This is a genomic window from Corynebacterium auriscanis, assembly GCF_030408435.1.
In the GTDB taxonomy this organism is placed as follows: Bacteria; Actinomycetota; Actinomycetes; order Mycobacteriales; family Mycobacteriaceae; genus Corynebacterium; species Corynebacterium auriscanis.
Window position 1 is genome coordinate 229,483 of the sequence record NZ_CP047046.1, and the last position, 57,671, is coordinate 287,153.

Annotated in this window: 39 protein-coding genes and 1 pseudogene (2 of these 40 only partly in view); 18 read left to right on the forward strand and 22 right to left on the reverse strand. The window is 59.5% G+C overall.

Annotated features, from left to right (window positions below; translation table 11 throughout):
• The 5 genes from CAURIC_RS00970 to CAURIC_RS00990 all read left to right on the forward strand — a co-directional run.
• Window positions 1–991: the 3' portion of a FadD32-like long-chain-fatty-acid--AMP ligase gene (locus CAURIC_RS00970; RefSeq protein WP_035115930.1), read on the forward strand. The gene continues 866 nt to the left of window position 1, outside the view; 991 of the gene's 1,857 nt are visible here — the last part of the coding sequence; its start codon lies off the left edge, out of view; the stop codon is at window positions 989–991.
• 231 nt (window positions 992–1,222) lie between these two features.
• Window positions 1,223–6,331, forward strand: coding sequence for a polyketide synthase Pks13 (gene pks13 / locus CAURIC_RS00975; protein WP_290182998.1), 5,109 nt, complete (start codon window positions 1,223–1,225; stop codon window positions 6,329–6,331).
• Between the two features lie 285 nt (window positions 6,332–6,616).
• Window positions 6,617–8,113 carry an acyl-CoA carboxylase subunit beta gene (locus tag CAURIC_RS00980; protein ID WP_084588260.1) on the forward strand — a complete coding sequence of 499 codons (1,497 nt, stop codon included), beginning with the start codon at window positions 6,617–6,619 and terminating at the stop codon, window positions 8,111–8,113.
• Between the two features lie 298 nt (window positions 8,114–8,411).
• The gene (locus CAURIC_RS00985; RefSeq protein ID WP_035115926.1) at window positions 8,412–10,112 is read left to right on the forward strand and encodes an AMP-binding protein; all 1,701 of its coding nucleotides are present in this window, start codon (window positions 8,412–8,414) and stop codon (window positions 10,110–10,112) included.
• A gap of 57 nt (window positions 10,113–10,169) precedes the next feature.
• Window positions 10,170–10,970 carry an SGNH/GDSL hydrolase family protein gene (locus tag CAURIC_RS00990; protein WP_035115924.1) on the forward strand — a complete coding sequence of 267 codons (801 nt, stop codon included), beginning with the start codon at window positions 10,170–10,172 and terminating at the stop codon, window positions 10,968–10,970.
• 169 nt (window positions 10,971–11,139) lie between these two features.
• On the opposite strand, the gene CAURIC_RS00995 is transcribed toward CAURIC_RS00990, so the two are convergent.
• The 4 genes from CAURIC_RS00995 to CAURIC_RS01010 are packed head-to-tail and all read right to left on the reverse strand — an operon-like array spanning window position 11,140 to window position 14,330.
• Window positions 11,140–12,012: a hypothetical protein gene (locus CAURIC_RS00995; protein ID WP_290183003.1), complete on the reverse strand. Its 873-nt coding sequence runs from the start codon at window positions 12,010–12,012 to the stop codon at window positions 11,140–11,142.
• Complete coding sequence (locus CAURIC_RS01000) at window positions 12,005–12,520, reverse strand: DUF6114 domain-containing protein (protein ID WP_290183005.1); 516 nt, start codon at window positions 12,518–12,520, stop codon at window positions 12,005–12,007. Before CAURIC_RS01000 ends, CAURIC_RS00995 begins: the two co-directional genes overlap by 8 nt.
• Window positions 12,504–13,073: a DUF6230 family protein gene (locus CAURIC_RS01005; protein ID WP_035115922.1), complete on the reverse strand. Its 570-nt coding sequence runs from the start codon at window positions 13,071–13,073 to the stop codon at window positions 12,504–12,506. Before CAURIC_RS01005 ends, CAURIC_RS01000 begins: the two co-directional genes overlap by 17 nt.
• 57 nt (window positions 13,074–13,130) lie before the next feature.
• On the reverse strand, window positions 13,131–14,330 hold the full coding sequence (locus CAURIC_RS01010; RefSeq protein WP_290183007.1) for an MFS transporter: 1,200 nt from the start codon (window positions 14,328–14,330) through the stop codon (window positions 13,131–13,133).
• 98 nt (window positions 14,331–14,428) lie between these two features.
• Between CAURIC_RS01010 and CAURIC_RS01015 the strand changes: the two genes are divergently transcribed.
• A complete protein-coding gene (locus tag CAURIC_RS01015; protein WP_282939395.1) occupies window positions 14,429–15,331 on the forward strand; it encodes a LysR family transcriptional regulator in 903 nt (300 codons plus the stop codon).
• A gap of 90 nt (window positions 15,332–15,421) precedes the next feature.
• Here the strand turns inward: CAURIC_RS01015 and CAURIC_RS01020 are convergent, their stop codons facing one another.
• The 6 genes from CAURIC_RS01020 to trmB all read right to left on the reverse strand — a co-directional run bounded on the left by CAURIC_RS01020 (window position 15,422) and on the right by trmB (window position 23,871).
• Complete coding sequence (locus tag CAURIC_RS01020) at window positions 15,422–17,530, reverse strand: PhoX family protein (protein ID WP_035115919.1); 2,109 nt, start codon at window positions 17,528–17,530, stop codon at window positions 15,422–15,424.
• A 125-nt stretch (window positions 17,531–17,655) separates the two neighbouring features.
• Window positions 17,656–18,207 carry a DUF3054 domain-containing protein gene (locus CAURIC_RS01025; protein ID WP_235700830.1) on the reverse strand — a complete coding sequence of 184 codons (552 nt, stop codon included), beginning with the start codon at window positions 18,205–18,207 and terminating at the stop codon, window positions 17,656–17,658.
• 11 nt (window positions 18,208–18,218) lie between these two features.
• A complete protein-coding gene (locus CAURIC_RS01030) occupies window positions 18,219–19,451 on the reverse strand; it encodes a lysylphosphatidylglycerol synthase transmembrane domain-containing protein (RefSeq protein ID WP_235700829.1) in 1,233 nt (410 codons plus the stop codon).
• Window positions 19,452–19,582: 131 nt separating this feature from the next.
• Window positions 19,583–22,276 carry an MMPL family transporter gene (locus CAURIC_RS01035; protein ID WP_084588252.1) on the reverse strand — a complete coding sequence of 898 codons (2,694 nt, stop codon included), beginning with the start codon at window positions 22,274–22,276 and terminating at the stop codon, window positions 19,583–19,585.
• 90 nt (window positions 22,277–22,366) lie between these two features.
• Window positions 22,367–23,083 (reverse strand): NYN domain-containing protein, encoded by a 717-nt coding sequence (locus CAURIC_RS01040; RefSeq protein WP_035115917.1) that lies wholly within the window; start codon window positions 23,081–23,083, stop codon window positions 22,367–22,369.
• 32 nt (window positions 23,084–23,115) lie between these two features.
• Window positions 23,116–23,871, reverse strand: a complete 756-nt coding sequence (gene trmB / locus CAURIC_RS01045) for a tRNA (guanosine(46)-N7)-methyltransferase TrmB (RefSeq protein WP_035115914.1) — start codon at window positions 23,869–23,871, stop codon at window positions 23,116–23,118.
• Between the two features lie 35 nt (window positions 23,872–23,906).
• Here trmB and CAURIC_RS01050 point away from each other — a divergent pair, with 35 nt between their 5' ends.
• The 5 genes from CAURIC_RS01050 to CAURIC_RS01070 all read left to right on the forward strand — a co-directional run bounded on the left by CAURIC_RS01050 (window position 23,907) and on the right by CAURIC_RS01070 (window position 29,072).
• Window positions 23,907–24,791: a hypothetical protein gene (locus tag CAURIC_RS01050; protein ID WP_035115911.1), complete on the forward strand. Its 885-nt coding sequence runs from the start codon at window positions 23,907–23,909 to the stop codon at window positions 24,789–24,791.
• Window positions 24,792–24,813: 22 nt separating this feature from the next.
• The gene (locus tag CAURIC_RS01055) at window positions 24,814–25,602 is read left to right on the forward strand and encodes a DUF6802 family protein (RefSeq protein ID WP_035115908.1); all 789 of its coding nucleotides are present in this window, start codon (window positions 24,814–24,816) and stop codon (window positions 25,600–25,602) included.
• Window positions 25,603–25,802: 200 nt separating this feature from the next.
• Entirely contained in the window at window positions 25,803–27,626 is a 1,824-nt protein-coding gene (locus tag CAURIC_RS01060; RefSeq protein ID WP_070433540.1) for a phosphoenolpyruvate carboxykinase (GTP), read from the forward strand.
• A 233-nt stretch (window positions 27,627–27,859) separates the two neighbouring features.
• Complete coding sequence (locus tag CAURIC_RS01065; protein WP_052095191.1) at window positions 27,860–28,276, forward strand: LGFP repeat-containing protein; 417 nt, start codon at window positions 27,860–27,862, stop codon at window positions 28,274–28,276.
• A gap of 463 nt (window positions 28,277–28,739) precedes the next feature.
• Window positions 28,740–29,072 carry a hypothetical protein gene (locus CAURIC_RS01070; protein WP_156963592.1) on the forward strand — a complete coding sequence of 111 codons (333 nt, stop codon included), beginning with the start codon at window positions 28,740–28,742 and terminating at the stop codon, window positions 29,070–29,072.
• Window positions 29,073–29,314: 242 nt separating this feature from the next.
• Here the strand turns inward: CAURIC_RS01070 and ahpF are convergent, their stop codons facing one another.
• Both ahpF and ahpC read right to left on the reverse strand, forming a co-directional pair.
• Complete coding sequence (gene ahpF / locus CAURIC_RS01075; protein ID WP_035115903.1) at window positions 29,315–30,895, reverse strand: alkyl hydroperoxide reductase subunit F; 1,581 nt, start codon at window positions 30,893–30,895, stop codon at window positions 29,315–29,317.
• A 295-nt stretch (window positions 30,896–31,190) separates the two neighbouring features.
• Complete coding sequence (gene ahpC / locus CAURIC_RS01080) at window positions 31,191–31,754, reverse strand: alkyl hydroperoxide reductase subunit C (RefSeq protein WP_035115900.1); 564 nt, start codon at window positions 31,752–31,754, stop codon at window positions 31,191–31,193.
• 826 nt (window positions 31,755–32,580) lie between these two features.
• Here ahpC and CAURIC_RS01085 point away from each other — a divergent pair.
• Both CAURIC_RS01085 and CAURIC_RS01090 read left to right on the forward strand, forming a co-directional pair.
• The gene (locus CAURIC_RS01085; RefSeq protein ID WP_290183023.1) at window positions 32,581–34,071 is read left to right on the forward strand and encodes an APC family permease; all 1,491 of its coding nucleotides are present in this window, start codon (window positions 32,581–32,583) and stop codon (window positions 34,069–34,071) included.
• Window positions 34,072–34,550: 479 nt separating this feature from the next.
• Window positions 34,551–36,062 (forward strand): YeeE/YedE thiosulfate transporter family protein, encoded by a 1,512-nt coding sequence (locus CAURIC_RS01090; protein ID WP_035115897.1) that lies wholly within the window; start codon window positions 34,551–34,553, stop codon window positions 36,060–36,062.
• 326 nt (window positions 36,063–36,388) lie between these two features.
• Here the strand turns inward: CAURIC_RS01090 and CAURIC_RS01095 are convergent, their stop codons facing one another.
• Window positions 36,389–37,741 carry an IS256 family transposase gene (locus CAURIC_RS01095; protein ID WP_035114042.1) on the reverse strand — a complete coding sequence of 451 codons (1,353 nt, stop codon included), beginning with the start codon at window positions 37,739–37,741 and terminating at the stop codon, window positions 36,389–36,391.
• A gap of 70 nt (window positions 37,742–37,811) precedes the next feature.
• Complete coding sequence (locus tag CAURIC_RS01100; RefSeq protein WP_172644058.1) at window positions 37,812–38,648, reverse strand: endonuclease domain-containing protein; 837 nt, start codon at window positions 38,646–38,648, stop codon at window positions 37,812–37,814.
• Window positions 38,649–39,433: 785 nt separating this feature from the next.
• On the opposite strand from CAURIC_RS01100, the gene CAURIC_RS01105 reads away from it, so the two are divergent.
• Window positions 39,434–40,135 carry a helix-turn-helix domain-containing protein gene (locus CAURIC_RS01105; RefSeq protein WP_201448030.1) on the forward strand — a complete coding sequence of 234 codons (702 nt, stop codon included), beginning with the start codon at window positions 39,434–39,436 and terminating at the stop codon, window positions 40,133–40,135.
• Between the two features lie 294 nt (window positions 40,136–40,429).
• Window positions 40,430–40,888 (forward strand): annotated as a pseudogene (locus CAURIC_RS01110) (IS30 family transposase); the annotation flags it as partial.
• Window positions 40,889–41,078: 190 nt separating this feature from the next.
• Here CAURIC_RS01110 and CAURIC_RS01115 read toward each other — a convergent pair.
• The 3 genes from CAURIC_RS01115 to CAURIC_RS01125 form a co-directional block, all read right to left on the reverse strand.
• Complete coding sequence (locus CAURIC_RS01115) at window positions 41,079–43,424, reverse strand: 3-hydroxyacyl-CoA dehydrogenase NAD-binding domain-containing protein (protein ID WP_035114251.1); 2,346 nt, start codon at window positions 43,422–43,424, stop codon at window positions 41,079–41,081.
• Between the two features lie 112 nt (window positions 43,425–43,536).
• Window positions 43,537–44,766 carry an acetyl-CoA C-acetyltransferase gene (locus tag CAURIC_RS01120; protein WP_035114253.1) on the reverse strand — a complete coding sequence of 410 codons (1,230 nt, stop codon included), beginning with the start codon at window positions 44,764–44,766 and terminating at the stop codon, window positions 43,537–43,539.
• A gap of 171 nt (window positions 44,767–44,937) precedes the next feature.
• Window positions 44,938–45,990, reverse strand: a complete 1,053-nt coding sequence (locus CAURIC_RS01125; protein ID WP_425474816.1) for a class I SAM-dependent methyltransferase — start codon at window positions 45,988–45,990, stop codon at window positions 44,938–44,940.
• 401 nt (window positions 45,991–46,391) lie between these two features.
• Here CAURIC_RS01125 and CAURIC_RS01130 point away from each other — a divergent pair, with 401 nt between their 5' ends.
• Window positions 46,392–47,567, forward strand: coding sequence for a glycosyltransferase family 4 protein (locus tag CAURIC_RS01130; protein WP_290183028.1), 1,176 nt, complete (start codon window positions 46,392–46,394; stop codon window positions 47,565–47,567).
• On the opposite strand, the gene CAURIC_RS01135 is transcribed toward CAURIC_RS01130, so the two are convergent.
• Both CAURIC_RS01135 and porA read right to left on the reverse strand, forming a co-directional pair.
• Entirely contained in the window at window positions 47,545–49,410 is a 1,866-nt protein-coding gene (locus CAURIC_RS01135) for an MmpA family trehalose lipid delivery protein (RefSeq protein ID WP_052095006.1), read from the reverse strand. The two genes, CAURIC_RS01130 and CAURIC_RS01135, sit on opposite strands and share 23 nt — an antisense overlap.
• Before the next feature lie 33 nt (window positions 49,411–49,443).
• A complete protein-coding gene (gene porA, locus CAURIC_RS01140; RefSeq protein WP_052095007.1) occupies window positions 49,444–50,712 on the reverse strand; it encodes a porin PorA in 1,269 nt (422 codons plus the stop codon).
• Window positions 50,713–50,900: 188 nt separating this feature from the next.
• Here porA and CAURIC_RS01145 point away from each other — a divergent pair, with 188 nt between their 5' ends.
• The gene (locus tag CAURIC_RS01145) at window positions 50,901–52,061 is read left to right on the forward strand and encodes an acyltransferase family protein (protein ID WP_035114255.1); all 1,161 of its coding nucleotides are present in this window, start codon (window positions 50,901–50,903) and stop codon (window positions 52,059–52,061) included.
• Here CAURIC_RS01145 and CAURIC_RS01150 read toward each other — a convergent pair.
• The 3 genes from CAURIC_RS01150 to CAURIC_RS01160 all read right to left on the reverse strand — a co-directional run bounded on the left by CAURIC_RS01150 (window position 51,953) and on the right by CAURIC_RS01160 (window position 56,575).
• Complete coding sequence (locus CAURIC_RS01150; protein ID WP_035114257.1) at window positions 51,953–55,738, reverse strand: DUF3367 domain-containing protein; 3,786 nt, start codon at window positions 55,736–55,738, stop codon at window positions 51,953–51,955. The two genes, CAURIC_RS01145 and CAURIC_RS01150, sit on opposite strands and share 109 nt — an antisense overlap.
• Before the next feature lie 62 nt (window positions 55,739–55,800).
• A complete protein-coding gene (locus CAURIC_RS01155; protein ID WP_035114259.1) occupies window positions 55,801–56,013 on the reverse strand; it encodes a DUF2613 domain-containing protein in 213 nt (70 codons plus the stop codon).
• A 94-nt stretch (window positions 56,014–56,107) separates the two neighbouring features.
• Window positions 56,108–56,575: a universal stress protein gene (locus tag CAURIC_RS01160; protein WP_035114260.1), complete on the reverse strand. Its 468-nt coding sequence runs from the start codon at window positions 56,573–56,575 to the stop codon at window positions 56,108–56,110.
• Window positions 56,576–56,864: 289 nt separating this feature from the next.
• Here CAURIC_RS01160 and CAURIC_RS01165 point away from each other — a divergent pair, with 289 nt between their 5' ends.
• Window positions 56,865–57,671: the 5' portion of a glycoside hydrolase family 3 N-terminal domain-containing protein gene (locus CAURIC_RS01165; protein WP_290183033.1), read on the forward strand. The gene runs 627 nt beyond the window's last position; only the first 807 of its 1,434 coding nucleotides appear in the window; it begins with the start codon at window positions 56,865–56,867; its stop codon lies off the right edge, out of view.

Genomic DNA, 57,671 nt, shown 5'->3' on the forward strand with positions numbered 1-57,671 from the left:
TGATGAGGAAAATACGTATACCGTGGTACCCAACTTCGCGCTGGAAATGGCAGTTCGCTACGCAGATCCCGCGAAAACCCCCGGTTTGGAGAACCTGGACCTCTCCCGCTTGGACGGCATCATCAACGGCTCGGAGCCAGTGCACAACAGCACGGTGGAAAAGTTCGTGGAGCTGTTTTCTAACTATGGTTTGAATCGCCAGACTCTGCGTCCGTCTTACGGTCTGGCCGAAGCTACCCTGATTGTCACCACCCCACAGACCGAGGATCGCCCACTGACCAAGTGGTTCGATCGTGAACACCTGGCGAATGGCAAGGCTGAAGAGTTGGCGCAAGCTGACAGCAAGGCAATGCCTTTGATGTCCCTGGGGCAGGTATGTAGTCCGCAGGTCATGGCCATCGTGGATCCCGAAACTGGGAAAGAGCTACCCGAAGGCACCGTCGGTGAAATCTGGGTGCACGGTGAAAACATGGCAGCTGGTTACCTGAACCGCGAGGACGAGACGCGGGAGACCTTCCGCAACCACCTTCCGCAGGCCAACCGTCTGACCGAGGGGTCAGCTACCGGCGATGCGCCCGAGGACAACTGGATGCGCACCGGTGACCTGGCCGTGGTTCTGGACGGCCAGTTGTATATCACTGGTCGCCTCAAGGACCTCATCATCGTGGCCGGCCGCAACCACTACCCGCAGGACATCGAAGCCACGGCTGACGAGGCGCAGGATCAGACCGCTGCAGCCGTCATCGCCGCTTTCGCTGTGGAAGCAGAAAACATCGAAGGCCTAGTTGTTATCGCAGAACGCGATCCGGAGGCATCCGAAGATGGCGATGCTGCCGCGGTTGATGCGATCCGCGCAGCCGTCACCAAGGTTCACGGAGTGCAGCCACAGGATATTCGGATCGTGGCTCCTGGCGGAATCCCACGTTCCAGCGCTCACAAGATCGCTCGTCGCGTAGCGGCTAAGGCTTACCTGGACGGAAAGTTCGACTAATTACGCGCCACGTGGCGGCCAGCTGTCCACTGCAAAGGGGGCTGTTGGGCGTCACGTTGTTTCATTGTTGGCTCCGCCCGCGGTTGCATAACGGAGGCACCATTGCGTGCCCCTACACTGTTACTGACGAAAAATAGCTTCTATAGTTTTTGTTGAACGATTACTGGCGAAGCGGAAAATACACGCAAGTTAAAAACACGCAAGTTACACGAAAGGACATCGCGGTTCCCTATGGAGGACAATCTCACAGTCGGCTCTGCATCCTCGAATAACCGCCCCACCAGCATCTCCGAGATGCGGCAGTGGTTGCGGGACTGGGTGGCGAAGACTACCGGCTTGTCCCCGCAGCAGATCACGGACGACCGTTCGATGGAGGAATTCGGCCTTTCCTCCCGCGATGTCGTTATCCTCTCGGGCGATCTGGAGCGCCTAACCGGTCAAAGCCTTGATGCCACCGTTGCCTACGAGTTCAACTCCATTGCCGCACTGGCCGATTACCTTATCAACGGTCGCGGTTCTATTTCTTCCGACGCCGCTTTCTTCCCCGCCCAAGGTGGTGCTTCCGGGCAGGCATTGAGCCCCGACGATCGTGATGTGGCCATTGTCGGCGTGGCTGGCCGTTACCCAGGCGCTAATAGCGCCGACGAAATGTGGGAGATGTTCTTGGGCTACCGCAGCGGGGTAGGAGAATTGCCCGCGGGCCGTTGGTCGGAGTACGCCGGTGATAAGGAAATGACCCGCCGGATGGAAGAGGCGGTGCTTACGGGCGGATACTTGGAAGACATCGCGGCTTTCGATGCCGAGTTCTTCGGCCTATCTCCGGTGGAAGCTGCCAACATGGACCCCCAGCAGCGCATTGTTTTGCAATTGACGTGGGAGGCCCTAGAGAACGCGGGCATTCCAGCCAACCAGTTGCGCGGGCTGCCGGTGGGGGTGTTTATGGCATCCAACAACAACGATTACGGGATGTTGATTTCCGCGGATCCCACGGAAGCGCACCCTTACGCGTTGACCGGTAACTCTTCGGCCATTATTGCCAACCGTATCTCTTATGCTTTTGACTTCCGCGGGCCATCGATTTCGGTGGATACGGCCTGCTCGGCGTCCCTGGTATCTATTCACCAAGCCGTTCGTTCTCTACGTGATGGGGATTCCACCGTGGCCATCGCTGGTGGTGTGAACATCCTTTCCAATCCGTTCGGTACGGTGGCGTTTTCCGAGCTCGGGGTGCTGAGCCCCACTGGTAAGATCCACGCATTCTCCGATGATGCGGACGGAATCGTTCGCTCCGATGGCGCGGGCGTGGTCGTGCTGAAGCGCCTGTCCGATGCCCGCCGTGATGGGGATAAGGTCTTGGCGGTCATTAAGGGTTCGGCCGTGAATTCCGATGGCCGTTCCAACGGTCTCACCGCCCCGAACCCGGACGCGCAGGTAGACGTCCTGCGCGCGGCGTACACGGACGCCGGCATTTCGCCCACGCACGTGGATTATGTGGAGGCACACGGCACCGGCACGATCTTGGGTGATCCCATTGAAGCCACGGCCCTGGGTGCGGTGCTGTCCGGCCCACGCGATGCTGCGAACCCGCTGCTGCTGGGTAGTGCCAAGACGAACTTCGGTCACACCGAAGCGGCAGCGGGCGTGGCGGGCGTGATCAAGGTGGTCAAGGCCATGGAGCACGGCATGATCCCGCCATCACTGAACTACGCGGGCCCTAACCCGTACATCGATTTTGACGGCGCGCACCTGGAAGTTGTGGAGGACGCGCGGGAATGGCCTGCATACTCCGGCCGTCCCGTGGCGGGCGTGTCCGGATTCGGCTTTGGTGGAACCAACGCGCACGTGGTCATCACCGCGCCGGAGGCGCAGCAGCCCGAACTCGCTGACGATGTGACCCCGGCAGGTGGCGCACTGGTGGCGGATGAGGGCGTCGAGCAAAAGTACATCCTGCCCGTATCCGGCCTGTTGCCTTCTCGTCGACGCCAGGCCGCTGAAGACCTCGCCACCTGGTTGGAAGAAAACCGGGATTCTGAGGGCGTGACGCTGGAATCCGTTGCGCGTGCACTGGCTGGCCGGAACCATGGCCGTTCGCGTGGTGCGATCCTGGCCGGCGACTTCGACCAGGCAATTGACGGACTGCGACGATTGGCTGACAAGCGCAGCGGGGCGCATGTGAAGTCGGCGGATTCACCGTCGACGACCGGCCCTGTGTGGGTGTATTCCGGGTTCGGCTCCCAACACCGCAAAATGGGCAAGGAATTGTACGAGATGTCCCCATTCTTCGCGGCACGGCTGCGGGAATTGGATGAGGTGGTTCAGCGCGAATCCGGTTGGTCCTTGGTGGAGAAGATCCTCGATGATGACCAAGACTTCGATACTGAATCCGCTCAGGTGGGAATCACGTGTATCCAGATTGCGCTGACTGAACTGTTACAGCATCTGGGTGTGAAGCCCAGCGCGGTTGTGGGGCAGTCGATGGGTGAGATCGCCGCGGCTTTTGCAGTGGGTGGTCTGTCCAAGGAAGATGCCGTACTGGTTGCCTGCCACCGTTCCCGCCTCATGGGCGAAGGCGAGCAGAACCTGCCGGAGGACAAGCAGGGTGCAATGGCCGTGGTGGAATTCGGTGTGGAGGAACTGGCTACCTTCACCAGCGAGCATCCCGAATTTGCAAAGGTTGAGCCCGCGGTCTACGCCGCGCCCGGCATGACTACCGTGGGTGGTCCGCGCGAGCCCGTGGCGAAACTGGTGGAGCACCTAGAAAGCGAGGGCATGTTTGCCCGCCTGCTGCCCGTGAAGGGTGCGGGGCACACGTCCATGCTGGATCCGATCTTGGGTGAATTGCACTTCGAGATCGGTGATATTCAGCCACGTCCGATCCACACTCCGCTGTATTCCACCGTGGATCGTGGCCGGGTTTACCGCCCGGGTGAAACGTTGCACGATGCCGATTACTTTGTTCGTTGCACCCGGCAGCCGGTGTGGTTCCGCGATGCGACGGGCCAACAGTTCGACGATGGATTCCGCACGTTCGTGGAAATCAGCCCGAACCCGGTGGCGTTGATGCCGCTGATGAACAATTCCTTCGCACATGATGCATCCGATTCCAAGCTGTTGTTCTTGCTTAAGCGCAAGGAACCGGCGGGTGAGACCGTGGCAAATTGCCTTGCGGAATTGTACGTGCAGGGCAGCGATGTGGACCTGAAGGCCTTGGTCGGCCCTTTTGGTGCGACTGCGACGGTGCCGGGAGTGCGCTGGAATCTGCAGCGCCATTGGACCAATGCCCGCCCGGCTTCGGGTGGGGTAGCTGGTCTGCCCGGTGTACGCGTGGATCTGCCGGACGGCCGCGTGGCGTTTTCCGTGGGGGCTGATCTGGTGCCGAGCGTGCTGGCTATGGCTGAAGCCGTGGCGGAACAGGTCGCGCCTGGTGCGCAGGTTGTGGCCAGCGAAGAGCACGCGGTCTTGCCAAGTGCGGGTTCCTTGACGGCGATGGCTACCAAAAGCCTGGGGGGATGGTCGGTGGAGGTCTACGACGCCGAGACAAGCTCCGCCATGCCACTGGTGGGCGAGGCGTTCGTTAGCACGTTGGCTGTGGCCGCGCCGGGTAGTTCCTTATCCGACGCCAAGGCCTCCCCGGCTGGTGCGTCCTTTGATGGCGCTAATCCCCCGGCGGGGGAGAAGCCCGGCGGGGGTTCCGGGGCAAATGCTGGCGCAGCGACTGGTGGAAGGGCTACTGGTGTGGGAACCAAGAATCATGCTCTGCCTGAGGTAGATACCGATGCCATGCGGTGGAGCCCAGAATCGGGTGAATCTGTAGCGGATCGTCTGCGTTCGATCGTGGGTGAATCCATGGGTTACGACGTGGAAGATTTGCCGGGCGAGTTGCCTTTGATTGATTTGGGGCTGGACTCCCTCATGGGCATGCGCATCAAGAACCGCGTGGAATACGATTTTGATTTGCCGCCGCTGCAGGTGCAGACCCTGCGCGATGGCTCGGTCGATGACGTGATCACGATGGTGGAGCGCATGGTGGCGGAAAAGGGCGCGAACCCCACCACCGACAGCACTGGTGCAGATGACGCTGCCGCTGGTGACCAGAAGGACACTGTAGCTGGCGACCAGAAGAGCACTGCAGCCGGCGACCAGAAGGGCACTGCCGGTTCAGAGAAGACCTCGGATTACACTGCCGCTGCAGGTGGCGTGGCCCCTCGTGATGCCAGCGAACGCTTGGTGTTTGCAACTTGGGCGAAGGTCACGGGAAAGGCTGCGCCGGGTGTTACCAGCCCATTGCCGGAGATCTCCGATGAGAAGGCTGCAGAGTTGGCGGAGCGATTGAGCGACCGTTCGGGTGGAGAAATCACCGCCCAAGATGTGCAGAACGCGGACTCTATGGAACCGTTGGCTGATCTGGTGCGCGCGAAATTGGAGACCGCCGTGGAAGGCAACATTCGTGTGCTGCGGGCCCGCGAGGATGGTGCCTCTGGCAGTGGCGCTGAGGGCGCTAACTCGGGGGAGGACTCGGATGCACCTCGCAAGCCCAGCGTATTCCTCTTCCATCCCGCGGGCGGATCCTCCGTGGTATTCCAGCCGTTGATGCGCCGACTACCTGCAGACATTCCTGTATACGGTGTGGAGCGCTTAGAGGGTGAACTCAGCGACCGAGCAGCGCAGTATCTGGACGAGATTATTGAGTACTCTGCTGGCAGGCCGGTGGTTCTTGGCGGTTGGAGCTTTGGTGGTGCGCTGGCGTACGAGGTTGCCAACCAGTTTGCGCAACGTGCCGAGCGCGGTGAACCTACCGTAGAGATCTCCCGCATTGTCTTGTTGGATACCGTACAGCCGAAGAATCCAGCTCCGGATACCAAGGAAGAGATGCATAAGCGGTGGGACCGCTACGCGGAATTCGCTCGCCGCACCTACGGCTTGCCGCTCGAAGTGCCGCACGACCTGCTGGATGAGCACGGCGAGGGTGTGATGCTCACCATGTTCCAGCAGTTCCTTACCTCTCCGGAAGTCGGCGGATTGGGCCTGCCAGCGGGAGTGCTGGAGCACCAGCGGGCCAGCTTTGTGGATAACCGCATCTTGGAATCCCTTGATTTCAGCCAGTGGGCAGCGGTGTCTGCGCCGGTAACGTTGTTCCGTGCCGAGCGAATGCACGACGGCGCCATTGAATTGGAACCTGCATATGCGGAGGTTGCCGAAGATGGTGGATGGGCACAGATCGTGGATGATCTAAAGATCGTGCACCTCAATGGCGACCACTTGGCGATTGTGGATGAACCAGAAATCGGCAAGGTCGGTAAGGTACTGGCTCAGCAGATTGAGGAAGACTTGAAGCGCTAACACCCAGGCAACGCCGCGGGCTTGAGGCGTGGACAGAAAATAAGAGAAGCACAATGGCCCGAAATTTACGGAACCGACTGCAGGCAGCGCCACGGGCTTGAGGCGTGGACAGAGAATAAAAGAAGCACAATGGCCCGAAATCTACGGAACCGACTGCAGGCAGCGCCGCGGGCTTGAGGCGTGGACAGAGAATAAAAGAAGCACAATAACGTGAAACCACCGGAAGGAAACCCAGTGACGGAAACTACCGCCGATAAGTTGAGGGGGCTGCAAGAGCGCCTGGACATGGCGCAGGATCCGGGTTCGGAGAAAGCCAAGGCTAAGCGCGATGAGGCCGGTTTCACCACTCCGCGCCAGCGTATTGATGCGTTATTGGACGAGGGGTCCTTTACGGAAATCGGAGCGCTCGGACGCACACCGGGAGATAAGGAGGCTCCCTACGGCGATGGCGTGGTGACTGGTTATGGTCGTGTCAATGGGCGCGCTGTGGCCGTGTATGCCCACGACAAGTCCGTTTATGGTGGCTCGGTGGGTGAGACCTTCGGCAAAAAGGTCATGGAAGTTATGGACATGGCCACGCGCATTGGCTGCCCAGTAATCGGAATTAATGATTCCGGTGGTGCGCGTATTCAGGACGCGGTGACGTCCCTGGCGATGTACTCCGAGATCGCGCGTCGCCAGTTGCCGTTGAGTGGCCAAAGCCCGCAGATTTCCATCCTGCTGGGGCCCTCGGCTGGTGGCGCGGTGTATGCGCCGGTAACCACGGACTTTGTGATTGCTGTGGAAGGGCGTACGCAGATGTTTGTGACTGGCCCGGCTGTTATCGAGTCTGTGACTGGCGAAAAGGTCAGCATGGAGGAGCTGGGCGGGGCTCGCCAGCAAGCTCGCAACGGTAACGTCTCTTATGTTGCTGGGAGCGAGGAGGAGGCCTTTAACTACGTGAAGGACCTCATGGAGTTTCTGCCGTCGAGCGTTTTCGATGATCCCCAGGAATACTGGGCACCGTCGGATGAACTGACTGAGCGCGATTATGAGCTCAGCGACATTATTCCCGATGATCCGAATGCAGGCTACGACATCATGGATGTGCTGCTGCGCATTTTCGATGACGATAATGTGTTGGAGGTTCAGGACGATTACGGCTCCAACGTGGTGACGGCATTCGCGCGCGTGGATGGCCGCAGCGTGGGTGTTGTGGCGAACCAGCCGATGGTGTTGGCGGGGTGCTTGGATGCCGATGCGGCAGATAAGGCCGCGCGCTTCATTCGTATTTGTGATGCCTACAACATTCCGATTGTGTGGGTTGTAGATACTCCTGGGTACATGCCGGGCGTGGAGCAGGAGAAGCTGGGTCTGATCCACCGTGGTGCAAAGCTGGGTTTTGCCACTTTGGAAGCAGATGTTCCCAAGGTGACCGTGGTGGTTCGTAAGGCTTTCGGTGGCGGTTATGCTGTCATGGGTTCCAAGAACATGGGTACGGATATCAACTTGGCGTGGCCCACCGCGCAGATTGCCGTGATGGGTGCGGAGGCTGCGGTGGTCATGATGCAGGGCAAGCAGCTTGCGGCAATGCCACCGGAGCAGCGCCCGCTTGCCAAGAAGATGTTCGTGGATTTCTATAACGCAAACATGACCAGTCCTTATGTGGCCGCTGAACGTGGCTACCTAGACGCGGTGATTGAGCCGCAGGATACGCGCGTTCGTCTTCGCCAAGCGATGCGGCAGCTGCGCAATAAAACGGTTCTGGAACCAGTGAAGAAGCACAACATTCCACCTATGTAGCTGCGGGGGTGGGGCGCCAGAGGGTGCTCTTTTTATCTCGACGCCACCTAGTTTTCGCCCGTGGGCCATGGGGGATGGGGGCAGGCGATGCGTGGCGTCGAGTAACGCAAAGTAACTAATGTGACAGATGTGACGTAAGGGAAACTTAGGCGGTGTAACGTAATCGTGTAGTCCGCCGATGGGGGAAGCGTAGTGTCGCATGGCTTGCGTTACCCCGGAGGTGCGTGGTTAGCGCGCTGTTTTCGGATAGCCGCGCACAGCGACGATTGTGTACAACTCCCCGACTAGAAGGGCATTTATGCCGGGCAAGATGCAAACTGCAGGCAAGCTGCAAAACCTTAAGTATTTTGGTGAAGCCGCATGGGCGGAGGTTCATGCTATCGCCACGGGTGTAGGTACCGCATTGAATTCGGGTGCGGTGGTCAAGGGCGGTGGCCTGCGGATGAAGAAAAAGCTTGTGGAAAGCATTACGCGTTACGGCTTCACCGCGGCCCGGCAGGCGTGGTACGCAGCTGAGGTTGCGCCGAATCGCACGGCCATTATCGATGACATGGGTGAGCTCACTTATGCCCAGGTGCGGCAAAAGACCGAGGCATTCGCCCGGGCTCTGCAGCGCATGGGGCTGGGGCCGGAGAAGAACATTGCGGTGATGGCGCGTAACTCCCGCGTCATTCTTTACCCATTGATTGCCAAGGGGTTCATCGGCGCGAATATTTGTTTGCTGAATCCGGCATCTAGCCCTATTCAGCTGCAGAAGACCATTGAAGAGCTCGATGTGCATACGCTCATCATCGATGAGGAATTCGCCGGGCATCTGCCCGCGGATTACACGCGCGCCCAGGTGATTGTCGGACACGCGCAGGACTTACATCAGCCCAAGGCGCCGAATCCGGAGTGGAAGACCTTCCAGCAGATCATCGAGGAAGCTCCTACGGAGGAGCAGGAGAAGCTACCCGTCATCCCGAAGCGCGGCATGATTGTCATCATGAGCTCCGGAACCTCTGGTACACCGAAGGCCGTGGTGAACCGGGAGCCCCTCATCCCTACGCCCATTGCTGATCTGGTGACCTGGATTCCTTGGCGTGCGGAGATAATGGTTCAGCAAACAGCTTCGATGTTCCACTCCTGGGGTTGGGCAAACATCAATTTGATATTTGCTCACCGCGCGACCGTAGTGCTGCGTCGTGTGTTCGATCCCGTCCAGGCCATGGAGGATGCCGAGCGCTACAAGGTCAACGGCATCATTACTTCGCCGATTTTCATTAAAGAACAGCTGAAGGTCGCCCAAAAGGGGAACTACGATACCTCGAGCTTGGAGTTTATCGTGTCCTCTGGCAATGCAATGCACGAGGACCTGATCCGTGGGCTACATCAGCAGTTCGGGCCTATTGTGTGCAACTTCTACGGTTCAACCGAAAACAGTGTGGTAGCCATTGCGAAGAAGGAAGAGCTGGTCGATCGTCCGGCTATGGCTGGCCGTCCCGTGCGTGGTGTCCGGGTCAAGATCCTTGATGACGAAGGCAATGTGTTGCCACGGAACACTCCGGGCCGGATCTTCGCGCGTGGCACTTTGTCCATGCGGCGTTACGCCAACGAGCGGGACACCATGAACATTCAACGCGGCCTGCTAGAGATCGGTGATCGTGGTTACCTCGACGACGAGGGACGGTTGTTCGTGCTCGGCCGCGCGGATGACATGATCATCGTCGGTGGTGAAAACGTCTACCCGCGCAGTGTTGAGGAAGTGTTGGCGCCGATGCCGGGTATCCGCGACCTGTTTGCCATGGGTGTGGATGACGAGGAAACGTTCAAGCGCATGGCCGTATGGGTGGTCCGCGAGGATAGCCCGGAGGGTGAGGCGCTGACCAAGGAATCTATCCAGGAATGGGTCCACACGCATCTTGCGGAACACTCTGTGCCCCGCGAAGTGACGTTTATGGACGAGCTTCCGCGCAACCCAACGGGCAAGGTTATGCCCCGAATGCTTCCGAACGTCTAACTATTTTGTGCCTCAACAGCTAGAATTAATGAGGCCTAAATTCAATTGGAGAAAATCATGAAAAAATTTGCTCGTATTCTTACTGCTTCGGTGGCTGCAGCCGGTGCCGTCATGGGTGTAGCTCCTGCCGCTCAAGCAGCTCCTGGAAACACCGTGTTGCTTGGTGATTCCTACTTTGCAAACACTTCTTTCCAGCAGCTTTTCGAAGCGCGAACCAAGGGCGGCCCAAAGTGTATTCAGGGCTCCTTCCGTGTTGCTACGGAGCTGTCCCGCCTGACTGGTGCGCGCGTTGATGACTACTCGTGCAACGGCAAGGAACTGTACCTGGGGCGCGAGCCACTGGAGGCTCGCTTGGATCAGGCTATCCGCGACGGCAAGCTCAACCGCAACACCCGCAATGTGCCCATCATGGTTGGTGCTAACGACACGTACCGCACTACCGCTCCGATCGACAACCGTGCGGCTGCGCGTTCTTACGACCGCATCGCTGCGAAGATCAAGCGCGTAGCTCCAGGCGCCCGCATTCAGTTCGTCAGCTACCCGCACCTGACTAACGAGCGCGCTGGCCTGTGCCTGATTCGCCCTAACGGTTTGCCACCTATTGAGGCTCCATTCCCCATCGTGAAGGAAGCCGAGCGCCAGCTGTGGCGCCAGTCCCACGATGCTGCTCAGCGCAACGGTGGCGTGTTCGTGGACCTGCACCGCACCACCCGTGGGCACGATACCTGCCAGCCAGGTGGCAAGGCATGGGTTGCCGGTGTTCTAGATAACCAAACCCCGCGCTACAACCTGACCATGCACATGTCCCACACCGGTGTGACCAACGCAGCGAAGCAGATTGGTGCTGCGCTGCAGTAGTCACAGTGCTAGCTAGCCGACTTCGGGGGGCAAGTAGTGCCATGGGCGCAGGGGACCTGCTTTCCAAGGCTGCAGTAGTCACAGTGCTAGCTAGCCGATTTTGGGGGGCAAGTAGTGCCTTGGGCGCAGGGGGACCTGCTTTCCAAGGCTGCAGTTGTCACAGTGCTAGCTAGCCGATCCGGTTGCCCGCCCCCGCTACCAACCGATCGGCTTTCACGAAGTACGTGTCCATGGTGCCGTTGAGCATCACCAGCTGCTCCGAAAGGGCGTCTGGATTACCAAGGCCGATTTTTTTGGCCTCTTTTTGAATCTGCTTTGGCGCCATGGTGGCGTCGATGGTGAGAGGAAAAAGTGGCACCCCGGCTAGGCGAGGGGTAACGGTTAGCTTGGAGACAACAATGTGGAAGTTGCCCTCCAATACGGTCGTTTGTCCCACACCGGTGCGTTGCCAGATATCGCCACCGGCCGCCGCGGATTTCCGCGAATCCGGAAAGTCCACGCGCAGGTTCTTCAGTACGGCCTTATTTGCATCAATGCGGATGGCTGGCTGCAACCCCTGCGGAGTCTGCTGCTGCACCAGTGACAGCTTCACCTTGCCTAGCAGGGCAGTTTCATCGGATTTAATCGTGAATGTGCCGTTTTGCAGTGCCTTCATACCCGGAATGGGGCCCGGTGGTGTGAGATCCATGTGGTAGCGCTCAGGAATCTCCGGCGGTTTGAACGCCGGAGGTTTAGGTAATCGCGGTGGTGGTGGCAACGCCGGCAAACCGGGGAGCGGGTTCGTCTGTTGCTTACGTGGATGACGATCCTGCGGGCTCTGCTGGCCGTTCTGGTTGCCCTGCTTCGGCCCTCCCGGAGCGTTCTGTTGCCGAGGCTTGGTGCCGGGGTTGGTACCAGGAGCGCCCGGCACATTAATTGGAGGTAAACCGGGTAGCTGAAGCTGCGCCAAAGCTTCGGGGGCTGCAGCAGCACCGATGCCGAACACACCTGCGGCGACCATCACCCCACCGGCGATAGTTTTGCGCCTAGATAACTTAGCCATTGTGAGCCTCGAATTCCTCTGTCGCGGTGTTCTTCGTCACGGGGGCATCGGCTGCTTGCTCTGCCGTTTCCTCCTGATCCGCTGCTTTTTCTGTGGATTCTTTATCGACGCCGCCACGGTCCCTCTGGCCCGGGGCCCATGATAGGGCCAGGGCGCCACCAATCAGGGCACACAGTGTGCCGATCACAAAGCCACCAATGTTGGATAGTGGTAGCGCGACAATGCCCAAAATCATGGCGGCCACACCTGCGAGGAGCCGTGTTTCGGCCTTGAACCAGCACATTAGGCCACAGGTGATTAACAACGCGCCGATCAGTAGCGTGGACACGCCCGAGATTGTGGCGACCTGGATCACGATATTGGATACCTCAAAACTGAGGTACGCCGGGGTGATCATGATGATTCCGGAAAGAATCATGAATAGGCCAGCGGCAAAAGGGCGGGCTTTGCGCCAACGGGTGAAGCGGTTGGTGGTTTTCTCTAGGTCAGTTTTAGCAGGCTGCGTCATCTGGATTGACTAGGGAGATTTTGCTGCCACCAGCAGTCAGCTGGTCAGCAGAAAGGGACGAGGTGGAAATGGTCTGGCCTTTGGCGATAATGCGCTGGGCAGTTAGGCCCCATGAACCGGGCTCCGCCTTGTCATCCAGCTGGCTGGCATCCACACCAATCTGTGGTTTCTCCAACGTCAAGGCGCCGCCAATGTCCGTGGCGGCGATGACCATGTTTTTTGCGGTGAAGTTATCACCGGGAACCAGCATCTGGAAGCGCTTATCACCCATGCCTGGGATTTTGACTGGGGCAGTCATACAGACATCGGACACCCGCGCGTTCTTGATTTTCAGGCGCGAAACTGCCTCTTGGCCAGTATGAAGCTTGTCGGAATCCGTGAATAGGTTGAACCCTTCACCATCGAGGGTGCCGACTTTCATGTTAAAAATCGTGTTGGACAAGGCCAAGTTGGCTGAAACGCCGCCTTGCGCAACAGCGACTCCCATGCCGGCAGTGGCGAGGAGCCCAGCGCCCAAGACGCCGGCGAAACGAAGTTTACGTGTGTATCCCATATGTGCATAGTATCGTTTTGCAAATTGCACGTCTGGAGAATAAAAGAATAATCTCTTTTAGCTTCCAGATTTCCTAGTATTGCCCTGCTTGGACAGCGACAACGCAATGAGGAACGACACGCTGACGACCACCACAATCCAGGTCACGAAAACCGCCCATCCAGCGTGGAAGAAGTATCCGGAGAACCATCCCATCAGCGACGAACCCAAGTAGTAGCTGAACACATACAGGCTGGAAGCTTCCGCCCGATCGTGAGTGGCGATTTCACCTACCCATGCGGAGGCTGCGGAGTGCGCAGCAAAGAATGCTGCCGTAAATAACAGGGAACCTAGGAGCGTGGAAGGTAGCGTCGGAATAAAAAGCACCGCGAGCCCCACCGCAGCCAGAAGAGACGAGCTGGCGACCACCCGCGCCCTGCCCCACTTGGAGACCAACGCACCCGCGCGGGCCGAAGACCAGGTACCCGATAGGTACATCACGAAGGTGAGGGCTGCTAAAGAAGCGGGCAGGCCGAAACTTTCGATAAGGCGGAAACTCAGGTAGTTGTACAGACTGACGAACACGCCCATCAGCAAGAACGGCAATGCGAAAAGACGTAAAAGTACGGGGTTATGCAGATGGCCGCTGATCGCTGAGAGCTCGTGACGCCACGTGATGGCCTTCGGTTGAAACGTCCGTTGGGGCGGGATGACGGTCGCGGTGATTATTGCCATAGCGACGGCAAAAACGGCGCTGAGCAGCACCGCCTGCCGCCAGCCCATGAAGTCCAGCGCGATGCCCGGTATGAGGCGACCCAACAGCCCACCCAAGGTCGTGCCGGAGATGTAGAAACCCATCACGCGCGGTAGATAACGCCCATCGATTTCCTCGGCCAGGTAGGTCATGACCACCGCAGGCACGCCCGCGACGGCGATACCTTGCAAAAAGCGCAGCCCGATAATCGCCTGAATGCTGGGCATGCAACACAACAGGAGGGATAAAGCGGTCGCTGCCAACGCGGATACCTGAATCACTCGGCGGCGACCAAACCTTTCGCTCACCACACCCGCCGGCAACACCGTCAAGGCCAACGCGCCCGTGGTTGCTGAGACCGTCAGCGCGGTGATTGTGGGGGAGACCTGGAACGAGTCGGATAGTGCGGGCAGAATAGCTTGGGTGGCATACAGAGCGTTGAAGGAAGCCAAACCCGCGCACAGTGCTGCGATGAGGGCGCGACGGTATCGGGGGTCGGCCGGGGTAACTCTGTCGGAATGCATGTAGTCGATTGTGCGCCATCTGCGGTGTTTCGCATAATGCAATGAAATAATCGTTTAGTCCAGTAATGCGCATAACTTTTGTGTCAGAATGAACCATCATGAAGCACTTGGAATGGTTCCTTGACCTCGCGGTAAGCCAGAACATGGTGGACTCGGCGCTCAGCCTGGGAGTGAGTCAATCCGCTTTGTCCCGAAGGTTGTCCGCGCTGGAGGAGGAAGTGAACGCGGAGCTGTTTGACCGCAGGGGACGGCACCTCATCCTCAACGAATGTGGGCGGGCATTGGCCGCACATACCCGTGACGCACTCGAGAGCTGGGAGCGCGGTGTAGCCGAGGTACACCGGCTGATGGACCCCGAAAAAGGCACAGTGCGTTTGGACTTCATGCATTCGCTGGGCACGTGGATGGTGCCGGATCTGTTGCGCTCCTACCGCGAATTGCATCCGCAGGTGGAATTCAAATTGGTGCAAGGCGCGGCGCAGACGTTGATTGATCACGTCTTGGATCGTTCCGCCGATTTAGCATTGGTCGGGCCGAAACCCGCAGGGTTCGTGGACGCGGGAGAGCTCAACTGGGTGCAGCTGACTACACAGCGTTTGGCTTTGGCCGTTCCCGATAACCACCGGTGGGCGGGGCGGAAATCCATCAGCATCGCAGAAGCGGAGGCGGAACCGTTCATTGCCATGCTGGAAGGCTATGGCACGCGGATGTTGCTCGATGATCTCACAGCCGCGGCGGGATTCCGGCCACGGTTGGTGTTCGAGTCGATGGAGTTGACCACACTCGCGGGACTGGTTTCCGCTGGCTTGGGGGTGGCAATTCTGCCCCTTGGAGATCCGAACTTGGTGATTTCGGGCATAACAATGCTCCCTCTCACGGAGACCCGTGAGAGGGAGTTGGGCATCGTATGGTTGCCGGGCACCTCACCGGCCCCCGCAGCCGATGCATTCCGAAACTTTGTGACGGATCGGCTGGCGGGTGGCGCGTCGGCGTCGAGTTAAAAGGTGCTGGCGAACTACAGACGCCGGCGGGTTAAAGGCGCCGGCGAGTTCAGGACGCTAGCGAGTTAAGGCGCCAACGAGCCAGAATGCCTAAGCACCGATGGTGCCGAAGTCGTCCTTCCAGACCACAACGGTGGAGGGCCGAGGAGCGTTCTTGCCTCCATCTGGCCAGTGGGACTTGGCATCTTCCAGCTTGGCATTCTCATCATCGTCCTCACCAGGGTGTTGGACGTTGACTAAAGCGCGCTTTTCGAAGACCAGCGGTCCGCAGGTTTCCGCGCCGACGGGCACGGTGAGGAACTGCTTGGTCAAGCCACGAGCATCGCCTTCCAGCGCCACTGCGAACAGGCCATCGTTGGACTTCAGCGCATTACCATCGGTGGAGATCCACAGGTTGCCGAAGGAATCGAAGGTGACGTTGTCTGGGCAGGAGATTGGGGAAACCTTGGACTTATCGAAACCACCGAAGTAGGTTTCTGCCTCGGATGGATCACCACACACCAGCAGCAGGTTCCACTTCATGTCTTCGCCAGTGTGGTTGTCCTCGATCTCCAGGACCAGGCCGTTCTTGTTTTCCTTGATGGGAGCGACCTCGGCGATGGGAGCGTCGTCCTTGTCTGGGCGATCGGCGCCACGGTACTTGTTGTTGGTCAGGGCACAGTAGACCTTACCGGTAGTTGGGTGTGGCTCGATGTCCTCTGGACGGTCCATCTTGGTGGCACCAACCTTATCGCCGGCTTCTCGGGTGTAGACCAGAACCTCTTCGCCGGTCATGCCATTAACGTGGCTTTCCACGCTACCGTCGGCCTTGGCGGTGGCCAGTTTGATCCACTTACCGGTGCCGTCGTACTTGCCGTCCTCTGGCAACTTGCCGGATTCCTTGAAGTCCTTGGAGTTGCCCTCGAAAGTGCCAACGTACAAGGTGCCTTCGTCGAGGATCTTCATGTTCTCGGCGCGGTCTGCATCGGTCTTGCCACTGCGAACCTTGCGTGAAGAAACGAACTTGTAGATGTATTCGAAGCGGGAGTCGTCGCCGGAGTAAGCCACTACTGTGCCGTCGTTGGTGACGTGAATGTTCGCACCCTCGTGCTTGAAACGGCCCAAAGCGGTGTGCTTGACAGGGGTGGATGTGGGATCCCAAGGGTTGATTTCCACTACCCAGTTGAATCGGTTTGGCTCGTTTGGCTCTTTGCGCACGTCGAAGCGGTCATCGAAGCGCTCCCACTTCCGCGCGGTTTCCTTGTCTTCGATGCCGTAGCGCTTGAGATGCTTGCGGACCTTCTCGTCCTTGACTTCTTCGCCACCGGCGAAGTACTGGTCGATGTTCTCCTCACCGGAGAGCACAGTGCCCCATGGGGTGACGCCACCGGAGCAGTTGTTGAAGGTGCCCAAAACGGTCTTGCCAGAGGGGTCTTTCTCGGTTTTCACCAGCTCGTGGCCAGCCACTGGGCCGCGTAGTTCGAACTCGGTGTTGCCGTGAATACGACGATTGTACTTGCCCATGACGGGCTTCAGGCGACCGTCCTTGTCGTTGCCTTCGACTTCGACAACGCTCATGCCGTGGTTGGCCAGCTCGATCGCGACTTGTTCTTTGGTTGGCTTCTTTGCGTCGTACTCCCGGAACATCTGCTGCGGGGTGGTGTACTCGTGGTTGCACACCAGCAGGAAGCGGTTCTTTTCGCCCTCAATGGGCAGCAGCGCGGCGAAATCGTTGTTGAAGCCGTACTGCTTCTCGGCAGCTTCTGCGGTCTGGTTGTCGATGTCGAACTTCGGTGCGCCCTCTACGACAGGGTCGCCCCAGCGCAGCACAATATCGCTGGAGTAGCCCTTGGGTACGACAACTTCGTCCTTGGTGTTTGGTTCCACCATGTCGAAGTTCAGGCCCTGCGGAGTTGCCACGTCCTTCGCGGATTCGGAGGCGCTGGCTGTGGAGCTGCTGGAGCCAGCGGAAGAGCCCTTGTCGTCCGAGCACGCGGCCAAGAAGGACGCGCCACCGACGGTCACCATTGCAGCGCCACCAGCGCGCAGCGCAGAGCGGCGACTGAAGGTGGCCTTGACAATGTCACCGAAGTAAGTGTTGTCGGATTCGTTCGGAACTGGCTTAGAGCAGGCATCTCCACACTTGTACACACAGGTGCGGTGGGAACGGCCGGACGTAAAGTCCATGTTCTTCAGTAGGTTAAGCCCCTTCAGGCCCATGGCATTCTCCTCAGCAGAAAACGTGCAGTGATTGACTTGCTTACTGTAGGAAAAGGAATCGAACTGCCGGTTTCGCCAAGGTGTATTTCTTGTTAACCTACCGCTGTCGGGGGTGGTTTGGTTGCTTATTTATCGACGCCCAGCGCCGCGCGACGAGCGCGCATGCCGGTGATAACGCGCCACCCCAACAATAAAAGTGCGCCCATAATGCTGGCGACGAGCATGAATGACCAGTGAGGTACGCCCCCGTGACGCAGACCCCAGATCGCTAGGCCCGCGACGACGGTGCACAGCCACACAATTACGCCGCTGCCCATGGATGTTGCGCGCGCGGTCTTCCCCGTAATGGCCAGCAACAGCCAGCCCAAAGCGGTGCCGATGAGGAAGGGCCATAGGGTTTGCAGCCACCCTGCAACGCTGAGTGGCATGTCCTCCGATTGGTGGGCCACCCGTGCGAACAGGGCGAACAGCGCCACGCCCAGAATGTCCATCAGTAGAGCAGGCGCAGGCGAGGTCCGGGGGTGTGCCCCGCGCTCCACGCGGGCGCGGTTGTGTGGTGTGGCGGCGCGGTCGGCAGTGGTGGACGCGTTGCTAGAAGTTCCAGCGTGTCCGGCAGCAGCTGCGGAGTTGCCCGCAGTGGTGGTTGAAGGGTCAGGAACAGAATTGGCGTTGTCCATGTTTGGTGAGTTTACCGACCGTCGCGGATAGTGCCATCCACCGTCGGGATGGCCCCGTTGGTCTTCGTGGTGGAATCGGCTGCGCTTGTCTCCGCACTTGCGGTTGCAATCGCATCAGTGCCGCCTGCGCTGGTATCGCTTACCGACGCTGCACGTGCCGTAGTGCCCGCGTCCGCATCAGTGGTGCCTTGCATGGGCGCAGCTGATTCGCCCGTCATCCCGTCTTTGGCGACCTTGGAAAACTGAGCGGTGAAAAAGACGATCCAGCCCACGATGGTCAGTCCCACAAAACTGATCATGCGGAAGCAGATCACGCTGGCGAAAGCCTGCACGGAGGTCATGGAAGCCACACCTACGAGGCTTGTTGTCAACGCCACATCGACTGGTCCTAAACCACCAGGGGTGACTTGGGCTTGACCCACCAGTTTCGCCGCGAGGAAACTCAACACCACACCTGCGATCGGTGGTTCCGCCCCCACGGCATAGATGCACCCCAGCAGACACAGAATCTCGAAAACCCACTTGGCCATAGAAGCAGTGATGCTGATCGCCAGCCTGGGGAGGGGCAATTGCACTGTGGAAAGCTGCTCTGCCAGGCCAACTAATTTTTCTTCGAAGCGATCTACAGGCTTGTGGCGCCACCGGTTGTAGGCGCGCAGACGTGCACGTAACCACCGTTCCATCTCATGTGGATGAGATGCGACCCAGTTGGTTGCCAATGCCAATATCACTAACGCCGCCAGGCTGAATAGGGCTGTGCTGAGATCAAATTTCCTCCCGATAAAGAAAACAGCACCAATCGCTAACAGCGCCATACCGCCACCAGCCAAAACCCCAGACAGCACTAGGTACCAGCTGGAGATGACGGCCGTTGCGCCCCATTTCATCTGCTCGCGGAAGATCATCGCCGCAGAGATTGCGGGACCACCGGGGAAAGTGGAGGAAACCGAGTTCGCTGCCAACCCCAGTGCGTTCACGCGCAACCGGCTTACTTTTACCCCGGCCGAGCGCATCAACACCACCATCACCTCGGCCTGAGCCAGCATGGCCAGCCCCATCATGGCTGCTGCTTCCCACAGCCAGCGATCGTCCGCGCGAATCATCTCGCGCCAACCATCGCCGATGAAGTGCAGCTGGTCGCGGGCCGCCACCAAGATCGCTACCAACAGCAGTAAAGAAAGCACCGCCCGCACCCATGGCCGGCGGAGGAAGGCGAGAATCGCTTTGCCCTTACTCTGGCTCAACGGCGCATCCTCCTTCCTTCGTTCGCACATTCTTGAAGTGCGTTGCTTCCTTACGGTCCCATCGATTGTGTAGCACGATAGCTAGCCCGTAGGGTCGGCACGCCGATGGAACCGTCAGCAATGTGCCTACGCTACCGCTTGTCTTTGGGCGCGGGGCGTTGATCCTGTTGGTTATCAGGTTGGGGGAGGGGCCGGCGCTCCAGCTTCGGGTGCTGCGCATTTTCCCGCCCAGCACCGTTCAACGGTGTTTCCTGCCCAGCATCGTCCTGAGTCGTGTCCCCCGCTGCCTCCTGCGCAGCCTTACGCTCTGCCTGTTGCCGCTGCATACGCTCCATCAGCTCGTGGAACGGCAACGTACGCTCATGTCGCTGCACAGGCCGCTCAGGGATACGCGCCGGGGCGGTGGAACGCGCCGCGCGCCGTGCCCCCTCGGTCGTTCCAGCGCTCTCGCGTGGCTGGTCAGCATCTGCCGTTACGTGTTGCTGTGCCTCCTCGGTCGTCCCAGCGCTCTCGCGTGGCTGGTCAGCATCTGCCGTTACGTGTTGCTGTGCCCCCTCGGTCGACCCAGCGCCACTATGTGCGTTGACGGTTCCTGCAGTCACGTATTGCTGTGTTGCCTTCTTTGGTTCGACGCCCCCACGCGCCTCCTCAACCCCAGCACCCGCAGGCTCCGGTTGCAGCGGGTGCGTGCCGGATGTACCGGATAGTTGCTCGTTATGCCCGACCTTTTCGGAGAGCTTCTTGACCCAGGCCGGTGCCCACCAGCTGTCCTCGCGCAAGAGGTGCATCACAGCGGGCACCAGCAGCATGCGGATCACCGTGGCGTCCAAAATAAGGGCGATGACCATGCCGAAGGCGATGTACTTCATCATGACGATGGAGGAGAACCCGAAGGCCCCACACACCACAATCATGATCAGTGCGGCCGCGGTAATGATGGCACCCGTGGTGGCCGTACCGAACCGGATGGCCTCGTTGGTAGAGGCACCGCGTGCGCGGGCTTCCACCATGCGGGAAACCAGGAACACCTCGTAGTCCGTTGACAGGCCGAAGATGATCGCTACGATCAGCACCAAGATCGGGGACATCAATGGCCCGGCTGTGTAGTTAAACAGGTCCGCACCCACTCCGTCCACGAATAGCAAGGTCAGCACACCCAAGGTGGCGCCGGTACCCAGGATGTTCATGATCACGGCCTTGGCGGGGATGATCAGCGAACCAAAGATCAGCGCCATAAGGACAAAGCTGACAACCACGATGTACAACAGCATCCACGGCAGCTTCTCGAACAACGCGGAAATCGATTCGACCTCCAGTGCTGGCGTGCCCGCCACGTACACCTCGGCGCCATCGACCTTGAGGTCCTCTAGCTGGTGAACGATATCGCTGTAATCGTCACGGTCTTTAATGCCCGTGCCCAGCACCGTCACCCCGTCTTTGGTGGGTTGGGTGACTTGGAATGGCGCAGTCAGGCCCTGCAGCTGGTTGGCTTCTTGGAACACCTGGCCCACTGCGGCACCGTCGCCCTTGATGACTAGCTTGATAGGGTCGGTACGGAACTGCGGGAATTCCTGGTCGAAGTGTGATTGCGCTACACGCGTTTCATTATCCGGCGGTAGGTATGTCTCATTGATTCCGCCCAGCTTGATCCCCGCGATCGGCACAGTCAGCGCCAACAGAGCCACGACTACCAGGAACGTCACCTTCTTGGAGTGGCGCATCGCAAACGCGGGCACCTTACCCCAGAATCCATCGACAACCTCATGGCGGCTTTGGGTCTTTCGTCGGATCGACCACTTGTCGATGTTCTTCCCCAGCAGCGCGAAGATGCTGGGCAACACAGCCACACTCAGCAGCGCGGCCAATCCCACCGCGCTCATGGCACCAAAGGCTACGGACTTAAGAAATGCCTGCGGGAAGATCAACAACCCGGATAACGCTACGGCTACCATCGCCGCGGAAAACACTACGGTTTTACCCGCGGTTGCCGTGGTGTTGCGCACGGCTGTGGGAACGTCGTTGCCTTCCGCCAGCTCCTCGCGGAAACGCGACACCATGAACAAGCCGTAATCAATAGCTAGACCCAGGCCCAGCAAGGTCACTACGGACTGAGCGAAGACGTTGATCTGCGTGGCGTCGGCCAAAATAGCGAGCACGCCCATGGAACCCAAAATGGAAAGAACGCCCACCAGCAACGGCATGAAGGCCGCAATCACACCCCCGAAAACCAGCAGCAACAGCACACCCACGGCCGGGAGCGCGTACAGCTCGGCGCGGGAGATATCCTCGGCCATCCCTTTATCCAGCGCCCCGGAAACCGCGGTGGCACCAGCGATTTCTACCTGCACACCCGGTGCTTGAATGTGGTGTAGCTCGTCCTCAATAACGCGGTAGTTCTTCAGCACATCCTCGGCCACTCCCTGCAAACTCACCGAAGTAAACGTGGCTGACCCATCTTCCTTGGCCAATGCGCGCGGGCCGCCGGTGTACACGGAACTGACGGCTGCCACTTGGTCTGGGTGGTCGTCCTTCAGCTTTTTCAGCTGGGCTGCCATTTCTTTTTTGACGCCTTCATCCACCGCAGCCCCCGGCTTGTCACCGGTGACCAAAATGATGACGTCGCTGCGCGCGTCGCGACCGAACACGTCTTGCTCGATCTGTGCGGCACGCGTGGATTGGGAGTGCGGGTCATCCCAGCCCTCTTGGCTCATTCTCTCGCCGAGTTTCAACCCGAAGACGGCGTAGAGCGCAACAATCGCCAAAATGATCACAAAGGGGATAATTCGGCGGAAGCGGTAGGCAACATCGCCCCAAGTGCTAAACACTGTGGGTTCCTTTCCAGTGTTGTGCAGGATAAATCCGGAAGCTACGTCAAGCGTAAACCTCGGAGTGGTACGGGAATAGTTCTCGGAGGGCTAATCCAGCAGTGCTGATAGCGGGCGGAATGGCTGCAGCCATGCACCACCATCCGGCAGATTGTCCAGGTTCACACGAGGCAAGGGTTCGCGGAAAACTCCGGAGATGTCTTCTAGATCGATGAACTCCAGCGAATCGCTACCAAGCGCCCACGTGGTGTGCTCTTGGAATCCCAGGACGGTGACGGGGATTTCCTCGGCTAGTTCTTCGAGGAACTCTTGGAAGTTTTGTCCATCGGCGCTGGCTACCACTACTCCGTCGAGGTTGCCTTGTGCGTGACGCAGGCGGATGTGTTCCAGCATGTCGGGATCCACATCGGAATCCTCCGTCAGCTTGGGCTTGGCGAAAACGGCAAAGCCTACGTTGCGTAGGGCCTCTACCCAGGGGCGAACCAGGTCGGCGCTGCCTTCAGCAATGTTGGTGAAGACGGTGGCTTCGGGTTCAACCGGACCGTCGAACTCCACGGCCAACTCATCGGCGCGTTCCAGTAGCCAGCGACCGACCGCATCGAAACGCGGGCGGTGGGAGGCCGTAGGACGGCTGCCCAGAATGGACCCGAGGCCCATGTCGATATTCGGCGCGTCCCACACCAGCAGCAATCGACCGGTGGAGTGGTCCGAGTTCTCGGCATTGTAGGAACCCCCGGTTCCACCGGAGTAGGTGGGCGCGGTGGTTTCCGCATCGCGCCTTAAGGTGCCTTCTGAAGTGTCAACCATGGTGATCAATCCTTGAGTTTCGCAGCTCACCTTTAGCGCTTGCGCCAGAGGTATTCGCGAATGGTGTGTTCTTTGTCGAGACCCTTGCCCTCGAACTTGGTGATGACCTGGCGGTCGGTGAGCACGGGAACTTCCGCGGGCCAGCCCAGGTACTCCAACTGGGGCTCCGCCTCCACGAGCTCGTCGATCCATTCTGCGTAGTCAGCGTGGTCGGTAGCGATATGCAGTATGCCGCCGGGGCGCAAACGCGAGGCGATGAGGTGTAGCGTGCCCGATTGCACGATGCGCCGTTTGTGGTGCCGGGCCTTGGGCCATGGGTCGGGGAAGTAGATACGTACACCGGCCAAGGATTCCGGCGCGAACATGCGCTGTAGAACCTCCACACCGTCGCCGCGGATCATCCGGATGTTGTCGATTTCTCCGCGCACCACGGAACCCAGTAGTTTCGCCAGTCCTGGCCGGTATAGCTCCACGGCAACGATGTTCGTGTCTTTTTCCAGCGGGGCCATGGCAGCGGTAGAAGTGCCGGTACCGGAGCCGATTTCTACGATCGTATCGGCCTCCCGACCGAACCATTTGGGCAGGTCAATGCGCTCATCGGATAGGACCTTGCCCAGCCGTGGCCAGTTTTCCTCCCACAGTGCTTCTTGGTTGTCGGTTAGGGTGCCCCGGCGGAAACTGAAGTTTCCCAGTCGCGGATAGTCGCGTCCGTCGTTAAAATCAGTTTGGAGTGGGCGACCCGGGGGTAGGTTGCCTAAGTTTTTATCAGAACTATTCATCTCAACCATTGTTGCAGATTGAGGGGAAAAGTGGGGGTAGCCCTATGAAAACGGTATCTGTCATTGGGCCGGATGGGGATCGGGTCCGCTTGGTGGGGGAGCAAATGGAGCGCTGCGCTCGAAGCGTTGCCTCGCCCCATAGAGAGTTTCGCGTGCTGGTGGCTGCTGGGCCGGAGGCGCGGCCCGATTGCGTTGTTGCCGTTGCCGGGCAGCCCACTGCCGAAAACCTCCGGGTAGTGCGGGCGGTGGTCGGCGCCATGGGTGTGGTGGTTTTGTTACTCGACGCCTCGCTGGCCCCCTGGCCCGATATTCCGGGTGCGCTCCGGGTCAATTCGGCGGACGAGGCGGCGCGGGTCGTCCGGAACTTAAGAGTCGATATGAAACGTTGGTTCGCCGATGCTCATCGTGCGGATTCCGAACGTTTGGATCGGGTGCGGATCGCTGTGCGGCTGTCCGGTGGGCGCTTGGCTAAGGAATGCGCGCAGATCGAGGATAGGGATGCAGCCCACGCCACGTTCGTGGCGGGGCTGCGGCATGCCGTGGTGCGGCACGGTGTGCTGTTCCCGAGCGTTGATGTGGCGGTTCCCGAGTTGCCGGTGGCCGCATCGTCCCCCGTCAGTCGGCTGGAGACCTGGCTGCCGCTTGCTGGGGGTTTGGGGGCTGTGGCGATGGGAGCGGGAATCGGGCGGGCGTTCGACCATGTGTTTATTGGTTTGGCGCTGGGCGTATTGGTGGCTGCGGTGGTAGTGGCTCTGCGGTTTAAGCTGCAGCGGGAGCATAGTGCGCGCCGCAGAACGGGGGAAATCCAACAGGCACTGCAGCAGCACTGGGCGGAGCTGATCACGCAGGTGGTGGCGCGCCTGCACATTCCGAGGGTGGCGGAGCAGGTGAGACAACTAGAAAGCAACGGGATCGGAGTAGCACGATGAACGCGGGGAATGGAGTAGCACGATGAATGAGTTTTCTGGGGATTGGGGTGCGCTGGAACCATCTTCTGATTGGCACACGATCGCAGATGTCGCGCGTCAAACAGATCAAGGTTTGTTGGGGCACGGTGTTATCAATCATCTGGGATTGAGTGAAGGGCTAGGTGTGGGCCAAGGCGGGATCCTGGGCACGGGGCCGGACATAGGACTAGGTACAGGGCTGGGGGCAGGAGCGGACTCGGGATTTCTTACTGAGAGGGCCGCCGGACATTTGGGTATGACGATCGGCGAGGAAGAACTGTTGCTACCTGCCGACATAGATACCGATTCGACCACGGTTGCCACCGCTGACGGCATGAGCATCTTTGCCGATACGGATGGGGACGGCCAAATCGACTATGTCTCCAATGTTTCCTTCGATGGGCATTGGTCCGCCTGGCGGTGGCTGGGGGAGGGGGAAGCGAGGGGCGTCGGCCAACCAGAACAGCAAGCCCCTACCACCGATCTAGGGGGCGGGCGGCCGAATGGTGTGGAGGCATTAAATAAAGGTGCGACCAGTGGGCCGGCGCAGATGAAGGGGGATGCGACGCCCGCTGGTTCGGCAGGGAACAGCGATGATGCTGCAGCAGGGGGTCCGGCAGAGCTGGCTGGGGGTGCGACGGCCGCTGGTTCGGCAGGGAACAGCGATGCTGCTGCAGCAGGGGGCGGCGCTGCAGGGCGCGGGGACGGTACGGGGGTGAAAGAGGAGCCTCAGGAGGGGCGAAAGTGGAACATTCGGACATGGAAATGTGTTGATCGGGGGGAATGGGGTTAGGATTATCGGTGACTAAGGGTGACCAATAACACGCCCTTTCGGGAGTAAAACAGGATGTTTGGCCCTTCGAAGCCAGATAGTCTGAATGTATCGGCGCGTAATGCGTTGCGACCATATAGAATGTGCTGTCTATGAGTGCAATCGCCCTAGATTGCTCCGAGCCCGGTACGCGAGAGATTTAAAACGTAGGGAGAGATTCGATGACCATTCGAGGGCTAGTCGGTGAGGCCCCCACGCAAAACCAGGACCTACTGCAGTGGATTGAGGAGAGCGTGGAGTTCTTCCAACCAGAGCGAGTAGTGTTCTGCGACGGTTCCGATGAGGAATGGGATCGGTTGGCTTCCGAGCTCGTGGAACACGGCACCTTGGTAAAGCTGAATGAGGAAAAGCAGCCTAACTCTTTCCTCGCGCGTTCCAACCCGGCCGACGTTGCCCGCGTGGAATCTCGTACCTTCATCTGCTCTAAGAAGGAAGAGGATGCTGGCCCGACGAACAACTGGGTCGATCCCGAGAAGATGCGGGCCGAGATGCGCGAGCACTTCTCCGGGTCCATGCGCGGACGCACCATGTACGTCGTGCCTTTCTGCATGGGACCAATTTCAGATCCGCAGCCCAAGCTTGGTGTGGAGCTGACGGATTCCGCATACGTTGTGATGTCCATGCGCATCATGACCCGCATGGGCGCAGAGGCTTTGGCGAAGATCGACGCTACCGGTGACTTTGTTAAAGGCTGGCACTCCGTGGGTGCTCCGCTGGAAGAGGGGCAAGAAGATACAGCGTGGCCTTGCAATGACACGAAGTACATCACCCACTTCCCTGAGGACCGTGAGATCTGGTCCTACGGTTCGGGTTACGGCGGAAACGCCATCCTGGCGAAAAAGTGCTACGCGCTACGAATCGCCTCCGCGATGGCGCGCGATGAGGGCTGGATGGCCGAGCACATGCTGATCCTGAAGCTGATCAGTCCCGAAGATAAGGCGTACTACATCTGTGCTGCGTTCCCATCTGCGTGTGGCAAGACCAACCTGGCCATGATCCAGCCGACCATCCCGGGGTGGCGCGCGGAGGTCGTTGGTGACGACATCGCGTGGCTACGCTTCGGCGAAGATGGTCGCCTGTATGCCGTGAACCCAGAAAACGGCTTCTTCGGTGTTGCTCCTGGCACGAACTACAGCTCCAACCCGGTTGCTATGAAGACCTTGGAACCAGGCAATAACCTGTACACGAACGTTGGTCTCACCGACGAAGGTAGCGTGTGGTGGGAATCCCTGGAGAACAAGCCAGAGCACCTGACCGACTGGCTGGGTAATGAATGGACTGCCGATGGTGAAGGCGTTGCCGCTCACCCGAACTCCCGTTATTGCACCCCAATCTCCCAGTGCCCAACCGCGGCACCGGAGTACGACGATCACAAGGGTGTTCCTGTTTCCGCCATTCTGTTTGGTGGACGCCGCGCGGATACCGTGCCACTGGTGACCCAGGCCCGCGATTGGAACCACGCAACGTTCATCGGTGCCACCATGGCTTCGGGTCAGACTGCCGCTGCGGCTGAAGCCGCGGTTGGTTCCCTGCGCCACGACCCAATGGCCATGCTGCCATTCATCGGTTACAACGTCGGTGATTACCTGCAGCACTGGATCGACATGGGTGAAAAGGGCGGCGACAAGATGCCTGAGGTATTCCTTGTCAACTGGTTCCGTCGCGGTGAGGACGGACGCTTCCTGTGGCCGGGCTTCGGCGAGAATTCCCGTGTCCTGAAGTGGATCGTTGACCGCATCGAGGGGCGCGTGGAAGCTGACGAGACCGTTGTTGGCTACACCGCACGCTACGAGGACATCGATACCGACGGTCTGAAGGAGACCGAGGAGGATATCCGCGAGGCGCTGAAGGTTGATCCAGCAGACTGGGACCGCGACCTAGCTGACAACGAAGAATGGTTGAAGTTCCTGGGCCCGAAGGTTCCGCAGGAAGTGTGGGACGAATTCAATGGCCTGAAGGAGCGTATCGCTGCGGCCCAGAAGTAGCACGAAGCGGGGGTTTGACCTAGCGGGGTGGCCCGCTGCTCGGAACCGCTCCCCGCGTCGGACTGTCCCGACGCGGGGCTCCCAGCGAAGTTCTCATTCATCTTTTGCGTGAGGGCTTCCGTGGAATGATTTTCGCCCTAGGCGGGCATTGCGGTGGTTTCGGTCTGGTTCGGTACCGCCGAACGATCCGAGTGTGATGGGGGCGCACCGAGTGTGCCGACGATGGATTCGCTTTGCCGGACGGCGTCGGCCGGAAACAGTCCTTCTCAAAGGGACATATCTATGGATCACTTGCTGGTCTAGCAGCTATCAAGGGTGCAATCTTCGATAAATGGCTTGAGACAGGTGCCGAACAAGGACAAATGCTCAGCTACCCAATCGAGGATGAGACATCAATTCCAGATGGAATTGGAAAATTCAGCAAGTTTGTCTGGGGTTTTATCTACTGGTCTCCAGCAACCGGAGCCCGCCCTATCTATGGTCCAGTTCTGTTTGAGTGGGCAAATAGCGGTTTCGAAAAAGGAAAATACGGGTATCCAACCGCAGACATCAAAGCGACTAAAGACGGAGGGGATTTGCAGTATTTTCAGCGAGGGCTTATCCGTTCTCCTAGGACATACCTTAAGATAAGGTATAACATTTACTCTTAAGTCAGAAGCTACGCCATTGTTTGGAGTAGCTCTTCTACCCTGCACAATGCCTACACGAATGACCCCCGAGGCGGAAGGGATTGGGGAGGATGTCGAAAGTACCTACTCCGATAGTCACACTATTTCCTGAAGAAGGGATGGATTGGGGACTATGGTCAGGAAGGGATGACATACAGCGCGAGCGTGAAGACGATTTCCTTCAACCATCTGACCTACAACTCAGCATTGGCCTGATCGGAAGCTTAAAGTGCTGGAACCGCACTTGGATCGAAAACTATGGCTATGGTGTTGGAACGTCGTTTGTTCCTTGGTGGAGAGAGGGCTTTGACATCAACGGCTGGCTACAAGAAGGGCTGTGGATTGCAAGTCAGTTAGAAGCAGAGGCTGATGTCACTGTCGATAGAAGATTCGCGCACTACCTGCACCGCCCCATCCCCCTAGTCCCGACAAATAGGACATTCTCATGAAACATACCTACGTAATCATCTACCCCGACAATGCAAGACCCTCGGCAATTTGGGGAGTAGATGAAGCGGAAGAGAAGGCATTCTGTTCGGCAGCCCACAAAGCTTTAAGAAGCTCACCCCATACTTTCGATGGATGGATCAGCGAATGGCGGGAAAATTTTCAAAGCAACGGCAGAGTTGGTGTCGCTCAGCGGTGGAACAGCGGTTTTGATCCCCTCCAATGGATTGCTGACGGGGAAAGGCTTTTCTCTCTTATTGAAGCCAACACGAACTACCGCATAGTGCGAGCTTTTAAGGCCTACGCCCGTAATCCCAAAACAGTTGGATAAGAATAAAGCTACGAAACCTCTCGCTTCCGGCGCTGTTTTGCTATCACCCCTGTCCGCTAGGTTACATGGGTTACATGGGTTACATGGTGGAACGAATCACGGTTCCACCAGAGTCTGTGCTAACGTACGCCGGCTGACGTTGAAGCCGAGTGTTGGGAACACCACCACAGTCGAGAAATACTGGAAATCTAGGCAAATGCCTGAGAACAAAACCCGGGACAGTTCACCTGGAGAAGTACGGGTTACTTCTTGCCGCCCGTGACGGAGTACTCCCACGCACCCAGACCTGCGGTTGCACCTGCGCCCTGAGCTACCACGATCTGCTTGAACGGGATCGCGGTGCAGTCACCGGCTGCGTACACACCGGGGATGCTGGTGGCGTTGTGGTCGTCCACGACAATTTCGCCCGGACCGGAGGTCTCAATACCCGAGCCCTCCAGCCACTTCGTGTTCGGCAGCAGGCCGATCTGAACAAACACTCCGGCCAGGTCCAGAGTCTTCTCCTCGTCCGTAGCACGGTCGGTGTACTTCAGGCCGGTCACGCTCTTGTCGTCACCCACGATCTCCGTGGTGGCGGCATTGGTGATGACATCGACGTTGGACATGGATTCGATCTTGTCCATGAGCACATCGTCGGCCCGGCACTGCTCGCCGAACTCCAAGACGGTGACGTGCTTAACGATGCCGGCCAAGTCGATGGCGGCCTCAATGCCCGAGTTGCCGCCACCCACGACAGCAATGTCCTTGCCCTTGAACAGCGGACCGTCGCAGTGAGGGCAGAAGGTAACGCCCTTGTTGCGGTACTCAGATTCACCAGGAACGTTCAGCAGGCGCCAGTTTGCGCCCGTGGCAATAACGACCTGGCGGGCCTTCAGGGTGGCGTCGTCCCCAAAGTGCACAGAGTGCAGCCCACCGGCTTCGGCAGCAGGTGTAAAGCCCGTGGCCTCCTGGGCCTTGATCACGTCGATGTTGTACTCGTTGACGTGCTCCTCAAGGGCGGCGGCGAACTTCGGGCCCTCCGTGTACTTGACGGAAATGAAGTTCTCGATGGACATGGTGTCCAGCACCTGGCCACCAAAGCGGTCGCCAACCAAGCCAACGTTCATGCCCTTACGCGCAACGTAAATGGCGGCGGACACTCCGGCTGGACCCTGGCCGACAACAAGGACATCGAACTCGCCCTTCTCGTTCAGCTTCTTCGCATCACGGGCGGCTGCACCGGAATCTAGCTTACGGACGAAGTCAGCGATATCCGTGCGCCCGGAAACGAACTCCTCACCATTGAGGAACACGGTAGGCACAGCCTGAACGCCCTTGTCGTTGACCTCATCCTGGAACAGGGATCCTTCTACGGCGGTGTGCTTGATCCGTGGGTTGATTACAGACATCGCGTTCAGTGCCTGCACAACCGTCGGGCAGTTCTGGCAGGACAGGGACATGTAGGTGACGAACTCATAGTCACCGTCCAGGCCCTTCACTGCGTCGATGAGCTCTTGGTCTTCCTTAATGGGGTTGCCACCGACCTGCAGCAGGGCCAGCACGAGGGAGCTGAACTCGTGGCCCATGGGGATACCGGAGAAGGTCACGCCGGTATCAGTGCCCTTGCGGGAGATCGTGAAGGAAGGCTTGCGCTCGTGTGCATCGGCATCTTCCCGGGCGCTGACCTTGTCGGACAGCGCAGCAATGTCGTCGAGCAGTTGCTTAAGATCCGCGGAGGCATCGCGGTCGTCGAGGGAGTAGATCAGTTCTACTTCTTCGGTAATGCGTGGCATCAACTGTGCCAGCTGTTTGGTGAGGTTCTCGTCGAGAAGCTTCTTAGCCATGGGGGCTCTCCTTTGGGGATTACAGTTAGTCGGGGAGGGGGGTAATGGGAATTAGTTTTTAGTCAAAGTGCTGCATGCGGTGGTGCGATCGGCTGCATGCGGTGGTGGCGCAGGCGCGATCGCCGGCACGTGGTGTGGCGATCGCCGGCAAGTGGTGTGAAAACCATAGAAGGGGGCGAGCGAGCAGCCGCCCACTCGCCCCTTTCGTGCTAAGAGGTTGCTCCCGCATGCGCGACATCGAAGCCAGCACGCCTAGATTGAATGTCCAGGCCAGGGGAGCGAGAGGTAGAACTATTTAGATCTTGCCAACCAGATCGATGCCTGGGGTCAAGGTGTCCTCGCCCTCTTCCCACTTCGCAGGGCAAACCTCGCCTGGGTGAGCGGCAACGTACTGAGCGGCCTTAACCTTGCGCAGCAGCTCTGCAGCGGAACGGCCGATACCCTCGGCGGTCTGCTCGATGTACTGGATCTTGCCCTCGGGGTCGACCAGGAAGGTAGCACGGTCAGCCTGACCAGCGCCTGGGCGCATGTTGTCGAAGTTGTTGGTCAGCTCACCGGTGGAGTCGCCCAGCATGTAGTACTGAACCTTGCCAACCTGCTCGGACTCTGCGTGCCAAGCCTTGTGTACGAAGTGGCTGTCGGTGGATACAGAGTAAACCTCCACGCCCAGCTGCTTGAGCTCCTCGTAGTGCTCAGCCAAGTCGCCCAGCTCCGTTGGGCAAACGAAGGTGAAGTCGCCTGGGTAGAAGAAGAAGATGGACCACTTGCCCAGGACGTCGTCCTTGGATACTTCGGTGAATTCACCGTTGTAGAACGCAGGGTTCTTGAAATCTAGAATCTCGGTGTTGATGAGGGACATACTGAGTCTCCTTAGGGGCTTGGGGTCGATTGTCTTGAGAGCCAGTGAATTATCACTGCCTCACAAAGCCTACTTGCTTTTGTGGCGGCGGCTCGGTGCGCTGTTGCACCTTTTGGGACGACGCCACGCTCGGCCGTAGCCACGATCGTATCGCGGTTCATCACTCATTATAGCCACATCCTTGCGGAAGTCAAAGATTCATAAGTTTGAATTAATGAAGGGTTATCGATCGTTATTGCGAGGCATTATCAATGCAGGGAAGTGGGTGTGGACGTGCTTTAAAAGTCCGGGGAGGGGCCTGAAGGGTGGGGTGATGGAAGGGGGTGGTGAGGTCCTTGTTCGCTTTATTGTTTTCTGCGCCCTGAGGATGTGGGGGGTGTGGTGAAGGGGCGAAGGTGGCGAGCGTCCCGCTAATCGGTGGATGCTTTAGTGGTTTCTGCACGGTGGGGATGTGAGGGTGTGATGAAGGGGCGAAGGTGGCGAGCGTCCCGCTAATCGGTGCGCGCTTTATAGCTTTCCGAACCCGGGGGATGTGGGATGTGGGATGTGGTGAAGGAATGAAGGTGGCGAGCGTCCAGGTAATCGGTGCGCACTTTATTGCTTTCCGTACCCGGGGGATGTGGGGGGTGTGGTGATTTGTTGCGCTTGAGGGGGAAACTGCGAAAGATATTGAAATTTTCTGCGCCGCAGACGATTGTCTCAGGAAGAAGATATTACGAATAATTTATCCGAATTGGTTTTGTTGCGTTGCAGGAGTAGTTTTTCACACGACAACTTCAGCTGGCGCATCTAGAGGATCGCTGGCCCGAACAAAGGCACCACTCTCATGTCCTCACCAACTAACTCGGGGCTGTTCCGCACGAAAACCGTGGAGCAATCTATTTCCGAAACTCAGGAAGAAGGGTTTCGTCTGAAGCGCGAGCTGCGAACCCTGGACCTTATTGTTTTCGGAGTGTCCGTCGTGATCGGCGCGGGCATTTTCACGATGACAGCGCAAGTAGCCGGCGATATGGCCGGGCCATCGGTGGCTATCGCCTTCGTCCTGGCTGCGGTTACTTGTGGGCTGGCTGCGTTTTGCTACGCAGAATTTGCATCGACGGTTCCCGTAGCGGGTTCGGCGTATACATTCAGTTTCGCCACTTTTGGTGAGCTGATCGCATGGATTATCGGCTGGGACTTGGTTCTGGAGTTTTTTGTTGCTGCTGCGGTAGTGGCGAAGGCATGGTCGTCCTATGCGGGTGGCCTGATGGGATCTGAAGACTTCACCCTGTTGAAGGTCGGGGGTCTGACTATTGATTGGGGTGCGGCACTGTTGGTGCTGGTGCTTGGTGCATTGCTGGCACGCGGTACAAAGCTGTCTTCGCGTGTGAGTGCTGTCATTACCGCAATCAAACTAGGGGTTGTCCTGTTTGTCATCGTGGTGGGCGCATTTCATATCAAGGCGGAAAACTACAGGCCGTTCATCCCGCCGGCACAGCAGAATGTGTCCGGTTCTGGTGAAGGGTTGAAGCAAACGCTGTTTAGCTGGACTACGGGGGCGGATGGTTCCGCTTATGGGCTGTTCGGTGTCTTTGCGGCGGCTTCCCTGGTGTTCTTTGCCTTCGTTGGTTTTGATGTGGTGGCTTCCGCTGCGGAAGAGACGCGCAATCCACAAAAGGCAATGCCTCGGGGCATCCTCATCACTTTGGTTATCGTGACAGTTTTGTACGTTGCAGTGGCGCTCGTGCTGACAGGCATGGTGAAGTACACCGAGCTCTCCACGCCAGAAGATGGGCATTCCCGTACGTTGGCAACCGCTTTTGCTGCCAACGGTATTGAATGGGCTGGGACGATCATCAATGTAGGTGCTATTGCCGGCTTGACCACTGTGGTGATGGTGATGATGCTGGGGCAGACCCGTGTGGCGTTTGCGATGTCCCGTGATGGGTTGCTGCCACGGAGTTTGGCGAAGACCTCCAAGCATGGAACGCCATCGCGTATCACGTGGATCACCACTATTGCGATCGCGCTACTCGCAGCAGTGGCACCCGCTGGTGACCTAGGGGAGATGGTGAATATCGGCACGCTGTTCGCGTTCCTGCTAGTAGCTCTCGGAATTCCTGTGTTGCGTAAGCGCTACCCAGGTGCGGCAAGCTTCAAGACTCCCATGGTTCCCTTTGTCCCGATTCTCTCTGCGATCTTCACGTTGTGGCTCATGGCAAATCTGTCTATCGAAACGTGGATTCGATTCCTTGTGTGGATGGCTCTGGGGTCTGCGGTTTACTTCCTCTATTCGCGCAAGCATTCTGTGCTCGCTCAGGCTGAAGGGGTTGAGTAGAAAGGGGGGCGGGCGTGAGCGGGGCGGTGCCATGGGGGCCTGCGCTCGCTCAGGCTGAAGGGGTTGAGTAGAAAGAGGGCAGACGTGAGCGGGGTAGTGCCACGGGAAGCCTGCGCTCGCTCAGGCTGAAGGGGTTGGGTAGAAAGGGGGCGGACGTGAGCGGGGTAGTGCCATGGGGGCCTGCGCTCGCTCAGGCTGAAGGGGGTGAGTAGAAAGAGGGCAGACGTGAGCTGGGCGGGGTTGCGGGAACAGTGAGTTCATTTTGTTTGCAGGATGGATGAATAGACAGTCTGCCTTTTGCTAGTGGGGCGGGTTTATAGACAGCTCGGTCTAGAAAAAGTAGACAGAACGGTTCAATCGGGTCTAGGGTGTACGTCACGAACCCTTCCGGCTCCTCATTAGTGATGCTGAAAGGAAATCCCCACAGGTACGTCCGACGGTGGGGCAAAAACCCGACAACGTGTGAACGGAAAATGCTCATGATTATTACAGGCCTGGCTCTTGGCTCTGCGCTCGGTTACGTGATGCAGCGTGGACGCTTCTGCGTTACCGGCATGATCCGAGATATCTTCCTCAATAAGACCTGGCGTGGCTTTACCGCGCTGCTTATCGTTATTGCAGTGCATGCCGTAGGGCTGGCAGCACTGACGTCCGCGGGAATGATCACGCCGGATTATAAACAATTCGCGCCCGCAGCCGTCGTGCTGGGTGGTCTGCTGTTCGGAGCAGGCATCGTACTGGCCGGCGGATGCGCCTCCGGCACGTGGTACCGCTCCGCGGAAGGGCTTGTGGGATCGTGGCTGGCGCTACTGTTTTACGGTGGCAGTGCGGCAGCGATGAAGGGCGGTGCGCTGAACTGGCTCAACGAGGGCCTGAGCAGCTGGAAGCTACCCATCACCACTATTCACGGATCGCTGGGAATATCCGTCTGGTGGCTAGTAATCCCGTTTGTCATCGGTGTTGCACTGCTGACTCGCCACTTCCTTGTGCAGGAAGCACAGGCACCCAAGATGGCAACGTTGAAGCCTAAGAAAACCGGATTGGCGCACCTACTGACTGAAAAGCCATGGCACTTCTACCCAACAGCGGCGATTATCGGCGTGCTGGGCGTAATTGCCTGGCCACTGTCCGCTGCGACTGGCCGCAACGACGGCCTGGGTATCACCAGCCCTTCTTCGAATTTGACCAAGTTCGTCATTAGTGGTGCCGACAAAGTGGACTGGGGTGTCATGCTGGTGTTGGGTCTACTGATCGGTGCATTCATTGCTGCTAAGCTGTCCGGAGAATTCCGTCTGCGCGTGCCTTCCCCCACGCAGGCCGTGCGCTCCGTTATCGGTGGCATCTTCATGGGCGTAGGTGCATCCGCCGCCGGCGGATGCACCGTGGGCAACGGTATGGTTCAGACCTCGCTGTTTAGCTACCAAGGTTGGGTTGCGCTGCTGTTCATCGCGATCGGCATTGGAGTGGCCGCCAAGCTGTGGCTGAAGCCAACCGAGGCTGTTCCGGGTCAGTCCCAAAATAAACTGCAGGGTACGCAGCCCATCGTGCAGCAAATCGACCAGCACGATGTTTCCCCACGTTCCGCATTTACCCGCAAGAATTCTGCCGAAGGCAGCGAAAATGATGCTGACCAGTGGCAGGCGGGGAGTGCCCAGTTGGGATTCCAAACCGCAGGAACTGCGCTGTTAGAGCGCAAGGATGCTGCTCAGCGGAGCGTGGCGTCGGATAAAAAGAACCAGGTCGCCGGTCTACGACAAGTAGGCGAGCACACCTATGCGCTTGATACCCTCGGCGCCGTCTGCCCCTTCCCGCTGGTGGATGCGAAGACGGTCATGGAGGATCTGGAGGTCGGCGATAGTTTGCAGATCGGCTTTGACTGCACGCAGGCTACCGACGCGATTCCGCGGTGGGCGGCCGCCGATGGGCACGAGGTGACGAACTTTGAACAGACCTCGGACGCGGGTTGGACGATTACGGTCAAGAAGGGTTAACGCGGGCAGAAAGACGAATGTGCACCAGAAGTCCAACAAAAATGCGTTATTTTGTCGGAGTTCTGCTGCACATTTTGCGAATGAGGGTGGGGTGGGGCTGCGTTTCGGTGGGGGTGCGTTGCGACCCGCCGGCTGCGCTGCGACCCGCCGGCTGGGCTGCGTTTCGGTGGGGTGCGTTGCGACCCGCCGGTTGCGCTGCGTTTCGGTGGGGTGCGACCCGCCGGCTGGGTGGTGATCCGCTGGGTGACCCGCCGGCTGGGCTGCGCCCCTATCCCTGAGCTGCGCGGCGGGGCGTGTCAAGTTTTTTGTGTGTGGAGGTTTGTTTTCTAGATGTATGGGGCGAATCGGTCGGGGTAGGCGACGATCATTTGGTTGAGTGCTTCCATCCAGCCGACGGTTGTTCTCCCTTCGATTATGCGTCCTGATTTATCTGGTTTCGGTGCCCCTTTCGCTTTCTTTGCACGCTTGAGTGCTCGCTTGTCTTCGATCGTGCAGATCGTCAACCACAGTGCTTTTACTGCAGCGATATCGTTGGGGAACTGGATGCGATTGCGGGTGGCTTTACGCAGTTCACTATTGAGTGATTCGATCGCGTTGGTCGTGTAGACCATTTTCCGCACCTGCGGGGTGAACTGCAGAAACGGTACAAACCTCTCCCAGGCGCGTTCCCATACCAAGACAGATTGTGGGTATTTCTTACCGAGTTCACTGTCAGCAAACCGGTTAAGCGCGCTGCGTGCTTCGGTCTCATTGACTGCCGTGTAGACCTCTTTTAGCGCGGCGGAGACGGCTTTGCGGTCACCGTAAGCGACGTATTTGTTGGCGTTACGGATCAGATGCACCACACAGGTCTGCACGAGTGAATGCGGCCAGGTTGCTTCAATGGCTTCCGGCAGACCTTTAAGTCCGTCACAGGCAACGATGAAGACGTCTTCGATTCCGCGGTTGGCTAGTTCTGCGCATACCCCTGACCAAAACGATGCACCCTCATTGGCGGCAACCCAGATGCCGAGGATGTGTTTGATTCCGTCGAGGTCAATGCCTACAGCAATGTGGGCCGCTTTGTTGACGACTCTGCCACCGTCGCGGACGTTGATGCGGATGGCATCCAAAAACATGATGGGATAAAACGCATCCAGCTTGCGGTGCTGCCACTGCATGACGGCATCCAGCACCGAATCGGTGACGTTGCTGATCGTCTCATGGGACATATCCACCCCATAGGAGGTGTGAATATGGTGCTGGATATCCCTAATCGTCATGCCGCCGGCATACAAGGACACGATCATGTCATCCAGCTCTGTAATCCGACGGGCGCCTTTGGGAACCATTCGCGGGATAAACGAACCATCACGATCACGGGGAATGTCAATCTCGATCGGCCCGTAGTTCGTATCGACTGTTTTTGAATAACTACCATTGCGATGGTTTGTCTGCCCCGCAGCGGCCTTTGCCGTACGGTCACCGGATTCATAACCCAGGTGCGCCTCCATTTCAGCGGCCAGGCCGCTGTTGATCGATGACTGCAGCACCCCGCGGACAAGCGCGTTGATGTCGCCATCGGCAGCCTGGGCTAGCTCACCTATCAGTTTCGATAATTCCGGGCTCGCCATGATCCTGTTGGAAACAGCCTTAACCTGATCAGCGTTCTGATGTTTCTTCGGAGACATAGTTGTCATAATGGTTCATCCTTCAGACTATGTGGTGGAACCCCCCACACAAACCATCTGACACCCTCGCGCGGCGACCCTATCCCTGAGCTGCATTCCCCAACCTAGCTGCTCGGGCAACGCTATCGACGATACTCACCGGATCGCGCAGATCCCACTTCGTGAAACGCAGCACATGAATCCCCTGACTCCGCAGGTCGCGGTCAACGCGGGCGTCAATATGTCGCTGCTGGGGATCATCGTGGTGGTCGCCGTCATAGAACACCGCGATCCGCGCCGAAGGGCTCCACAAATCTGCCGTCGCGACCGGGAGATCCGGGTAGCTCGAGTCCATCATCACGACCTGCGGTCTCAGGTCCGGCAGTACCGACCGCAGCAGTAGCCGTAGCAATGATTCAATCGGTGAATCTGCCAGTGGTGTGGATAGTTCAACCAGCTTGACCACCCGCTTTCGGTTCACCTGCCCGGCCGCAAAAACATCAGACGCGTCGAGGGCATCATGCGGCAGAAACCGTCGCACCGCGTCTAAGAGCTGCACCGCGCGGATCTCTACTGAACTCAAACCCAGCTTGCCCTCGAGCCAGCGTAAATCGGGCAGCCACCACTTGGCGTTCTGCGTCAGTACGTCGCGTAGCGCCTGCGATACCGCGATTCCTCCTGTAGCACACTGCGTTTCCGCTGGTAGATCGTGGAATTCAGCGCGCCAATCCGCGCGCACTGCGCATTTCCAGCCGCATCTACTGACCACGATGTGGGGTTGGTAGAGGGTCCGAGGCTTCCTTCCGCCAGCTGCAGCGAGGATCTGCACCGGCATATCGTTGACCCAGTACGGTAGCCCAAGGATCCGCAGCGCCGCCCATCCTGTGAATGTGACCTGCGGATTCTCCAACGCTCGGGCACGAATCCGCGAGATCATGTGGTGCCGGTATGTAAACCCCATGTGGTTGTGTCGCCCACCGAACCTCAGCTCTTGCGCGGGGCGCTCACTCGCTGCGGGAAGATACGCCGTCCGTGAGACCCGCGAAAACCGCCCGTTGAATCCCCGCACGGTGAGTCGTTGCCTCTCTTTCTCGACGCCATGAGCCGCGATCCCCCGCTCTACCTCGGGGTGATATCGGTTGAGTGGGTGGTGTTCTTGAAGAATCGCCGAGCGAGTGTCTGGCCAGGGGAGATGCGATTCCCGCTGTAGAATGACCTGTCCGAGTCCCTTGTTTCGCTCCACGGTTGTCCCCCTTGTTGTGCGGTGCTTGCGCCTGTTGGATTCCGTGGTGTTTGCGCCGCTGTCGGTGTCTAGTTGTTTTCCCCTTCTTTACATTATGCGGGATAGTCGGGATAGTGTCATGAATTTCGCGGTGCTTGCCTCGTGGGGTTGTCTCGTTATTTCTTTCGGCGGTTGCCCTGCTGGATTCTGCGGTGCTTGCCTCGTAGGGTTGTCTCGTTGTTTCTTTCGGCGGTTGCCCTGCTGGATTCTGCGGTGCTTGCCTCGTAGGGTTGTCTCGTTGTTTCTTTCGGCGGTTGCCCTGCTGGATTCTGCGGTGCTTGCCTCGTAGGGTTGTCTCCCGCTTTGGTTGCAATCTGTCTGAACAGCACTCCCTGCCGTTTTTCACGCCCCAAAAGACGAATGTGCAGCAGAACTCCAACAAGAACGCGTGGTGGGGTCTAGTGGTGAATGCAACACCCTGATTTGTTCATGAGGTGTTGATGATGTCCTACACTCCCGATCCTGCTGTTGTTGCTGCTTTCGACCTGATCGCGAACCACCGCTACAGCGCACTGCACGCAGCCCAAGCCACCGGCTGTACCGACCGTGCGTTGCGGGACTACATCACAAGCCAAGGTGCGCGCCTTGCGCGGGGACGTGGTGGTGGTCTTGCCACCCACAAGACAACCACCCAGATGATGGTCATGTTCTTAGCATGTGCTGGGCGAAGTGATCACGATATTGCCGCCAGAACTGGTGTCCACCCAGTTACCGTGTACCGGTGGGTACATAATTCTGTCATGCCTGTGTCCCGCCCGTCGGTATCGTCGACAAGTAACCGTGATCAACCCATTGTGTTGTCAGTAGACCCCGTGGTGGTGAATTATCAGCCAGCGACGGTCAAAGTCGGCCGGGGTATGCGCTTAACCGCGTTCGACCGGGTGTACATCAAGTTTTGCCTAGATCAGAGTTATTCCATCCGCCGCACCGCCCGACAACTCGGCAGGCATCCCAGCGTGATCAGCCGCGAGGTCACCCGCAACAGTATCGACGGGGTGTATCACCCACTGATAGCCCAGCAACGCAGCATCGATGCAGCCAAACGCCCGAAACCGCGAAAACTTGATGCTCATACCACGTTACGACGTATCGTCATTCGACTGCTTGAACCGGCAGGTCTCACCGAAACGTATCGTAGCTAGGCTGAAACGTTTATCCGGCATTCATCAGGAGTTGACCTTGTCACACGAAACGATGTACCAAGCCCTCTACGTCCAAGCAGCTGGTGGGCTACGCCATGAGTTAACCGTCGACTACGCCCTTTCGATCAGGTCGCACAGGACGACGACCCCGCTCGAAGCTACCGACTCGCGGGCGCGGGGCGAAACCATGGGTTCATGGCGCGACAATACTCCACCCGCCCACCACACGCTGCTGACCGGGCGGTGCCAGGGCATTGGGAAGGTGACCTCGTGTGAGGCGCTCAGGGTGGAAAGCACGCGATCATCACCTTGATAGAACGGCATAGCCGGTTGTTCATGGCCAGGTTGTTAACCACCGATCACACGTCCCAGACCGTGGTCACCGCGTTGAAAGACATGCTCGGGCAGATCAACCAGATGGCTATCGCCCCAGACCGTCGCGTCCAGACCCTGACCTGGGATCAGGGCGCGGAAATGGCTGCCAGTGGTCAGCTGGCCGAACATTTTGAGGGGTTGAAGCTCTACTTCTGCGATCCGCACTCCCCATGGCAGCGGCCGAGTAACGAGAATATTAATGCCGAGCTACGCCGATTCATTCCGAAAGGCACCGATCTTGCCACGGTGACCCATGAGCAACTCCAGGAATATGAAGACCTGATCAACGACACTCCACGGGTGGTGCTAGATGGGCTGACCCCGAGGGAAGTATTCTTTAACCTCGATCCATCCGAAGATGTTGCATTCACCGCCTGACCCTTCCGCGTTATTCTGTCGGAGTTCTGCTGCACATTGTGTGAATGAAGGTGGGGGTGGGCTGCGATCCGCCGGGTGGGCTGTGATCCGCCGGGGGCTATGGGTAGTGCCCCGTGTCAGCAGAGCGCCCAGCACCCCACCCCATCCCGGCAAGTTCACGCCCGTCGCGGCAGCCCCCGCCCCGCGGAGATTACTTCCGCAGGGACTCTGGAACCTCGAACCGCTCGCCGTACTTCGCGGCCAGCTCCTCGGCACGGGCAACGAATCCAGCCACACCCGCGGTTGGGTAATCGCCACCGTCGGTCTCGGCCTTCTTGCCTGCGGGCAGAACGGCGCCGGCAGGGCGCGCGTAGTTCTTGATGTACTGGCGGGTACCACCCGTCCAGGCAGGGAAACCGATACCCAGGATGGATCCGATGTTCGCATCGGCATCGCTGGTCAGAACGCCCTCATCCAGGCACTTCTGGGTCTCGATGGCCTCGGCGAACAGCATGCGCTCCACGAGGTCGATGAACGCAGGCGCGTCTGCAGCAACGTCGGAACCGGCAGCCTTCTCGGTGCCTTCCAGCTGGCCGTAGCCCTCAGCCTTGCGTGCAGCGCCTTCGGTAGCGCCGTCCAGGCCGTGGCCGGAAAGGGTGGACTCTGCATCGGCAACCTTGACCTTGCCAGCGCCCAGTTCGTCCCACAGTCCGCGCCACAGTCCAGCGCGACGACCTTCTTCGTTGTACTCGTAGAAGCCCTTGCCTTCGAGTTTGCCCGGGCGGTCGTACACGTCCAGCATCTTGTCGACAATCTCGGTCACACCGCCATCGTCGACCTTCAGTCCAGCAGCTTCCTGAGCAGCGCGCGTCTCGGAACCAATCTTGCGCGCCAGCTTCAGGTTCAGCTCATCTTGCAGTTGCAGTGGTGGCGCTGGGTAACCAGCTTGGCGACCGGCAGCTTCGATGACGGCTGGGTCCACACCTTCGGCGAGCATGCGCATCGCCTCGTTCAGGAAGAAACCGATAACGCGGGAGGTGTAGAAGCCGCGGGAGTCGTTGACCACGATCGGGGTCTTGCGGATCTGACCGGTGAAGTCCAGGGCCGCGGCCAAGGTCTCATCGGAAGTTTCCTCGCCCTTGATGATCTCAACCAGCGGCATCTTGTCCACAGGGGAGAAGAAGTGGATGCCGATGAAGTCCTTTGGACGTTTCACACCGGTTGCCAGCTCCGTGATCGGCAGCGTGGAGGTGTTGGAACCCAGCACGCAATTGTCTGGCACAGCGGCCTCAATCTCGGCCCACACCTTGTGCTTGAGCTCGGTGTTCTCGAAAACGGCTTCGATGACGATGTCACAGTCGGACAGGTCGGAGTAGTCTACGGATGGTGTAATGCGGTCCAGCAACGCCTTGGACTTCTCTTCGGTGGTCTTGCCACGCTTCAGCGCCTTGGCTTCCAGCGCCTCGGAGTAGGACTTGCCCTTTTCCGCGGCCTCCATCTTGATGTCCTTCAGCACGACTTCCATGCCGGACTTGGCAGCTACGTATGCGATAGCTGCGCCCATCATTCCGGCACCGACCATACCCAGCTTCTGGAATTGGCGTGGTTCGATGCCTTCGGGGCGCTGCCCGCCACCGTTGCAGTACTGCAGGTCGAAGAAGAAAGCCTGCATCATGTTCTTGGAGGTAGGGCCGGTGACCAGTTCTACGAAGTAGCGGGTTTCTACGCGGGTGGCCTCTTCGATGTTCTTCAGTTGCAGACCTTCAACGGCGGCCTTGAGGATTGCCTTCGGTGCAGGCATTGGGGCGCCCTTGATCTGTTTGGTGACGTTAGCTGGGAAGGATGGCAGGAATGCTGCCAGTTTCGGGTTGGTGGGGGTGCCACCTGGAACCTTGTAACCTTCGGTATCCCATGGCTGCTTGGCCTCGGGGTTTTCTTTTGCCCACTTCTTCGCAGCGTCGAGCAGCTGGTCGGCTGGCACGATGTTGTCGATCAAGCCGGTTTTCTTCGCGTCCTCGGCATTGAACTGACGACCGGTGGTGAGGACCTTCATCAGTGCATCTTGCAGGCCCAGCATGCGGACCACGCGGGTCACACCGCCGCCACCTGGCAGCAGGCCGAGGGTGACTTCAGGCAGCCCAACTTTCAGTCCCTTGGCGTCGGAGGCGATGCGGTGGTGAGCGGCTAGCGCGATCTCTAGGCCACCACCCAATGCGGCGCCGTTGATGGCGGCTACGACTGGAACACCCAGGGTCTCGAGGGTGCGCAGGTTGGCCTTCATGGTGTCGATCTGCTCGGTCAGCGCAGGGGCGTCTGCCGGGGTGGCCTTGATCATGGATTTGATGTCGCCGCCAGCGAAGAAGGTCTTCTTTGCGGAAGCTAGGACGATGCCCTTGACCTCACCGGCCTCTACGGCTTCCTTGACCTTTGCCACGGTGTCCACGAGGTCGTTTTGGAAGGTTTGGTTCATGGTGTTGACCGGCGCGTTGGGGTCATCCATCGTCAGGGTGAGGATGCCGTCTGCGTCCGTCTCCCACTTGAACATGTTGTCGCTCATTTGTGTCTCCTAAAAGCTCTTTTTATTCCGACGCCGCCTTGTTTTGCGTTGTTCGTGGCCTCGGATTGGGGGCTTGTTTTCTTCGGATTTGGGTTGGTGGAAGACGTGCCGTTTAGACGCGCTCGATGATGGTTGCGACACCCATGCCGGCGGCAACACACAAGGTGATCAGAGCGTAGCGGCCACCGGTACGGTGCAGCTCGTCCACAGCGGTGCCGGTGATGATTGCACCGGTTGCGCCCAGTGGGTGGCCCATTGCGATGGCGCCACCGGAAACGTTGAGTTTCTCGTCTGGGATGTGCAGCTCGCGTTGTGCGCGCAGGACCACGGAGGAGAATGCTTCGTTGATCTCCCAGATGTCGATGTCCTCTGCCTTGAGGCCGGCTTTGGCGAGGGCTGCACGGGATGCTGGTGCCGGGGCGGTCAGCATGATGGTGGGCTCGACACCGGAGGTGGCAACGGAGACAACGCGGGCGCGTGGCTCCAGGCCGTAGTCCTTTCCAGCCTTTTCGGAGCCGATTGCCAGTAGGGCGGCGCCGTCGACGATGCCGGAGGAGTTACCAGCGTGGTGCAGGTGGTTGATCTTTTCCAGCTGTGGGTACTTGGTCTGGGCCACGGCGTCGAAACCACCCTGGTCGCCAATGGTGGCGAAGGCTGGGCGTAGGCCGGATAGGCTTTCAACGGTGGTGCCAGGGCGAATCGTCTCGTCGCGTTCCAGGATGGTGATACCGTTTTGGTCTTTCACGGGGATTACCGTGCGATCGAAGCGGCCTTCCTCCCATGCCTTGGCGGCGCGTTCGTGGGAACGGGCCGCGAAAGCGTCGACGTCCTCCCGGGTCAGGCCGTCGAGGGAAGCGATGATGTCCGCGGAGATTCCCTGCGGGATGAAGTCATTGTAGAAGTTGGACTCTGGATCCAGCGCCAGCGCGCCGCCATCGGAGCCCATGGGTACGCGGGACATGGATTCTACGCCGCCGGCGAAGACTAGGTCGTCCCAGCCGGAACGGATCTTTTGGGCGGCGAGGTTCACAGCGGTCAGGCCGGATGCGCAGTAACGGTTGATCTGCACGCCGGTGGCCGTGTATGGCAGGCCTGCGTTTAGTGCGGCGGTACGGGCAATGTCCATGCCTTGGTCGCCAACTGGGGTCACGCATCCAGCGATGATGTCGCCGATGTGATCTGGGTTGATGCCTGGGTTGCGCTCCATGATTGCCTCAATGAGGCTGCTCAGCAGCGTGGTGGGCTTGATGGTGTGCAGTGCTCCGCCGGGCTTGCCCTTGCCGCGTGGGGTGCGGACAGCGTCGTAGATAAAGGCCTCTGGGGCGCCAGTGGTACTGGTCATGACAGTCCTGGTTCCTAACTTCGGTCGGGGTTTGGCCCAGTCGTTGTGCAGGAATCCGGCGCTTTTCCGGAATGCTGCCGTTCTGGCGGTAAGTTCCGGTGACGCCACCCGACTCAAACTGGGCCGTGTGTCCTAGGCCACATTACCCGCTTTGTCCACACTTAGTTGTATTTACATGTCTGTTCCGCCCCCGCCGAGGTCCCCCTGCTTGCGTAAGACGATGACCAAGTTGGATACCGCGAATTCGCGAAAGCCTGGAATGTGCACCATCCACCACGCCCACCAGGGGTGATAACGAGGAAACGCGGCGATAAACTCTGCCGCGGGTGTGGCCCCAGTAGAACTCGGGTATGCGCCTGCATCAAGCGCGTCCGCACCCATGGCACGCGGAATGGTCTCACTTGCACTATGGTCTGCCGCGGGTGCAGTCCCGGTAGCGCTTGCGCCGGTGTGGGAACCATTTGCGTCCGCGGGGAGAAGTTCGGCACCGCGACCAGCTTCACGCGGATTCTCCGCACCCCAGCCGTAGCGCAACCCGGCAGCTGCGGACACGTTAAACAGGCTTTCGCCCCACCTATTCTTCGGTTCTTTGCCGTGTTTCCGTCGGTATCGCCGCGCGGCAAATTCCCCGCCTACGTAGTGCTGCCACAAACCAGTTTCGTGCCCACCGAACGGGCCCAGCCATACGGTGTAGCTATAGATAACGACACCGCCGGGCTTGGTCACCCGCAGCATCTCATCGGCCATTCGCCACGGGTCAGGCACGTGCTCGGCCACGTTGGAGCTGTAGGTAATGTCAAAAGAATTATCCAAAAAAGGCAGGTCAAGGCCCGATCCGCGCACTGAGCTCTGCAGTTTGATACCCGCTGCGGCCATTTCCCCAACATCGGGCTCGCACGTGTAGTACGTGGCGTCAGCCTTGGAAAAAGCCACCCCGAAGTAGCCTGGACCGCCGCCGACATCCAACACCCGGGTTCCGGCTAGGCTGCGGTCCTGGGGTGGGTTGTCGGTATGGCCATCAACTGGACTGTCGGTTGGGTTGCCGCTACGGGTGTCTGCTTCTTTATCTGACGCCGTCGCGCCCCGCCACACCGCTTCAATCAAGCTCACGGTATCCGCGGCTAGGTGTCCGTAGAAAATGTCCGGACGGGTTTGCTCGTATTTGAAATCGGTGAGCAGGCCCCACGCTCGGCGGAAACTAGCACGGGGGCGCCAGAACTGCAGGGTCTGGTGGGTGCGGCGGGTGAGGGCGAGGGTGCGCCATCCGCGTGGGGTGGCACTGTTAGACGGGGTGGTAGTGCTGAGTGGGGTGGTGCGCGAGGTGCGGCGGGTGAGGGCAAGGGTGCGCCATCCGCGTGGGGTGGCGCTGCTAGACGGGGTGCTACTGCCAGACGGGGTGGTAGTGCTGAGTGGGGTGGTGCGCGAGGTGCGGCGGGTGAGGGCGAGGGTGCGCCATCCGCGCGGGGTGGTGCTGCTAGACGTGGTGGTGCGCGAGGTGCGGCGAGCACGTCGTGAACCGCGGAGGAAACGGGAAAGCATAATGAAAGATACTCTTACACATTTTTCGAGCTGCTGCGTGCATTCTGGCAAGTCCACGCGACGAGACCGCTAAACTATTTATTGTTATGAAAATTGTCCTGTTGTGCTGGCGCGATACCAATCATCCCGAAGGTGGGGGAAGTGAGCGGTATTTGGAATCCGTGGCGCAATACTTGGCCGATCAGGGCCATGAGGTGATGTTCCGCACTGCTATGTACCCAGGGGCAAAGCGCTTTGAGGTTGTGCAAAAGCTCGGTCATGCACCTGTGCAGTTTTCCCGAGGAGGGGGCAATATCACCGTGTATCCACGTGCGTGGTTGGCGCTGCTGGCGGGGCGGCTGGGCTTAAATGTTGGGCCACTCAAGCGGTTCGGCACACCGGATGTGGTTGTGGATACTCAAAATGGTGTTCCGTTTTTTGGGTCGCTGGTTTCTGGCGCACCCACCGTAGTGCTGACCCACCACTGTCACCGGGAGCAGTGGAACGTCGCAGGACCGGTGTTGTCACGAATTGGGTGGCTGATTGAATCCCGAATCTCGCCCTGGTTGCATCGCCGGAATCGATGGGTCACCGTCTCCCAACCATCGGCGGAGGAGCTGGAGGAGCTGGGCGTCGATAAAAAGAAAGTGACAATTATCCGCAACGGTGTAGACCCAGTACCGCACGGCCTCGACCGCGAGAAGGTGGGCAAGAGCAAACAAACGGTTCGGTTGGTGACGCTGTCTCGGCTGGTTCCGCACAAGCAGCTGGAACACGCTTTGGATGCGGTGGCAGCGCTGCGCCGGACGCACCCCAACGTGCGCCTAGACATCATTGGCGACGGTTGGTGGTTGGAGAAACTACAGGAGCATGCGGCGGAGCTGGGTGTGGAGCCCTACGTGGTTTTCCACGGGCATGTTTCTGAGGAGCTAAAGCACCGGATCTTGCAGCGCGCCGATATTCACGTGATGCCCAGCAGGAAGGAAGGATGGGGTTTGGCCGTGGTGGAAGCGGGCCAGCACGCAGTGCCCACGGTAGGGTACGAAACATCGGCTGGGCTGCGCGATTCCGTTATCGATGGGCAGACAGGGCTGCTGGCAGGGTCTGCCGGGGGGTTCATCAACGCGGTGGAGCAGCTGTTGGATCACCCAGAATGGCGCCGTGAACTGGGAGTGAATGCCCAGCGACGGGCACGGGAATTTAGCTGGGATGCCACGGGGGCGGCATGGGCTCAGCTGTTGGAGGAAGTCGTGGGGAGAGTCAGCGAACCCCCACTTCCTTAGGATCGTCGTGAATAGGCACCGGCGTTCGACCGGATAAGTACTTCCAGCGCCACCACTCTGGGTAACGCACCCACGCAGCGTACAGTGCCCAGATCGCCAGCCAGAATCCGATCGTTGCCACCAGCCAGAACAGGCCGATACCCAGGCGGACGGGAACATCGGTAATTTGCTCGTTATCCAAGTTGGGGTTAGGAATGCGGTACAGCGAGTACTTATCGATATCCAAAGCCCGCTGGTAACCGCCGTCTTGGAGTGCCTTGATGGCGCGCGACATGTTGAGTTGCTCGGAAACGGAACCCCAGTCGATCAAAACCCAGCCAACTCCGTTGGCCTTTAGCGTGTCGTGGCCCTGCATGATGGCCAGCAACAACTCCATGGAGGTCCTATTACCATCGACAATGCGGCCGTCGACCACCAGGTATCCCGGATCCAATGGGGTGCCGGGCAGTAACTTCAGTGCCGGATCGATGACAGGGTAATCACCCAACATGCGGTAATTGCCCGGCGGTAGCAGCAGCACCTTGCCGCGCGGGGCGGCGGAAACCGAGTTGGAAATCTGCTCCCATACTGGGGACAGGGGCCGCGGTGCTACGGGTTCGATGTCTTTCGGCAATCCCGGCACGTTCCCGATGATGAGTGCGCACAGCAGCACACCCACTCCGCGTTGCAGCCAGCGGGTCGAAACCGGCTTATTCCGGACCTCGGTTACCGGGAAGAAAGACTTCGAACGATCGCGCCGGTAATCCATGCGCTCGATCACCACACCGGTGAGCAGTACCATGCCGGGGAAGGCCAGGGCCACGAACTTCTGGGAATCGCGCAGCAACCCCGCCCCCGGAACCGTGCTAATGAGCCACCCCATCAGGGCGAGACCCGGATCTGTGGACAGCAGCGCGGGCACAATAAAACCGGCGATCGTGAGGATCGTCAGCCCCCTGTAGACCCGCCACAATTCACGGATGCCCAGAATCAGGATCGCGGTGAGGGCAATTCCCACAAGCTCCGACAGCGTGTGGCGGGAAGGTGCGGAGGCCTCGACGTTCCAGATTCCGCCCAAGCTCAACAACGCGCCGAACGTGCCTGTGTGGTGTTCTGCACGTGGGGCAAAAACTGCGGCGGACGCCGGATCCGCTAGCGTTCCACCCGTCGCATTGGAATTGACTAACGCCGCGATCAACCAGGGTGCGCTTAGCAGAAGGCTGACAAGGAAGATCCACAAGCGCTGCACCCACTGTGTGAGGAAAATAAGGGCGATGATTGCCGCGAGGATCACACCGGTGGGGGTTAAAGCGCATACCGTCATGACGATCAGCAGCATGCCCCACAACCGCGAGGCTGCGAAGTAGGCCACGGCAGGCAGAAGCATGGCCGCGCTGACCAGCGACCAGTGCCCTTGCAGTAGCCGTTCTACGACGAATGGGTTCCATACAACAAGCAAACTGGCGGCGAATTGGGCAATCAAACGGCCGCCCGCCATGGTCTGCACCATTTTGGCGGCGGCGAATGATCCAAGGGATCCGCTGAAGACCATGACCAGGGCGGCCATTGTGTAAGCCGGAATTGCCGGCGAGAGAATCGCAAGAATCGCATCTTGCGGAACGGCGCGGGGTGCCCCTTCTGTGGCACCCATTGTGATGTTGTTGACGGTGATCTGCGCCGGGAGGAACATGTCGCGCAAGGCGAAGGCCTTGTTCGTCATGTCCACGGTGGTGAGCGCGGCCCAGAAGGGCCACAGGGTGAGTATTGAAAGTAGCACCGACCACGCGGGAATAATCCACGGATTCTGATGGGGCAAGCCATCGTGCCGTGTGCGTGGTTCGAACGTAGTGGTGCAGCTTTTCACCTGCCCAACCTTAGTGCACGTTGGCGGGTGTTCCTAGACGCGGCGAGCAGTGCCGTGGGCAACGTGATCGCTGTCGTAGTCAGCGCCAGCGTGGCGCTCTGCGCGGCGGCGCTTCAGTGCCATGATCAGGCCGGCCAGCAGAAGCAGCAGACCCAGTGGGCCGAGGATCCATGGAACGGTGGTGCCCATGGTCTTCAGGGTGCTCAGGCCTTCCTTGGCCTTGTCCATCTGCTGTTCCTTGGACGTTTCGTTCCACGCGCCGGGGATGTACAGGGCGGTGCGCTTAGGGTTGTCGATCTCAGCCTGACGGTTCTCTGGCTTAACCATCTCGTCGGCCTCGGCCTGATCCTTGGCGTAGAACTGCCAGATCTCTTCTTCACCGTTGACGATCACACCGGTATCGGGCTGTACCCACAGGGTGCGGTTCACGGTGTAGTAACGGGACAGCTCCACCTCGGAGCTCTTCTCGTCCTTCTTATCCTTGTCGTCCTTGTTCTCCGCCTTGTCCTGTGCTGGCTCCTCAATACCCCAGATCTTGGCAGGGAACTTCAAGCGCAGGGATGCGAGGGTGCTCTCGTCAGCCTTGGACAGGTCACCATCGGCCTCCAGCTGCTCCTTCAAGCGGGAGTGCAGCTCTACCGGTGCCACGGTTTGGTGGAATTTATAAACCTTTTCGCCACCTTGCTCTTCCTCACCCACGTAGTCGATGGGCTGTGCCTTCAGTGCCTGGGCATCGAAGTAGTCGTAGGAGCGACGATCGGTGCCCATAGGGAACTGGTACTGAATACCTGGGCGAGTGAATGGGCCGATAGCGGCCTCGGCGTTAGGGCTCAGTGCGGGAGCGTTCACGTCCAAGGTGGAGACCGGGTCTGGAACGGGCATCTGGGTCTTACGATCCAGAGTCACGCGGTCAACGGTTGCGTTCACCAGATTCTTGGGCTCTTCGCGGTCGGTGCGAAACAGTGTTTGACCAGCTTCCAGGGTCACAACCTTATCGTCTGTTGGCTCCTGTGCGCGAGTGAAGCGCTGGGACTGAAGTTCCACGTCCTTGAGGATGAAGCAGCTAACCTGCTTGTCCTTACCGCGGCATTCGGGACGGCTGGCCTTATCTTGGACGGGCTTGCCCGCTGCCAACGCGTTTGCGTCCAGCAGGTTGCTCTTAATTGGATCCGTACCGGTGGTGGATACGATGTCCTTAGGCAATACCTTGCCCTTGGGAACAACGTAGGTGGGCAGTGCGATCGCGAAGATCAGCATGGCGGCGCCCAGGATAATCAAGAGGGAGGAAAGTACCTTCTTCATGGATTCGTGTCCTGACTGTTTCGTAGCATTGAGTCCTCGGCGCTACCGATTGGCCTGCCTCGGCACATAGCGTGAGAAGATTCTCACACTTTAGCTAAATCGAATAGTTTCTGTTGGCAAAACGCTGAAATATTTGTATAAGAGGGTAGCAATATTGAACCCATGAGTTAAGCTGATCGCTGATTGCTATGACCACCAGCCCCCGCCCTCGGTTCCTCCCCGCGCTCGAAGGCCTCCGCGCGGTGGCTTGCTGCGGAATCATCGTCACGCACGTGGCCTTCCAAACCGGCGCCGATCACGGTTCCCTCTTTAATCGCATGATGGCCCGCACGGATTTTTTTGTGCCGGTGTTTTTTGCACTTTCGGGTTTCCTGCTGTGGCGCGGTCATCACGGTTCTTTTTCTCATTCCTACGACGCCGCCAACCTCCGCACCCTCGCCGGTTATTACGTCAAACGGGTTGGCCGAATCATGCCCGCATACTGGGTCACGGTCGCCGCGGTTCTGTTGGTTTTTCCCGTCGCGGAAAACCCCAATGCGCTGGCGGTAATCGCTAATTTCTTCTTAGCTCAGATCTACGTGGACGGTGGGTTGGTCGGTGGTCTGACCCACCTGTGGTCCCTGTGCGTGGAGATGGCGTTCTACCTGGTCATGCCGGTGCTGGCTATCGTGATCGGTCGTCGTAATCGCGCGCTGCGCGTGGCTATCATCGTTGCGTTGAGCACCTTGAGTTTCGGCTGGGCGTTCATCCCCGCGTTCGTCGCAGCCCCAGGTCCAGGCGAATTGAATCCGCACATTATGCCTCCCGCGTTCACCGCATGGTTCGGCGTGGGGTTGCTGTCTGCTGAGCTCGAGGGCATCAGTGGCCCGCGTGCTGAGCGGATCATTTCCCGTCTACGCCCGGTGTTTTGGCTATTGGCTATCGCCATGCTGGTGGTGGCGGCATCCGATGGCCCGGAGGGGCTGACACATGCGGAGCCCGCGGAGTTCGCTCGGCGTACGCTGTATGGTCTTGTCTTTGCAGCGTCGCTGATCACCCCTTATGCCCTCGCGCCGCGCTCGGCGTTTTTCGAAAGCCCGTGGATGCAGGCGCTGGGGCGGTGGTCGTATTCCATCTTCTTGTGGCACATGGCAATGCTGTCGCTGGTGTTCCCATTGCTTGGCATCGGGTTGTTTTCCGGGCACACGGCACTCGTGTTGGTTACCACCTTCGGCCTGACCGTTCCCGTGGCCGCCTTGAACTATGCGCTGGTGGAAGAACCCGCGCGTCGGTGGATCAACGCGTGGTGGAAGCGGCGCAGCAGCGCCGATAGCACAGCTAAGCCCAAGGCTGCACCTGTCGCCAGCTGATCCCCGGCGTACACTTCGGATCCCCATGGCCCCTGCGAGGCCAGAACCAGCGCCACGGCAGATGACGCGCCGAAGATGACGGTGTTCACCGACAGCCACAGGCGAGAAACCCGCGAATCCGAAGGGGTGCGGGGGAGGTCGGAGCGGGGCGTCGAGACAAAAGGTGAATCAGGAAAAGAGCCGCCAACCGCAAACAAGCCGCGCCGCCATATGGAGGCACCCAAAGTAATCCACATGGCAACCAGGATCGTGGCAGCGACCAAGCCGACTGCCAGCCACGCGCGGTATGTCGAGGTCGGGGCGAATTCCACGGTCAGCTGCCCGCCCACACCCGCGGGCACGATCCACCCTTGCTGCCAGCCGTTGACCGTGATGGGCTGCAACCGGCCGGGATGACCTGCGATGGTGGCTTGGCGCCCGGGGTTGGCCTGTGAGGGGGAATAGATGATGCGGGGTTTATCGGCTGGGGCGATATCGGCCGTTTCCCGGCCGGGGGCTGTGTGGGCCGCCGCCTTGCTTCGGGTTGGGGTGCTGGCCTCTGGGCCGCTGGGTTGGCTTTCATTCTTTTCGACGCCCACCTCTACCCCCGCCGGCGAATTGGCAATGGCGGCCGCGTACAGCGGTTCGGCGATGGACAGGGCCACCCACCGGTCCATGCTGCGCACCTCGTGGGTGCCGCCGGCGAGCCGAATCACATCCCCGCAGTGGTATTCCTTGCCGTCCACGGTCGCACGGATGGGCTGCCGTGAGCTGCAGCGGTCGGTGTGCAGAACGTAGGGTGTGCGGGTGTCCGCGGCGCCGGGGACGGTGAATTCACGGATGAGAGTGGATTCCGGGATTTCCTGGCCGAAGACGAACCGGTTAGTGCGGGCGGGCGGGGCAACAGTGGAAACCTCGGGAGTAGACGCCGATGACGATGACTCGGCGTTGTTGGCAGCGCCGGGGGCCCCAGCAGCGGAACCCGCTGATGGTGCAGCAGCCGGCGCAGGTACCGTGACGATGCGACGGGGCGTGAGGTCCTTATCTTTCTCGCTGACCGTAGCCTCCGCCAAGCCGAAGTCACCGAACGCTGAAATGATCGTCAGGCGAATCGTATCCGCGTGACCAGCAGGAACAGTGATCTTGTTGTCTTCGCCACGCTTGCTGGAAGTAGTTGTGCTGGCCACGGTCTTGCCATGCAATAACGTGGTGACCTGCAAGCGAGTGGGTGCGCCTTGCGTGCGGATCGTCAGTGACGGCCGCGTGACGGTGGAATCCAAGCGGAACTCGATCCACTGCCCGGGAGCCACTCCGGGAGCGGGGCGCCATGCAGTGCGGGGATTGCTGTCCACTGCAGCCGTGGGGGAGCTGATGGTGGAAGCCCCGCCGAAAGATGTGGGGTCACTGGCGGAGGAGCTGGCCACCACGCGCCCACCGACCTCGCGGACCTGGGTGAGCTTGTCCGCCGGAACCGGCTCCAGCGCAGTTGCGGTATCCGCTGCCGGGGAGCCCGATTCCCTCTGCCCCACACTGCCCGCGCGCAGTGGGTAATCCTTCATAGGGTTCAACAGGAAGGTGGGATCTTTTGGCGCGCGGATCTCCGAATCAGCATTGACTACGTTGCCGTAGTTGTGCTCGCGCACAGCCGGGGTATCGGTCACGGTTTGCGCTGGGCCAAAGACATTCGCCTGGCCACCGCCACGCAGATTCTGCGGGATCTGCGCATCCAGCACGCGGGTGCGGGCCTCACCGCGCCGGCCTAGGGCGGCATCGGCGGCATCCAACCGGGGCAGGGTTTCGGGACCGGCGTGCACAACCTCCACGTTTTCGGTCTCCACCAGGCGCAAACCGCCACCGAATCCGGACTGGCCGACCTGGAAGATGCGCACCTGCTTATCGTCACCAAACGCAGCGACCTCGCGGAAACCACCCGAGCGCTGCAGCGTTTTCAGTACGGCCTTGGGGCCTGGCGTATCCGACGCTGCGGTCAGGTCGCTGCGCACGAGGACAAACCCCACGCCCTGATTGCGCAGCGTGGCCGCCAGGGACGGAATCGCATTGCCCGAATGGACCTCCCGTTGTACGCCATCTAAACCGCGGATGGCCTCGGGCTGCACCAGCGGCACGGAATCGCGGACTACCCACGGTACGTCCAGCCAGGGCTGGGCGGGCTCATCGCGAGTATTTCCCCACGTCTGCCTACCGAACCGAGCCTCGGGCAGGATCATTGTGCGCGCCGGGGTTGAGTGCCCGGTAGGCGCCCCACTGGGGGTGTGGGTGTTGAGCCACTGGGAGGCGTCGGCCCAATAAGAAGGCACACCGCGGTACGCATCGGCGGCAACGATCCGCCCAGACCAACCGGTGGCAGTGACGATGGCTAGCAATAATCCCACGGCGATGGCGCGGGGGACGTTCGTGTGTTTTTCGGGGTGCAGCCACAGTGTCCACTTTTCACGATCCAGCCCCGGCCATTGGATACCGCGCAAGGTCACGGCAACTCCGGCCACCAACGGTAAGCGCACCAGGGGATCGAATTTGTGCAGGTTACGCAGGGCAGCGCCGGGGCCGTCTAGGAACGCGCGGTAGCTCTGCGACAGTGGACTGAACTGATCCACCGCTGCGACCATCACCAGGAATCCCGCGCCGAAGACCAGCCACCACCGCAGCGGCAGGTGGCGCATTCCCCACAGTCCAAGGAGGGCAACAGCTACGGTGGCCACGATGAACACGGGTTCGACCACCAGGGCGTGCCCACCGGCGCGTTCGGTGGAGAGGAACGGAGTCCAGGACGTGGTTCCGCGCAGCACCTCCAGCGGATTGAGCCAGCGCGTGGTCAGGGAGGAGGACTCGATATAGTCCGTGAACGGTGGCGAGTAGCGCCCCAGGATTAGCAGTGGCCCGATCCACCAGAACGTGGCCAGCAACCCGCCCGGCACCCACCACAGGGCAAAGTAGGCCGCGGCGCGCCGGGTTAGGTGCCGTTGTTTGCGCTGGTCGGTGGTGGAGGGTGGTCTTATATCCGACGCCACCCCGGTCCGCCCACTCACAATCACCGCGAGCCACCACAGGAAAGCCGGTAACGTGGCAGCGGCGGTGGCGACGGCGTTGACGGCACCGAGGCAAAGGATCGCGACGGCGCTGGACAGTGCAGCCCAGGCCAGTTTGGTACGTAGGGTTTTGGTCAGGCGCGACTGGGATGCGTGCGCAGTCTCCCTCACCTGCGCAAACCCGCGCACCATCGGCAGTAGAATCCATGGCACCAGTGCCACGGTCCAGGCTTCGGAGCTAATGGCCCCTAGGGTGGTCAGCAGGCGCGGGGACAGTGCAAACAGCACACCGGCGATGACCCGCGATGACCGCGAGCCCACCCCGGCGGCCGCAAGCAGCTTGACCGTGCCGGCGAAGGCGAAGGCCAACAGCATTCCCCACCACAAGCGCTGCACGATCCACCCCGGCAACCAGCTGAGCAACGCAAAAAACAGCCCATGGGGGAACAGGTATCCATAGGCTTGGTTTTGTAGCTGACCCAGAGGGAACGCATCCGTCCACGGGTACAGTGCTTGGGCTAGAAATCCCCACGGATCGCTGGTGAGGTCCAGCTTGGTATCCGCGGAGATCAGCCCCGGGGCTTGGAGGAACGCGAAAGCGAACCACGCGAGGGTGGTTAGGATCCACGCGCGTTTAGAAAGTGTCTGCACACCTATCTCGAAAAACTATGGGAGTTCGCCTCCCGGTCCGTGTGATGGACGGGGTCGGTGACTTATTGATCGGAAACGCGGCCGCCGTATTGGACGGAGCCCAGGAATGCGTTGTCCTCGTTCACGGCCAGCTCGGACTCGTTGGGCAGCTCGGTGTTATCCGCCATAGCGCCTGCGCCGAAGGCGAGGGCACCACCGAGGATCACGCCGGCAACGACAGAAGCGATAGCTGGGCTTACAGCGCGGCGTGGCTCGGAATCAGTTTGGTAAGGCATGCGGTTTTATCCTGTTCTCTTTTCAAGGCGGGGCATGAAAGTCGATTGTCGCGGTGCGCACAACGCAACCCCGCGAGTAGCACTGCGTTATAGCTTAGTCATCTTCGCTGGCCGGTGGCACAATCAGTACCGGGCGACCAGCATTTTTGATGATGCTATCGGACACACTGGACTGCAGGAGTGATTTCCAGCCAGAAAGTGCTCGTGTGCCTGTAACAATCAGGTCTACATCCAGTTCGTCCGCAGCGTCGACAATCGCGCTCCAAATGGCTGTTCCAGACTCTACCAAAAAAGGTTCGGTAGCAAACCCGTTTTGGCGAGCTAATTCCACACCTTCTTGGCACACGTTGACGGCCTCGGTGTATGCGGGATCATCATCGTTCGGTTCGGTGGAGGCATCGGCGGACCAATCGTGTTGCATCATGCCGCTCATTCCCGCAGCGCGCGCGGCTTGACGGTGAATGGGTTCCCACACGGTGAGGATGTAAGCGTTCTTCGCGGACAGGAACCGACCAGCGTGTTCCACGGCCAGTCGCGCCTGGTCGGACCCATCGTAGGCAATGAGAACCGTATCCCCGTTTGGGTCGAACGCTGGTGCGGCGGGCGCGGCGGCAGTATCTGCGGCAGCGTCTGCGGAAGTGTCTGCGGAAGTGTCTCCGGCGACCGTAGGGGCGGCGACGTTGGCGACACTACCGTTTGCGTTGGCGTCTGTAGCAGCCGCAGTGCCAGCGCCCGTTGCAGCGATGGGTTGTTCGTTTGGGGCGGTCATGATCTGGTCGTGCTCCTTACATCCATAACGTCTCCCGCTGTCATCTTTGGGTTCGGCGGGTTCCACTCACTACGTTAGTAGTATGCGCCGAATCCTTGTTGTTGTTTCCGCTTCTGCGTTGCTTTTGGCGAGTTGTTCTACTGATTCTGGGCCGACGCCACCTGCAGCCGACTCCGCCCAGAACAGGCCCTCGTCGTCCACGCTGGCGGATTCCTCGACTGTCAGCGCCCCCGCCGATAAGAACGCCGGTGATGCGGGGGATGCGTACCGCGCGGGGCGATCCGCGGGGATGAAGTGCGAAAGCTTGAGGGATGCCACGGACCGCCAACTGGCGGGGCGCCTGATGGCGGTGGGAATAACGGACTTCGCTAGCGCGCAGCAAGCGGTGGATGCCGGGGTACGGCACCTTTTCGTGGGAACTGGAAGTGACTATTCGATACTCAACGGGCAGGGGGATCCCGCCCGCAGTATCGCGGCGCTGGAAAAGCGTGCAGGGGAGAAGCTGACTATCAGTGTGGATGAGGAAGGCGGAGAGGTCCAGCGGTTGAGCGGCATTATCGGTAAGCTGCCCAGCCCGCGGGAGATGGCGGCCACGATGACACCCCAGCAGGTTCGCGCGATGATGGCCGAGCATGGTCGCAAGCTGCGTGCTTTGGGTGTGACCGTGGACTTTGCCCCGGTGCTGGACTTGGGTGGAGCTCAGGATATCAGTGCCAACGGCATTGGGTCTCGCGCTTTTAGTGCGGATCCGCGGGTGGTGGCTACCTATGGCCGCGCGTATGCGGATGGTTTGCGCGATGCCGGGATCGTCCCGGTATTCAAGCACTTCCCCGGGCACGGTCATGTGAAGGGTGATTCACACTTGGGAACGGTGGTCAGTCCTCCGCTG

Excerpts from the sequence above, each read along its gene's own strand:
- CAURIC_RS01095 (WP_035114042.1), bottom strand. The coding sequence starts at position 37,741 with ATGACAACTATGTCTCCGAAGAAACATCAGAACGCTGATCAGGTTAAG.
- CAURIC_RS01130 (WP_290183028.1), top strand. The coding sequence starts at position 46,392 with ATGAAAATTGTCCTGTTGTGCTGGCGCGATACCAATCATCCCGAAGGT.
- porA (WP_052095007.1), bottom strand. The coding sequence starts at position 50,712 with ATGAAGAAGGTACTTTCCTCCCTCTTGATTATCCTGGGCGCCGCCATG.
- CAURIC_RS00995 (WP_290183003.1), bottom strand. The coding sequence starts at position 12,012 with ATGGCTAAGTTATCTAGGCGCAAAACTATCGCCGGTGGGGTGATGGTC.
- CAURIC_RS01040 (WP_035115917.1), bottom strand. The coding sequence starts at position 23,083 with ATGGTTGACACTTCAGAAGGCACCTTAAGGCGCGATGCGGAAACCACC.
- CAURIC_RS01015 (WP_282939395.1), top strand. The coding sequence starts at position 14,429 with ATGAAGCACTTGGAATGGTTCCTTGACCTCGCGGTAAGCCAGAACATG.
- CAURIC_RS01055 (WP_035115908.1), top strand. The coding sequence starts at position 24,814 with ATGAATGAGTTTTCTGGGGATTGGGGTGCGCTGGAACCATCTTCTGAT.
- CAURIC_RS01085 (WP_290183023.1), top strand. The coding sequence starts at position 32,581 with ATGTCCTCACCAACTAACTCGGGGCTGTTCCGCACGAAAACCGTGGAG.
- CAURIC_RS00985 (WP_035115926.1), top strand. The coding sequence starts at position 8,412 with ATGCCGGGCAAGATGCAAACTGCAGGCAAGCTGCAAAACCTTAAGTAT.
- CAURIC_RS01000 (WP_290183005.1), bottom strand. The coding sequence starts at position 12,520 with ATGACGCAGCCTGCTAAAACTGACCTAGAGAAAACCACCAACCGCTTC.
- CAURIC_RS01105 (WP_201448030.1), top strand. The coding sequence starts at position 39,434 with ATGATGTCCTACACTCCCGATCCTGCTGTTGTTGCTGCTTTCGACCTG.
- CAURIC_RS01020 (WP_035115919.1), bottom strand. The coding sequence starts at position 17,530 with ATGGGCCTGAAGGGGCTTAACCTACTGAAGAACATGGACTTTACGTCC.
- CAURIC_RS01060 (WP_070433540.1), top strand. The coding sequence starts at position 25,803 with ATGACCATTCGAGGGCTAGTCGGTGAGGCCCCCACGCAAAACCAGGAC.
- CAURIC_RS01115 (WP_035114251.1), bottom strand. The coding sequence starts at position 43,424 with ATGAGCGACAACATGTTCAAGTGGGAGACGGACGCAGACGGCATCCTC.
- ahpC (WP_035115900.1), bottom strand. The coding sequence starts at position 31,754 with ATGTCCCTCATCAACACCGAGATTCTAGATTTCAAGAACCCTGCGTTC.
- pks13 (WP_290182998.1), top strand. The coding sequence starts at position 1,223 with ATGGAGGACAATCTCACAGTCGGCTCTGCATCCTCGAATAACCGCCCC.
- CAURIC_RS01120 (WP_035114253.1), bottom strand. The coding sequence starts at position 44,766 with ATGACCAGTACCACTGGCGCCCCAGAGGCCTTTATCTACGACGCTGTC.
- CAURIC_RS01090 (WP_035115897.1), top strand. The coding sequence starts at position 34,551 with ATGATTATTACAGGCCTGGCTCTTGGCTCTGCGCTCGGTTACGTGATG.
- CAURIC_RS01010 (WP_290183007.1), bottom strand. The coding sequence starts at position 14,330 with ATGCATTCCGACAGAGTTACCCCGGCCGACCCCCGATACCGTCGCGCC.
- CAURIC_RS01070 (WP_156963592.1), top strand. The coding sequence starts at position 28,740 with ATGAAACATACCTACGTAATCATCTACCCCGACAATGCAAGACCCTCG.
- CAURIC_RS01025 (WP_235700830.1), bottom strand. The coding sequence starts at position 18,207 with ATGGACAACGCCAATTCTGTTCCTGACCCTTCAACCACCACTGCGGGC.
- ahpF (WP_035115903.1), bottom strand. The coding sequence starts at position 30,895 with ATGGCTAAGAAGCTTCTCGACGAGAACCTCACCAAACAGCTGGCACAG.
- CAURIC_RS01145 (WP_035114255.1), top strand. The coding sequence starts at position 50,901 with ATGACCACCAGCCCCCGCCCTCGGTTCCTCCCCGCGCTCGAAGGCCTC.
- CAURIC_RS00980 (WP_084588260.1), top strand. The coding sequence starts at position 6,617 with ATGGCGCAGGATCCGGGTTCGGAGAAAGCCAAGGCTAAGCGCGATGAG.
- CAURIC_RS01100 (WP_172644058.1), bottom strand. The coding sequence starts at position 38,648 with ATGATCTCGCGGATTCGTGCCCGAGCGTTGGAGAATCCGCAGGTCACA.
- CAURIC_RS01050 (WP_035115911.1), top strand. The coding sequence starts at position 23,907 with ATGAAAACGGTATCTGTCATTGGGCCGGATGGGGATCGGGTCCGCTTG.
- CAURIC_RS01005 (WP_035115922.1), bottom strand. The coding sequence starts at position 13,073 with ATGGGATACACACGTAAACTTCGTTTCGCCGGCGTCTTGGGCGCTGGG.
- trmB (WP_035115914.1), bottom strand. The coding sequence starts at position 23,871 with ATGGTTGAGATGAATAGTTCTGATAAAAACTTAGGCAACCTACCCCCG.
- CAURIC_RS00990 (WP_035115924.1), top strand. The coding sequence starts at position 10,170 with ATGAAAAAATTTGCTCGTATTCTTACTGCTTCGGTGGCTGCAGCCGGT.
- CAURIC_RS01155 (WP_035114259.1), bottom strand. The coding sequence starts at position 56,013 with ATGCCTTACCAAACTGATTCCGAGCCACGCCGCGCTGTAAGCCCAGCT.